Here is a 54072-nt window from a genome sequence, read left to right as displayed (position 1 = left end):
GGTGCCTCCAAAGGCATCTCAGGTGCAACCTTGGGCGCATCCTCTGGTGCCTCCAAAGGCATCTCAGGTGCAACCTTGGGCGCATCCTCTGGTGCCTCCAAAGGCATCTCAGGTGCAACCTTAGGTGCATCCTCTGTTTTTGCTTCTAATAATTCTGGTTTTGTAAGTTCTGGTGCAAATGTTTCTGATGTGTTCTCGCTTGATGGTGGCGATGCTGTTTCAACGGGACGCGGCTTTTCCTTTGATTGAAATGGTGCAAGACTATCTATTTGTCCCTCTCCAATATGGCGTGCATCTTCTTTCTCTTGTGGTTGCATAGTTGGTTTGACGGCAGGGATTGCACGTATAGGAGCCTTCACGGCTCCTTGTTGAGAAGAAAACTCGTCCACCAAAGGAGCAAGAGTGATGGGAATTGCTTCCAACGGTTGTGGTAAAGAGACAGAGCTTGTAAACTGAATAGCTCCCCAACTGAGAAAAATGACATGGACCACAAGGGATAAAGCCAAGCCTCGTTTCATACTATGATAGGAGTCTTTGTTCATTCTTTATGCCTTACTTATGCCTTACATTTTTTCATTTTTAATCACTCTATGCTCTTTTAAAAACATCTTAAAAACAACCGGTTATGCACAATTTTATTACTTATTATTTATTGAGCTAAACTTGCTAACGCAACTTGAGAAAACCCCGCTTTTTGAATATCTGCCAGCAGTTTTAATACTTGCTGATATTCAACAGTTTTAGCAACCCGTACAAAAACCCGTTGATCTTTTTGTGTAGAATCTGCTTCCAGAAGAGTTTTCAGGTGTGCAATCAGGGACTGTGACGTTTCATAATAATCTTGATTAATGGCAAAGCGCCCTTGCGCGTCAAGTGAAACCGTCAGAGGTGTTTTTTGAGCTCGTACGGGACCCGCTTGACTACGAGGCAAATCTAGAGGAACACCGTTCACTAAAAGGGGGGCAGAGACCATAAAAATAATCAACAAGACCAGCATGACATCCACAAAAGGAGTGACATTGATCTCACTCATCAGTTGGCTTCGTGAATGATGCCGCCTACGTGTATTTTTGCGAGAAGAAGAAGCAACAGAAACGCCCATGGATAAGCTCCTTTTTATAAAGAGGAAGGTGCTGTGCGTGTTTCATCAATACGCCGCGATACAATTGTTGAAAATTCATCGGCAAAATTTTCTATTTGTGCAATGATGCGCGCACTTTCATGAGTCAACTTGTTATAAGCAATAACGGCTGGAATTGCTGCAAACAAACCAATAGCGGTTGCCAAAAGCGCTTCTGCAATCCCTGGCGCGACAATGGCAAGTGACGTATTTTGAGAAGCTGAAATAGAAAGAAAAGACTCCATAATACCAATAACTGTTCCAAAAAGTCCGATAAAAGGTCCCGCAGATCCCAATGTCGCAAGAAAACTTAATTTTGATTCTATTTTTTCACTTTCACGTCCCAGCGTCAAATCCATAGCCTTATCAATTCTGCTCTGCAAACTTTTCGATGTATGGGTCCCTTTTTCAAGAGATTTTTTCCATTCAACCATTGCTGCCATAAAAACTGCGGATATACTATTGGTACGTTGACTTTTGCATGATGCATAAAGATCTTCTAGCGCTTTGCCAGACCAAAATGTGCGTTCAAACTGCTTTATTTCACGCCGTATTCTCCGATACGTAAAAATTTTATCAAAAATAATTGCCCAACTCCAGATGGAAGCGAGCAGCAACCCAATCATAACACCTTTCACGATCCAACTCGCTTGCATAAACAAATGCAACATTCCAATTGTTTCCGGATTTGTTAGTTCACCATGCGGCATAATTTTTATCCCTCTAAATGAAAGGTGTATTTTTAAAAGTTTTATAAAACAGATTATTTTATAGTTTCTAAATTTAAGTAAAGACTTTAGTTTCACATAAATCCATGCGCTAAAACAAGACTTGTTTCTTAAATTTCCTTAAAAAGTGATGACGAGAGACATCCCTCAATGCACACCCCCCTCATTTCACAACAGCATTTATGAAAAATATAACGATAAGGATTTCTCCATAAATGCTATAAAAATAAAAGACATAAAAATGCATGATATAAAATCTATTATGCACCACCATCTTTACGCTTATGAAAAGAACGCTAAATCATCATACGCGTTTTAAGCTTAAAATACAGCGATAAGTCTTAGCACTTGAAAAGATTCATAAGAAGCATTTTATTCCTTTCTTAAGTGTTTTTGTACCCACTCATCAACCCCGCTTGTGACATGTAAGAAAATGTTTTTAATTAATTCGCAGCAATAGAGCTTGAAAAGAAAAAATCTTACAAGTTTCAGAATTATCTGAAAGTGACAACGCAATGAATTATCATTGTAAATAAATATGTTATCATCATAAAAGATAACGCTTTGCCTCAGGCTATTATTTCTCTCATTTTCCATCGAATTGAATACGGGGTACACCATCGGGCACAAAAAACGACACTAAACCACCCTACAACACCTCACAACAATGCGCCTCCCCCATGCACCCCTATTATAAGTCCTATATAATCTAGTGTAAGTCTCATGTAATCTCATTGTGTTGTGAATTAGCCCCTTTCAATGCCTATCATCTCTCTGGCACCATGATATAACGTACAAGCTTCCGTGACATGAAAAAAGCCTTTTCACATCTTTACTTCATGAAAACCGGCTTCTTCGCTCTCTTTGCTCACTTGCGATATTTGATCATTATTGCATTGAGAATGATCCATAAAAAACATTTTTACAATTTTTTCAATGATTTATATTGTTCTCTTATGATGTGTAAGCAAATGATTTTAATTGTTTCAACATGAACAGATTTGAAATGAAAGTATTTTATTCTCTTCCTCTATTAGGGTTTGTACCCGTGAGAAGTGATAATTTATCTTTCTAAGTCAATATATTATATAGAATAATATGCTTTTGAAACTTTAAATCAAGAATGCATTTCTGCTTTGTATACATTGATCTCTCACTCATTTACTACGCTTAGAAGCGCACATAAAGTGATGCATTATAGATAGAAATGGATGAAACACGCGCTCTTGTGATGCCAAATGACAATCCAGTAAAAAAACAAATCAAATTGCTTAAAAACACCCTTTGGGTGTTTTGAGACAATTTTCGACCTAATGGCTTATTATCACTTTATTGCAATATTGCGCTGGGTATGTGCATTTTTATAAAAATAAATCTTAATCCATTTTTATTTCTTTTTATATTTTGTACTTTTTCGCTGCTTTCCGATGCCAACAAACCTTTCTTCAAAAGAAAGAAAATATCTTGAGTTTATAGCAGAAAATGGATGAGGCGACATTGTTTTTGAATCATAACATGGATGAGGCGTGTTTAATTTTGTGAAATATCATCTTCAATTTATTGTAGTGTTGTAGCAGAGGTGCTTTCTTTTGCTGTATCGTGTAACCTTGTTAGAAAACATCTAGGCTATGATAAATGTATAGTCTTAGATTGTAGATTACTTTATATCTGCTGATCTCTCCTGAAACTGCTAATTCAATGAATAACACTTTTAACCAAGCATTTTTGCAAAAAGTTCTTTGGGTAAACGTCGCGGTTTTGCCTCCTCATTAATCAGAGCAATTTCAACTTTGGCTGTTACCAACGTAGTCATCTCATGCAAAATAGATTGCTCCATAAAAAAGCGGGCCCCTTGGATATGAGTAACACGTGTTTTAACGACTAAAAGATGATCAATTTTAGCGGGTCTTGAAAAATTAATTTCCATATGACGAACAACAAAAAATAGTTTTTCCCCCTCACCCCCTGCTGCTAACATCTTATTATTAAAACCGGTATCCCGTAAAAACTCTGAACGTCCTCGTTCAAAAAACTCAAGATAACGCGCATGATAAACTACACCGGAAAAATCTGTATCCGCAACATAAACGCGGACCTGAAAATTATGAAAAGCGTTTGTATGATTGCTCTTAAAAGGTGTTATTTCTGTCATCGACTTCATATCCCATAAAATCATCTAATATAGCAAATTATCTATCAATCAAAAGATTGAACACATTTTTGTGTTGAAGTTGTGAAAAGCAAAAAATCTTTAATAGTGCCAAACCTTTTTAGCCAGAATATGCTAAAAGAAGGCACGTCTCTTGTATTTTATGACCTTGCTATAAAATATTCACATAGTTTCTTTTAATAAAGAGAATGTCTTAATCATCTTCCCCATCCCATAAAGACGTCTGAAGTGATGAATTGTCTTGAGCATCAGAAAGTTGAGAACGCCTTTGTATAGACGTTGTAGAGGCTGGAGCAGAAAGCCCTAAATGGCTCCAAGCCTTTTCAGTTAGAATGCGTCCACGAGCGGTTCTTTGAATAAAACCTTGTTGGAGCAAATACGGTTCAACAATATCTTCAATGGCATCGCGTGGTTCTGATAAAGCAGCAGCAATCGTTTCAATCCCCACCGGTCCCCCTAAAAAAGTTTCCGCAATCAGGAGCAAGTAGCGGCGGTCAAGCGGATCAAGCCCAAGATGATCAACCTCAAGGCGCGAAAGGGCTTCATCGGCGATTTTTTGGTCAATTTGTTTTGCCTGTTTAACCAGAGCAAAATCACAAACGCGCCGTAAAAGCCGTCCGGCAATACGAGGCGTCCCGCGTGCTCGGCGTGCAATTTCATGAGCACCATCATCACTGATCTTAACGGCAAAAAGTCGTGCATTACGCTGCACAATATATTCCAATTCTTCTATCGTATAAAAATTGAGACGAATTGGGATGCCAAAACGGTCTCGTAGAGGTGTGGTTAAAAGCCCCAAACGTGTGGTTGCTGCCACCAAAGTAAATTTAGCCAGATCAATTTTCACCGAGCGTGCGGCCGGCCCCTCCCCAATGATCAAATCAAGTTGATAATCTTCCATGGCTGGATAAAGAATTTCCTCAATCGCCGGATTTAAGCGATGAATTTCATCAATAAACAAGACATCACGTTCTTCAAGATTGGTCAAGAGAGCGGCTAAATCTCCTGCTTTAGCGATGACCGGCCCTGAAGTAGAGCGAAAATTAACGCCTAATTCTTTTGCCATAATCTGTGAAAGCGTTGTTTTTCCCAACCCCGGTGGCCCTACAAACAAAACGTGATCCAGCGCTTCTTGCCGCGTTTTTGCTGCTTCAATAAATATTTTTAAATTAGCCCGCGCCGCTTCTTGACCAATAAAGTCATCGAGAACTTGTGGCCTCAAGGAACGATCTGGATCGTTAGGAAGGGGGGCGGAACCCAGAAGGCGTTTATCTTCATCTTTATGCATTGTTACCTTGATTTTAAGTAGGAGAAGAAAGCAATTTGAGACTATGGCGGATCAGCAGGGCAGAAGAAACAGTTTCCCCCTCAAGAGCATTCATCGCAAGAGCAAGAGCACGAGATGCATGCTCCCGTTCAAACCCTAGCTTCATCAACGCGGAAAGCGCATCATGCGCAGGTTGATTGGTCATCTCACGCTGAGAAACCGAAACAGTCTTGACAGCTTGTTCAAAGGGGAGTGTTTTACTTTTCAGTTCACCCACAATTCTTTCACTGACTTTTTTACCAACGCCTGGCGCTCGACTAATCATCGCAACATCGTTTAAAGCAATAGCCTGTGCAAGTTCATCTGGCGATAAAGTACCCAAGATTGCCAAAGCAACCTTTGCCCCTACTCCAGGAACATTTTGTAGAAGACAAAACCACTCCTGTTCAGCTCTTGTAGCAAAACCAAAAAGGCGGATTGCGTCTTCCCGAACATGCGTTTCAATAAAAAGGCTTAACGCCTCCCCAACAGAGGGTAAAGAAGGACGCAGCCGATTTGACACAAAAACAACATACCCCACACCGTGAACATCAAGAAGGATATGATCATCAAAGATATGTTCAAGAGTGCCCTTTAATTTGCCAATCATGCTTCCACCCCACTCATATCGCCATCCTTGCCTGATAAGATCGGTCAATACTGTTACGATGCATACTATGACAAAGAGCAAGAGCAAGAGCATCAGCCGCATCACTGCTATCAAATTCAGCCCGTGGGAGAAGAACTTTGACCATCATATGGATTTGTTCTTTAGCCCCATGTCCAACCCCAATAACTGATTTTTTCACTTTGTTGGGCGCATATTCAAAAACAGGAAGATTTGCTTGCGCAGGAACCAGCAGTGCAATTGCACGCGCTTGCCCAAGTTTTAAAGTTGCTGTAGCATCTTTGTTGACAAACACATGTTCTACAGCAGCTTCATGGGGCATAAATTGATGCACAACCTCTGAAAGACCTTTGTGGATCTGACATAGTCTGGAAGCCAGCTCACACTGTACATCAGAAGAAACCGTCCCTGCTGCAATAAACTGAAGACGATTACCCGCAACATCGATAACGCCCCACCCTGTACGCCGTAATCCGGGATCAATGCCTATAATACGAATCGTCTCTGCCATAAACTACAGTCTATACACTTTTCCCCCCTGTGAATAAAGATGTGAATAAAGACAAGACCACAAAGAAACCAGCAACCCAAGACAAAACCAGTAAAAAGATAATCATATCCCCCAAATTTATACAATTATAACACACAACGAACAGCATCTTTATGGAATACACTTTATGAAGCATAACTGAAATCAATCAAAACCATTCACACATCACAAGCAAGCACCCTCTAAAGCATAAAAATTCCCTTTCTATATCATATCCAATGCCATAACGGTTAAACATCGCAAACGAGAAAATAGATCAGTGCTGGATTGCACATTCATAAGTATAAAGAGGCTATGAAACGGATGCTACACACTTTGCGAAAACTTTTTACATTATAGCATGACGCTATCATAACAAGGCAACACGTTGATTTATAAAGATAATTAATTATTTTGTATGTTGCATAAGAATCCCGAATATCCTAAGATTTTCTCATTACAAATCTGTTTATCTTGAATCAATCAAAACCATTCGCTTACATATGAAACGTGGGATTGCCGTATAGAGTGAAACTGTACAAGAAAGGACTAAAAATGCCTCTAATGAATTGTCTCAAGTGCCAAGAGCTTGTCGCAACATTGAGAACTGGAAAATATGATGATAGTGCCGGCTTTTTCCTTTGCAAACGTAAAAATGAGAGAGGCTCAACGAATGTGAATAAGAACTGAGAGGTGTTTTTGAGTATACTCATCACACCACAATGACATTGCGTAGAGAGGGACATTGCATGGGGGCACAGGGAACCCATGGGGCATTCATTATATGGCACTTTATTTTGGATATTTTATTTTACGCGAGGAAAAATAACTTCCATTCAAAACAAAAGAAGCCCCAAAACTGCAACAATGTGTATCATCCTCATTAACACACACTTTACAGCAGCTTTATAGGCATAAATTATAGAGCACAAATAAATTGATGTACAAGCCCCTACTCTATCTTAAAGCCAGATCATTATCAGAGCCAAAACAAAATCACACGATAGATCAACAGAAAGTGTTCCAGCTGCAATCAACCAAAGTCGATTTCCATAAGACCAACCATACTCCATCCCATGCCATATTCGAAATCAATACTTATACACCCCCTCTAAGCTATAAGCTCAAGATATTTCTACGCCAAATAGAAATTAGGCAGAAAAAAACACTCTAGATTAGTTTTAATTGTGAAATTTCGGTTGTAAAAAAAATGGGTATACTGCTCTAAATATCGTAAGAAAGAAGCAAGGAGCTATTCTTCTCAGAACGCCCAAAAGCTGTTTTCAGTAATTCAATTTATTTTCCCACTAGATTATCATCGTTCAAGATAAAGCCGCCGCTTATTGACCAAAGCGCTTAAACTACAGCAGCATCTCTAAATGAAAAAAATGCACGCTTCTAAACGTAATGAATGAGAACAAATTGACGGAAAGTTTCTGGCAATTCATGCCAATGAGGGGTTTCAAGTTCCAATGTCGGTGTATGAAGTGACACTTTTACAATTTCTTTTTTTTATTTGTTCTGATGATATTTCTCCTTCGCACAAAGCAAGGGGAGTCCCTCTAAGAACGCCCAAAGGCTGTTTTGAGCAATTCGATTTGTTTTCCCACTGGATTATCATCTTCTAGAGCACAGGAGGCCGCAGTTTCCCACCCAGCACGCATATAGGTTATCCGCGCTTCTAAACGCAATGAATGAGAAACAAATTGGCGAAAAATTTCTGGCAATTCATGCCAATGAGGGGTTTCAAGTTCCAATGTCGGTGTATGAAGTGACACTTTTACAATTTCTTTTTTTATTTGTTCTGATGACATTTCCCCTTCACGCTCTGCGCGAAGAAGAAGGAGTTGAGAAGCGATTTGCATAAGTCGTGTACTTAAATACATAGCCTCTTTCGCATAGACTGCAGAAACCTCTGCCGAAAGAGAGCGTGCCACTAATTTCCCTTCTGAGTCAATATACGCTGCGGTTTCTTCAATCAGCGCCATTGTTTCTTCATAGAGACGATTAAAAGCATTTTCAAAAGCATTATGCTCAATCATGATAATAGGTTCATCATATGGACGTTTATGTACACTCACGCTTTTATACTCCAAGTATCAGCACAAAATCACACCCCTTAACGAATAGAGTATTAAAAAGTTTCTTTTGTTGCTGTATAGAACGCTTTTTTTTAAAACTGCTACCTCTTTTAATTTTTTTGCGCAACGCACTTTTTATACTAAGGTTAACGTGCCCAACAAACACTACAGGAATATTTTTTATAAACGGATCATTTTCCTTGAAAATGACCACTGCCAAGATTGCCGTTTTTCACAATAATAAGCGACTCCAAATTGCAAAGCAATACCCGTTATTATTAAGAGGGTATCGGAAAAAAACGTTTCTGTCATCACTGTTTTTATAATTTGTCCAAACATCGCAAAAATGGTTCCCGTTACAAAGACCGGTAAACTATGTTTTCCTAAAATTGCTAAAGGATGTTTCTGAGAGACATAAAACCATTTATTGATGCGCGGCAAAGAAAGAATGAGAAAGGCTAATGCAAGAACATGGAGTAAACGTGGCAAGCTTAAAAAGGTTTTATTAAAGTTCACCAATGGGGAAGACCAGCCAAGCCACCCCAAAATGCCCCACCAGTTTAAGCGAACCCATAACAGTGCCAACAAGAGATACGCTGCCGCACAAACAATCCAAAAAGACTGAAAAGCGATTTTTTTTCCTTGTTTAAGCGCTAAAGTACTGGTCAATCCTATGACAAATAAGAATTGCCAAGACAAAGGATTTAAAAACCACTTTCCCTTTAAAGGATAAGAAGGAGGAGCAATTTTATAAAATCCGCAGATAAGATACAGTGTAAAGGAGCCCAAAAGCAGCCATTTTGTCTGCTTACAACTCAAATAAAGGATAAAAGGCGCAAAAAACATCAAAACGATATAAAGAGGAAGAATATTATTATATCCCAATTGATGCCCAAAGCTTAAGGTACTCAAAAATGCGATACCAGGCTCTTTAAAAAAGAGTCCTATATTGTTCATCGATAAAAGTTTTTCTGTTTTCCATAATAAAAAGGCAGCAAAAAAAAGACTTAACGTGACAAAAGTAGTAAAAAGATATGCACCATAGAGCTGCAGAGCTCTGTACCAAAGTTTTCGGATAATAAAAGCAAAGGATTTTTGCTGTAACCGTCCATGAAAGCTTAACCCAAGAGCAATCCCTGAAAGCAAAACAAACACTTCTGCACAATCAGAAAAACCGAAATTTCTATGAGTAAAAGACTCATAGATCGTTCTGGGAATATGGTTGATGAAAATCGTCAATAAGGCTAAAGAACGAAAAACATCAATACGTGTATCACGGCGAAAAGGTTGAGTATTATGCTCAAGAATACCTTGGTATTTCATCAGTGGACTCCCACACGTCACACCCCCCTTGAAGTCCCATAAAATGGTGCTTACCCTTATTGCCAACAAGCATGAACAGGATGAAATTTTAATTTTTAAGTGTCAAGTTTCATTTTAAGCGTTTATTTTTTAAAAGCAAAAGTTTTTTAAAGGCAAAAGAACGAAAAGCGTCCATACGTGTATCACAACAAAAAGGCGACATATTATGCTTAAAAACACTTTCATTTCTCATAAGCAGGCTCCCACACACCCACAAATCCTTTAAATTACGTGAAAATGGTGGTCACTTTCATCGCAAATAAGCATAATAGAATGAAACTTTAATTTTTAAGCGTTATTTTTTCTAAGAAACAGGGATTTGACATGACACAACAAAAAAATAAACCAATTGATCCACCTCTTTTCCCTCAGTTGATTTTAACACTTGATGTTCGGCGCAACACCCCACACACATTTTTGCAGCAAATTTTACAAACAAAGTCTTTTGCATGCGTCATCCTCTATGATTCTGAAAAATTGAAAGATGATAGCTCTTTTTTACAACAACAAGCGCAAACTTACGCAGAAGATATTCAACATCATGACGCAGCCCTTCTCATTGCTGATGACAGCCGCATTGCTGGGCGCATAAAGGCTGATGGATTGCACATAGAAGATGATCTTAACGCTCTTGAAAGCTTCAAAAATCAGCAAAAGGAACAAAAAATTATAGGCTTTGGCAATTTACGCAATCGCCATAGTGCTATGCTTGCAGCGGAAACAGGTGTTGATTACCTGTTCTTTGGAAAACTCGGTGCTGATAAAAAACCCCAAGCGCACCCCCGCAATCTCCAGTTAGCAACATGGTGGGCAGAAATTATGCAAACCCCCGCCATTATCCAAGCAGGAAGCGATTTTTCAACCTTTGATGAAGTCTTAAAGACTGGATGTGAATTCATTGCTGTAGAAGAAGTCATTTTGGGGAACGACAACCCCTTAATACTGCTTAAAACAATGCAAGAAAAATGTGAAAACACCCCCTTGTAATATAGGAGACATACATAAGCCGCTGATAAAACCCCATACACTCACTCATGCAATACCCAGTGAACATAGCGATAAGTAAAAGCTACGAAAATCCCTGCCATAGTTCAAGCAGGAAACAATTTTGCACTCTTTGATAAAATCTTAAACACCACATATGAATTCATTGCTGTAGAAGAAGTGATTTTGGGGAACGACAACCCCCTGATGATACTTAAAATGATAAAAATAAGGGAAAAACCAAAGCACTTTCAAAAAAACAGTACACTGTCTCAAATTAAATTAGAGATTTTAGTTACTAACAATAACAATAATTAATAATAATAATAATAATAATAGTAGTAGTTATAGATTACTTAATATAAAAATAAATAATTTTTAATTAAGGGATATTGTAAATGTAATTAACAGTAATTACATGAGTTATTGTTTCATAAATTATTATTCAACAAATTTTATCAATAAAAAATGTATTATACAGTTTTTAAATTAAAAAGGGGAGAAAATGAAAAATACAAAAAATATTGATTTTGACTATATTTATAGTTCATTTGTTTCAAGATTTTATTGGAAATGTAACTATTTTAAAAACGTATTTTCACCTTTCTATATAGAGAAAAGTCTTTTTAAACATGGCATGTTAGGTCTTTTTGAGGATGAAACACAGGGGTTTTTACTGTTACCATGTGAAGCTCACTTACAAGAAGGAGAACCAACAGAATACAAATGCAGTGGGAATGGCTATTCAAAAATAATTAATAAAGAGAATATTGTCATTCTTAGAAATGGTATATCTAGTGATATTCCATCTTTAATAGCTAAAAAATATGCAGAGAGGACATATAATATATTTCAAAATCATGGTATTGTAGCGCGAACATTAAAAAATGCGGTTTCATTCCCCATAAGTCCTGAAAGCCCTATACAAAATTTAGAAAACTTGCGAAAGCACCTAGAAACTTCAATCTCTGTAGCTGATCCTGGAAGCCTTATACAAAATTTAGAAGATTTGTGGCAACAACGAGACGACTTGCTTAATGAAGCTTTCTCAATATTAGGATTAAAAAAAGGAGATAATTTTATACGCTGTGTACATGCAAGAGAGACTTTTGTGAAAAATTGTAAAGATCGTTTTAATTTTGATATTAGTTTTAAAAGCCAATATGAATATCAGGAAGAATTATCCTCTCGCTTACGGTAAAATCAAGCACCATTAATTGTCATTAGGATGTGAAAATCATAGTAGTAAAATAACTAAGCTTTGCTTTAATGAGGGGCTCTCCGCCTCTCATTAAAAAGCTGTAAGTTACAAAAACTTTTTTCATTTTTACTGCAATCTCCTAAAATCACTTTATTCCCCCTATAATCACTTTATCATTGAGCAAATGTTTTTTATCGCATACACAACACCTAGGAAGGGTTTGAAACAACTTCTTGCATATTAAAATGGGAGAGATTTTTCAATTTTAAAAGAAGCTTGTATACTACCATTGTCCGAGCATCTGTACCTATATTGTCAAAGTGAGAGAGTGCTAAGATTGCGGGAAATCATAGCGCATCCAAATTATCTTATATTGTATCGAGTAGCTGCAAAATAAACTGAGATTTTAACCGTAGTACACGCCCGCCGTAAATTTCCTAACTCCATTTGATTTGATGAAAAACGCAATACCTCTCACGAGAAAAACACTATTTTAATTTTTATTGTAAATTTCCTAAAATTACTTTATGAATTAAAAGATGTTTTGGTCGCATACGCAACGACCAAGAGGGTCTTGAAAGCCCGAAAATCTAAACATGAATTTACCCCACTTTGTGGGTATCCCGGAATTCCGGGAGTTTTTGCTATGTCCAGGTGCTTTAAGCACTAAAAGCAAAAAAAGCTGATTAGATTTCAGTACTTTCAAGCTCCCGGAATACTCATGCGAGGGCGCTCGCAACCGGCGGGGAAAAATGCAATCTCAAAATCTTAATATTGATCTTTTTATTGGCAAAAAAATTCGTTTGAGACGAAAAATGCTAAAAATGTCTCAAACAACTTTAGGACACGCTTTAAGTGTCACTTTCCAACAAATTCAAAAATATGAAAACGGCTTAAATCGTGTCAGCGCAGGGCGTTTAATGGAAATTTCTGATATTTTGAATGTTCCCATTGCCTTTTTTATGCCGATATCATTACAAAACACCAGCCCCCATATCATCATGATGAAATCGCATCAAACACAGAGGAATACCTGCTGCTCAAAAGATTTAGAGTTCTAACAACGGTAAAAAAGAAAGCCTTTTTACAACTGATCTCTGATGAGAATGCAAGCTAACATCACATGAATAGCGTGCGCTATTCATAAGCATTCATACGTATTTTAAAAAGCAACCTCCATTGTAAGCATTTTTTCATTTTAGGGGGAGAAGCCATTGATATAATAGAAGATAAGCATCTTTACATACGATAACCCTTCATCATTATTATTTTTAACAGGACTGTATTATTTTTAACAGGACTGTTTTAAACAGTCTGTCTCTCGTCGACATTTATGCTACTTTTTTAACTTACCCAACCCTACCTTGAACCAAGACGAAAAACTGAGAGATAAAAAGTAATATAGAAATGAAATTCTTATACGGCTTGTAATGATGAAAAAAAAATGTGAAAATTCTGATCGGTAATGAGGAGAAAACACCATGATCAAGAGAAGCGTGAAGCTGCTTATCTTAGGCGTGATTGGGCTTGCAAGTTCTGCTGTAAGTTCAGCGGGAAACACTGAAGAAATCTCAAATTCTGAAAGCTCTTTCAATACGATTCAAGAAGCTTCAAACACTCAAGAACCCTTTCAGCCCTTAAAAGCTGGAGACTATGACCAAGCCTATGACTATTACATCCAAGGTTATTATTTAAAAGCTTTTCGTGAAGCACTCCGACGTGCTGAAAAAAATGATCCTTTTGCACAAACTCTTCTTGCCCGAATTTATATGGAAGGATGTGCTGTTCCTATTGACGGTGCGCGTGCTGCTTTATGGTTTGAACGCGCTGCAAAACAGGGAGAACCCCAAGCACAACTACGCTATGGACTTATGTTGTTTGATGGTAACTTTATAAAACAAAATCAAGAACTTGGTGCGCAATTCATTCGAAAAGCTGTCAAAGCAGGCGTCAAGGAAGCCTATTTTTATTATGGACAACTGCTTCTTTATAAAGCCTCACAGGAAAAACAAGCTCTCCCCGGTGTTTCTTCCCAAAGTCGTGAAAATGAAGCAATAGAGCAAGCCTTAAAATGGTACTTAAAAGGTGCTGCTCTTGGGGATGCTGAAGCGGCTTTTTCTGCTGCAAAAATTCTTTCCTTAGGCACGTTAAAGCGACCAAAAGATGATCGCAATGCCCGCAAGCTCATGGAAGTAGCAGCTCAAAACAACCACTTAAAAGCTCAACTTCATTTAGCACAATGGCTTGTACAGGGGCGTGGAGGAGAAACAGATTTTCAGCGTGCTTTTCATTTACTTCACAGAAATGCCGTCAACATGATTGCACCAGCACAGATTTCCCTTGCAAGGCTTTATCGAGATGGCACAGGAACAAAAGGCGATATAATAATGGCAGCGGCATGGTATATGCTCGCAAAGGAAGCAAAAATGCAAGCTCCTGATCTTGAAATAATGCTCCAAGGCATGGACAAGACACAACTAGAAAAAGCGCACAAAGAAGCAATAAAGCTCCTTCCTGTTTTTTAAAATACTCCTCTCTGCTTCAAAAAGATAAAATTTATAGAAATTCCGGGAGATTTTGCTCTGTCCAGGTGCTTTAAGCACTAAAAGCAAAAAGGCTGATTCGAGGTCAGTGTTTTTAGACTCCCGGAATACCAACGCGAGGGCGCTCGCAACCGGCGGGGGCTTTAAAATGCGAGCCAAAAATCTTGATAATGACATTTTCATTGGTAAAGAAAACGCACTGGTATCATTTGCTTAACAAACAATATCCAATAAGCAAAAGAGCTAGACTATCCCGAAAATTCCGCAAGCTCTATTTTTTCATTCTTTTTGCTTGGACGAAAAACACGCCGTCTCTTATAAAAAAACTATTTTTTATTGCCAAGCCTCCGAAATTACTTTACATATTTAAAGGTATTTTTGATCGTATACGCAACGATCAACGGGGATTAAAAACCCTAAGGTCCGATACATAAAAATGAACCCACTCTGTGGGTATCCCGGAATTCCGGGAGATTTTGCTATGTCCAGGTGCTTTAAGCACTAAAAGCAAAATGCTGATTCGGACTCAGTGTTTTTAACTCCCGGAATACCAATGCGAGGGCGCTCGCACTCGGAGGGGGCTTTAAAATGCGAGCCAAAAATCTTGATAATGACATTTTCGTTGGCAAAAAAATTCGTTTGAGACGAAAAATGCTAAAAATGTCTCAAAAAACATTAGGTCAACATTTAGGTGTTACTTTCCAACAAATCCAGAAATATGAAAACGGCTTAAATCGTGTCAGCGCAGGGCGTTTAAAAGAAATTGCCGATATCTTAAATGTTCCACTTGTCTTTTTCTATGCGGACACCTCAGCAAAACAACAGCCCCCATACCCTCATGATGAAATCGCATCAAGTACAGAAGAATACCTGCTGCTCAAAAGATTTAGAGTTCTAACCTCGATAAAACAAAGAGCCATTTTACAATTACTCTCTGATCAAAATGAAAGCTTTTAACATCATAATATAGGGCGCTACACTCTCTATTCTTGACTTGCCTCCCACCCCTCAAAGGACAGAAGCCCCTTCCCTATCCAGTTGGGAAACAATCCGTCTTCTCAGAACAGAACTCTTTTAGCTTCCCATTTTATGTGGTTCATTTCACAAAATTATCCGGACAAGCTCTCCCTCAAATATTCACCACACACTCTCATAAAAACATCACATGTGCAAAGTTTTATGTCTTATAGCACCACACCTCAAACGATAGTATTTTACAGCAAACAGAATAAGCATTCATACGTATTAAAAAAGATAGCCCTCAAAAAGCAATGCTTGAAAATTTTTTTGATCAATCTGGAATAACACTTAACACATCATTTTATAATAGAGATGGAGGATATGATCTTAACATGCAACCGCAAAAAATTGCTTTTTTATCATAATCACTAAAAGCAGCTGTTTATTAAAATATACGCCACCAGAAGCACTTCAAGCAGCCTTTACAGCTGAAACCATTATTCATTGATTAATTAACCGATTGATTAGATACCGATATGTTGTTAATGTGCTATAAGTAAAGTTGCTCTTATTTCTGGAAGAGGAGCTTCGCAAATAAAGAGCAACAATAAGTAAGGGGAATTAAAGATGTTAAAATATTTATTGCTGTCACCGGTTGTGTTGGTGGCTGGTTGCGCATCTGTAGGCAGTTATTCATCAAATTATGTTGATCAAAGTCTTACAAAGCGTCAGGCACAATTAGTTGCTAACAAATTTATTAGCGATATCAAGAGACCTCTACCACCAGCTACAACCACATTTCTTATAAAGAAAAATAATACAGCAGACAACTTTACTCCTTTATTTATCAATCTGTTGCGACGGAATGGATATAATGTGATCTATACAGATCAACCTCAAAAGCAACAAAACATGGGTGTGAATTTGAGGTATAGAATAAAATTAAATAGTAGCACTATAGTGTCTCTTTTTCAGTATAGTGTGAACGGAGAACTACGTGCTCATATAAGTACTCAGCCCAGATGAACCCGCTATTTAATGTAAACATACTCTATATTTTACACGTAAAGACTTAAAAGCTCTTGCGAAAGGCAAAGAGATTTGCATCTCAATAAAAACCCTCATTTTTAGCCAGAAAAGAAGAATACTAAAAATAATGAAAATGCCCCACACCCTAGTGAATTGTTACGCGAAGATGTAAATGCAAAACTTGGACTATCTGTGATTGAAGCAGCTGAAGAGTTTTCTATATCCCGTGTAGCATTTTCTAGGGTCTTGGTAAAATCCTTATAACGACATTTTCAGTGGCAAATTCATTGGCAAAAAAATTCGTTTGAGACGAAAAATGCTAAAAATGTCTCAAACAACTTTAGGTTAACATTTAGGTGCCACTTTCCAACAAATCCAGAAATATGAAAACGGCTTAAATCGTGTCAGCGCAGGGCGTTTAAAAGAAATTTCTGATATCCTAAATGCTCCACTTGTCTTTTTCTATGCTGATATCTTAACAAAACAACTGCCCCCGTACTCTCATGATGAAATCGCATCAAGTACAGAAAAATACCTGCTGCTCAAAAGATTTAGAGTTCTAACCTCGATAAAACAAAGAGCCTTTTTACAATTACTCTCTGATCAAAATGAAAGCTAACACCCCGCGATAACACACACCACGCTCTATCCCATGAGACACTCATAATAAACTCCGTATTCACATATTCTTAATTAAAAACACCTCATGGTTTTAGGGAACTTATATCATTGCCATCAATTATACCATTGCCATCAATGATGATATTTTACGACACAACGGGATAAATTTCCCCAAAAATTCTAAAAAATTTTTGTGCAAATTTTTAAAAAGCTTGCGTCTGAGCGCTTTTTATGGTCTTGCAAAGAGCTGAAAAGCAAAAATACATAAAGGTCCTTTTTTACTTAAGCTTTTCTCTTTGCAAAAAGCAGGAGAAAGCCCATAAAGAGCACACAGGACCATGAGAGAGCAGCAAGGTTAATCAAAGGGATTTTAGCCCGAAAATAACAAAAGAGCTTGACCGTTAAAGGCAGCAAAGAAAAGCGCCATAAAGACAACAAGAAAGTTCTTTTTGCAAGAATAGAATTGGATAGAAACGATGAAAATTAATGGCAATGAAATTCGCCCTGGTAATGTGATCGAACATCAAGGAAGCTTATGGGTTGCTGTTAAATGCAACGCTGTAAAACCAGGAAAAGGTGGTGCATTTAACCAAGTTGAAATGAAAAATTTGATTGATGGTACAAAACTTAATGAGCGATTTCGCGCTGCTGAGACAGTTGAACGCGTGCGCCTTGAACAAAAAGATTTCACCTTTCTTTATCAACAAGGGGATGCTTTGGTCTTTATGGATTCAGAATCTTATGAACAACTAGAACTTCAAAAGGATTTTGTTGGTGAACGTGCTGCTTTTCTCCAAGATGGGATGACTGTCACAGTTGAACTTTATCAAGAAAAGCCTATTGGCATCTCACTTCCTGATCAAGTTGCTGTCACGATTGCAGAAGCCGATCCTGCCATCAAAGGACAAACGGTTACCTCCTCTTATAAACCCGCCATTCTTGAAAACGGGATTCGTATTCTTGTTCCCCCCTTTATGAATGCTGGTGAACGTATCATTGTAGACACCAATGAGTTGATTTATTTGCGTCGTGCAAATGAAAAAGATAAATAAAGGAATAAAAAATGGCCCATTCTGCAGTCATGAATGTCATGGTGCAAGCTGCAATGAAAGCAGGACGCTCGTTGGTACGTGATTACGGTGAAGTGCAAAATTTGCAAGTGTCTTTGAAAGGACCAGCAGATTATGTCAGCCAAGCAGATCGCAAAGCGGAAAAAATTATTTTCAATGAACTAAGCAAGGCGCGCCCCAAATTTGGTTTTCTGATGGAAGAGTCAGAAGAAATCATTGGAGAAGATTCACAACACCGTTTTATTGTTGACCCTTTAGATGGCACCACAAATTTTCTCCATGGCATTCCTTTTTTTGCTGTTTCCATTGCCTTAGAAAGCCAAGGAAAAATCGTTGGTGGTGTCATTTACAATCCCGTGAATGATGAACTCTTCACCGCAGAACGCGGGTGTGGTGCTTTTTTCAATGACCGCCGCTGTCGCGTTTCTGCTCGACGCAGACTAGAAGATTGTGTCATTGCCACAGGAATGCCTCATTTTGGTCGCCCAAATCATGGAACCTACCTTATTGAATTACGTAATGTGATGGCAGAGGTTGCCGGACTTCGCCGTTTTGGGGCTGCTGCTCTTGATTTAGCTTATGTGGCTGCTGGAAGAACCGATGGCTTTTGGGAAGATAACCTGCAAATTTGGGATATGGCTGCTGGAATACTGATGGTTCGTGAAGCCGGTGGTTTTGTCACCGATAAAGAAGGCGGCAACAATATATTTCGCAAAAAAAATATCATTGCCGGCAATGAACACATTCGCCTAAAATTAGAAAAAACCCTCAAACAAGGCATTTAGACCTCAGAAAAGATCTAGCAGATGACCTCAGCCAAGCAGATCGCAAAGCGGAAAAAATTATTTTCAATGAATTAAGCAAAGCGCGCCTCAAATTTGGTTTTCTGATGGAAGAGTCAGAAGAAATCATTGGCGAAGATTCACAACACCGTTTTATTGTTGATCCTTTGAGATGGCACCACAAATTTTCTCCATGGCATTCCTTTTTTTGCTGTTTCCATTGCCTTAGAAAGCCAAGGAAAAATCGTTGGTGGTGTCATTTACAATCCCGTGAGTGATGAACTCTTCACCGCAGAACGCGGGTATGGTGCTTTTTTCAATAACCGACGCTGTCGCGTTTCTGCTCGACGCAGACTGGAAGATTGTGTCATTGCTACAAGCATGCCTCATTTTGGTCGTCCAAATCATAGAGCCTATCTTATTGAATTACGCAATATAATGATGGAAGTTACTGGACTTCGCCGTTTTGGCGCTGCTGCTCTCGAATTTAGCTTATGTGGCTGCTGGAAGAACCGATGGCTTTTGGGAAGATAACCTGCACATTTTTGATAAAACTACCAGCATACTGATGCTTCGCAAAACCGGTGTTTTTGTCACTAATAAAGAAGGCGGTAGCGATATATTCCGCAAAAAAACATCATTGCCGGAAATGAACACATTCGCATCAAACTATAAAAAAAACTTCAAAAAAGCATTTAATTCTTACAGTTTTTTACAAAACCCTTAGAACCTTAAACAAACACATGAAGAAAGAGTTTTTAATTTTCTTTACAGAAAACGATAGGAAATAACTGATTAGATAGTGACAAAAAACATCACCACGAACAAAAAATGTACTTGCTATACCCCCCACAAAAGCAATCCCCAATAGCTTACCTTATTGACGTTTCTGTTATTCAAATTCCCCTGCAAACAAGCTGCAAAAGGCAATAAACACAAATCCCATCATAACCAAACGCCCCAAAAAGCAATTATCGAACCTGAGGCAAAAGCCTCTCCTACTTCTCTTGAGAGATCATTCTTACACTGCGCGCAAAAATATTGACTCTAGAAGAGCCCACTCTCTCCTTTTTGGTAAGAGCTGCTCTACATTACTCTCACTGCTTATCAATATGTTTCACCACCGCGTGTGATAACAGAGGTTTCAGTAAATTCACCGATTCATACAATTGTTATCAGCTTCTCCTTCTTTTCAGCATTATTCTAAAGTATGTATCAAATAGGCATGGGATTTATAAAAATGCACATTTTTGTTCTCGAGAATTGCTTCTTGAAATTCGCTCACGAACTGTTCTTGATCTTTTTTGATAGCCTCTTCCAGTGCATTTACCTTTTCATCACCGAAAATGATTTTTAATTTTTCTTTTGAATTTCCTATTTTGACAAGCATTTTCCAAAAGATCCATTGATTATCACATTTCTTACTTGACCACTTCATCCATTCTATGACTCCTAATTTATAGGCTTTTTCATATGTTGGAGTCTCTTTAGAAATACGCAACCCCTTTTTCTTTTCTTTATCTTTCTCTCTACAAACATCAATGTCATTTCTAACCGTAGAGTAACGACAATCCTTATCAAAGGCAATATATCCTTCTTTTACCGTATCAATAAGCTGCTTATAGTAAATAAAAGTTTTTCTTGCCGCTTTATAAGCACTGGAAATATCATACAATAATGCTAGAAGCTCTCTTTTACGAATGCATAGTAATTTAGCATCTCTAGGCAGACTAAGATACCAACAAGACAGTATCTCTTCTAGCGTTTCATATTCTGTATATTTAGGTATATCTTCATAATAAATTTCCAAAGACTTTAACTCTTCATAGTATCCTGAAGCCTTGTCTTGTAGTTGCTGTTCATATTCAGCCATAATCATATCATCAACCATATATAAACACCAATGAAGCGACAACATTGTATGTTTATATCGTTTTTTTTTCGTAAGAGGATCTACAAACTTTTGCAAAGTGATCCTATTCTTTCTCATCAATCGCACTGCTTTTAGATAAGTTTCCTTAAAAGTGATTATGAACGCATTTATTTTTTTGATATGTTCATCAGTCAGTTCTTTTGTCAGCGCCTTTTCATACAAAAACCACGCTTCTCCATATCCTTGCATACAAATATCTTTTACCATCAAAGGCCATTGTCCGCTCGATTCAGAAGATAGCCAATGTTCAGGATTTTTTATCTCCAGTAAATCTCTTTCCCAATGCTTTGCTTCTTCATCCCATTGTTTAATCCATTTTGGCGATATTTTTTGAGTTTTTTTAACAAGCCTTTGTTCCCATTGTGCAATAATATTTTGGTATATCGCGCACTCTCGATCTTTTAGCTGCAGTAATTTTTCAAACTGTTCAAGTTGTTCATTTAATTGCTTTTTCTGATAATTTGCTAACCAAAGACTATAGATTATGCTCCCTATTATAACTATTCCTACTATAACTATGAAAGTATCGTGATCACTCATTCTTGCTTTCTTCTATCCTCACCAACATTTAACGCAGCTCTTTTATCGACTTCTCGATATTGCATCATTATGTGTATATCTGATTTGAAAATCACTACATATTCTATTTTAATAAAAACAATACACAAAATATAGATGTTTTTATTGGTGAAATAAAACAATTTGTATTTAATAATGCTGTTTTAATGATTTATGTACTTTAAAGAAAAGCCTTATAAGCCCTCAAAATGCATGATCCATGAAATATTGATTTTCAAAGTAATAAAAACCTTAACTCAACCAAACAACAAAACAAACTGCGTGCTTTGTTCGCACTGTTTTATAACATCAATAAAAAGCGCCTCTCTGCCTATTTAGCAGTTCTTCTTTAAGTAGCCCAGCACCATCATACTCTTATGCCAGCGCCCCCCGTTGTGATAGCCCCTAAAACTTGAGACACTTCATGAAGAGGACTTATTCTTTCTAAAGTGTTTACTTCACGCGAGCTCTCTCTGCTTGCAACATACAAGAGAAATGGTTTTGACTAATGCAACATAACCAAATTTGAAACGATAAATTCCATGTAAAATCTCTCATGAAAAACAATGAGTTATCATTATAAATCAACGTGACAGTGCTGTTATGAAGAGAACTCCTTGCTCATCTTAATAGTCCATAGCGATTTAACTGGATATCGTTTTACATTCTATACACAGAAGTGTCTTTATAAAAATGTCAGGCAGAAAAAAGAACAGCCCGTTAAAAAAGAAAAACACCTCAATGCTTGCCTTTCTTTTTTCCATGAGAGTTTCAAATTGATAAGCCTGTCTGAAAAGAATACTGTTTATGCCCTTAAAAATACTGCTCTTGTATCAAGAATCACTTACTCAGATGAAAATTGCAGTTGAGCCAAATGCGCATAAACATTATTTTTTATAATGAGTTGTGTGTTCCTTCTTCCACAAGGGCGCCTTTATCCATCACAAGAATGCGATCTGCTTTTAAAATTGTTGCCAAACGATGTGCAATGACCAAGATTTAGGATTTTGCATCAATCCTTCTAAGGTATCTTGCACCAACTTTTCACTGTTTGCATCTAAAGCAAATCTTGCTTCATCAAGTGGCAACATTTTGATTTATAATAATAATTCATTGTTTTATATGTTGAATGAGAATCCCGAATACCGTAGGATTCTCTCATTTCAAACCATGTTTCATGGTGAACCAATCAAAACCATGCCTTTTGCACGTACCAAGCGGAGAGAGCCCGCGTGAATAAAAAAACTATTAAGAAAGGACTTAAAATGCCTATAATAAATTATCTCAAGTGCCAAGGGCTGTAGCAACATCCACGAGTTGGCAAATATAATGATGGTGCCGGCTTGCAACAAGAGGGCTGCATTTCTTAAAATCGCCAGTGCAATACCAATGCGTTGTTTTTGCCCCCCAGAAAGCATAGTACCACGTTCTTCTACTTGCGTATCCAAGCCATCTGGTAAAGCTTGAATAAATTCAAATGCATTGGCAGCTTTAGAAGCGGAAAATACTTCCTCTCCATGGATATGTTCAGTTCCAAAAAAAGAAGAAAAGTTTGCAATTATTTTATTTCAAGTCTTTATACTCTAGGGAAGAAAGGATTTATGCGTATATTTCAAAATGATTTTTGAATTTAAAAAACGCAACCACAATGATTTATAAGTGTTTAAGACCCATCTGTTTATGTCGGATGCGTTTTTGAATTAATATTTAAAGTGCACTCTTTGATAGGATAAAAAATCCATCCATTTGCAATCGATTTGTTTAAAACCTTTGTACCCCATAAAAGGAGGCTTTTACATGCCAATATTACCAAAACGATTTTTGAATTTAGAAAGACGACCACCACGATCTACGAGTGTTTGGGAGCCACCTGTCCATGCCGGATGCGTTCTTGGATCAATATCTAGATTAAGAGTATCGCCTTCTTTTCCCCAAGTAGAGCGCGTCGTATATTGGGTTCCATCCGTCATAACAACGGTAATTTTATGATAATTGGGGTGAATATTCGCTTTCATGCGTCGAACCTTTTGCGTTTATAGAATGAAATAGCACTTATTTGTTTTTTTAAGTGCACTTCCTTTGTCTTTTTGATACATTGATTTAAAGTATTTATTTCTATAACTGAGCACGCATCAAAAAACAAGTGTTCAAGATACATCATTGTATCAAGTGTTACAAATCCAATACAGTGAGCAAAATTTTATGACATTACGTTCTCGTTCAGAAAAATCGACAAAGTCTTCCCCTAAGAAATCTTCATTCTCTTCGCTTGCAATTTTTTTTCCCTATATTTTGCGCTATCGTTGGTTGTTTATCTTTGCTTTTCTAGCGTTATCTGTTGCTGCTCTTGTCACATTAGCTTTGCCTGTGGCTATCCGCCAAATGTTTGATCATGGGTTTTCTACTTCAAGCCATGGACATATCAATTTTTACTTTGGAATTTTGTTTATCTTAGCCTTGTTTCTCGCATTTGCTTCAGCAGCCCGTTATTACTGTGTTATCACCTTAGGAGAACGGATTGTTGCCGATTTACGGCGTGATGTGTTTGTCCATATTATGAAACTTTCTCCTGCTTTTTTTGATCGATCACATTCAGGAGAGATTGTTTCAAGGCTTCTAACAGATACCACACAAATAAAATTAGCTGTGGGCTCTACCGCCTCTACCGCATTGCGTCAGCTGATTATCGTGATCGGAGCCGTCGTGATGATGGTGATCACCAATGCTAAATTGTCTTTGTTGGTTTTAGCTGCTATTCCTGTTGTGGCCATTCCCTTGGTAGTCTTTGGACGTAAAGTTCGCTCTCGTACCCGCGCGGCGCAAGATCGTCTCGCAGATGCCAATGCTGTTGCTACAGAGCAGGTAAGTGCTATTCGCACTGTGCAAGCTTTTACCGCTGAAAAACTCGTTACAATACGTTTTTCACAATTGATAGAACGTGCTTTTCAAACAGCACGTGCTTCTGTAATCTTGCGCTCCTTTTTTACGGGGTTTGCAATTTTTTTGGTTTTTAGCAGTGTGGTTGCTGTTTTATGGATTGGATCGCGTGATGTTTTGAATGGAACGATGACAGGAGGGACATTAGGGCAATTTGTCCTTTATGCGGTTTTTGGAGCTTCTACTTTTGCGCAATTATCGGAACTGGGAGCAGAATTAATCCAAGCAGCAGGCGCTGCTGAACGGCTTGCCGAATTGTTACAAGAACAACCTACTATTGTAGCTCCTAAAAATGCTTTATCATTAGAGCAACCTGTTCGAGGTGAACTTGTTTTTGATCAGGTTGATTTTACCTATCCTTCTAGACCACAAGAGAAGGTTTTACGCTCGCTTTCATTTTCTGTAAAAGCAGGCGAAACGGTTGCTTTTGTTGGAGCTTCCGGAGCAGGAAAAAGCAGCATTTTTTCTTTGATCCTTCGTTTTTATGATCCGACAAATGGAACAATTCGGTTGGATGGCATAGAAATTAATCGCCTTTCTTTACAAGATTTACGCAGTGCAATTTCCTATGTTCCACAAGATGTTGCTATTTTTGATGGAACATTGCGTGATAATATTATTTTTGGAACTGAAAATACCCATGAAGAAGAAATCCTTGCTGCTGCTAAAGCGGCTAATGCACTTGAATTTATTCAAGCTTTACCAGATGGCTTGGATACGCAAGTAGGAGAACGCGGTACCATGCTTTCTGGGGGGCAAAAACAACGCATTGGTATTGCGCGGGCAATTTTAAGAAATGCACCCCTGTTGCTGCTTGATGAAGCAACATCTGCTTTAGATGCAAACAGTGAAAAGTTGGTGCAAGACGCCTTAGAAGGGTTGATGCAAAACCGCACAACCTTGGTCATTGCACATCGTTTGGCAACAATTTTAAAAGCAGATCGCATTCTTGTTATGGATAAAGGCGCCCTTGTGGAAGAAGGAACCCATGCCGAACTTGTGGCAAAAAATGGCGTTTATGCTTACCTCGCAAAATTGCAATTTTCACCCGAATAAGTAATCTTGATACAAGAGCAATATCTTTAAGGGCATAAACAGCACTTTTTTCAGACAGGCTTATCAATTTAAATCTCTCATGGAAAAAAGAAAAGCAAGCATTGAGATGTTTTTCTTTTTTAACGGGCTGTTCTTTTTTCTGCGCAAGATGGAGTATTTTTATAAAGACACTTCTGTGTACAGAATATAAAATAACACCCAGTTAAATCTCTATGGGCTATTAAGATGTGCAAGGAGTTCTCTTCATAACAGCAATATCACGTTGATTTATAAGGATAATTCATTGTTTTTCATGAAAGATCATGAATACCATAGGATTTTCTCATGTCAAACCCTCATAGTGAGTCAAACAAAATCTCTTGGCTTGCTCATCACAAGCAGAGTTGGCGTGTGAAGTGAAACGGTACAAGAAAGGAATAAAATACCTCTCTTGCCCCTTTACGTTCTAAGGGCTGTCAAAACATTGGGGCGCTGACAAAAGAGTATACGCTGGCAAAGAGTATAATGGTGCTCGCTTGCGAAACCCTTATGCGGCTCACTTGATAGGCTCTAGGGACACAAGCACTACCCTAAAGACTGACCACACTCTTTAAAAAAACTGAATATGAAAATTTTTTCATGCCCTCTCTCACCGCTCTAAACAATAGTGTTTACCGAAAATCATGACAAATTGTAATTCACAAATACGCTTCTCTATTGCAAGAATATCCTTTTATTCTCTTTCAAAAACACGAACACTTTTTGAATATTGTTTGCAGATTCATATTATTGAAAAAGAGCAAAGACTTTTTTAGCACTTTTGGGCTTCTTATAACTTTGTGAGAGCACATGAGCAACAGCTTTTATAATAAACCGGCTTTTGGCAAAATTGTAAAATTTTATCAAATTTATTGTTTGTAAATATCACCACGACCACTGTTCTGCTCTTGCAGACATCGCAACCTCAAAACACCGTTCTCTTTGCTCATAAATTGTCTCTCCAGCTCTCTCTTTCAGGCATAGCCCATAAAAATAAGGATAGAGTACTTCGATTGAACACCATCTTCTCACCCCCTCCAAGCCCCATATATTTTACAGCTCTCAACTTTATAGCACCCCCTATCATGCTTTAAGAAGGCACATTAACGATGATAAGAACATATACAAAGAAGATATATCTTTAGGGTATTTATGTTTAAAAGCTTGCACTAAATCATAATTTTTTTGTATAGCGAGCCAAGCATATGCAGAACTGACACCCTAACCATTTCAAACCATTCAACTGTTTCAGGAACAGATAAGCCAAGTTCTACGATTATATCTTCAACCACGAATTCACCGAAGTACGGAGGATTTTCATCATTTTTTAGCGCTCCCTCTTCAGTGATCCTCTCGATAATTAACCCATTCAGCATCTATACCAGAAAAGCGAAATATTACATGCTAATTTTCCTTTACATTCATTAGCCAAGCCCCCTCAAAATGACCTTTTAATAAATAGAGCTAAAAGGATAAATCTTCAAAACCATTTGGTGAGATAGCTATATCAAGAGCACCTAAAATACGCCTTAGTTTCTAAGATAGGCAACTTCCCCCCTTTATCGTATCAGTCTTGTAGAACTTTAAACCCTTTATCTTCAAATCAAAAAATCATAATTGGATTATATTGCATAAAGATGCTTTTTCTCATTTTTCCATTTAACACACGATAAGTTACCATTTAGGCACGATGAGAAGCTTGCCCCTTATATCATGATTTCAGAACCGCATGAGAAAAACAAAATAAGCCGTTTGGGTATCTTAAGGTCAAGGATGCCGTTAGGCGCACCGCCCTTGTAAAGGGTTGCCTTGAGGCTTAAGGACCCAAGGCTTGTTAGTCCATTCATTAAACGCGGGTTTGATGTTATGATTTTGGAGAGCGATTATTAAGAATTTGAGAGGCAGACAGCCTCTCATTTTTATTTGTATGCAAACGAATTGCACTCTATTTATTCAGGGAGAATAAGAACATACCCAGGAGGTGCTAAACGGAACAAGAGAGCGTCGTAACCCCACATAGCATACATGCAGCAAATAGAAAAAACGCCTTCACCAATTGCTAAGATTAATGTGAGCGATATACCGGCTTCATCTGCTGTTGCTTCGCGGCGTTGTAAGTAGTATCCGACAAAAAAGAAAAAGCACGCTAATCCACTCGCACCCGAAAAGAAGCTTAGTATGGCATGAACCGGTCCACGTATGTTGAACAGGATAAGAAAAATTGTGAAAGTAAATACTGTAAAGATCCCTTCGAATACCCCACGCACCATATTGCACAATTTTCGCATCATAATTGCAGAAAAGCTCTGTTCTGCGTATCGATTTTTTCTTTTGATGCTTGTATTCTTAGAAGATATACTGTTATTCTTAGAAGATATACCGTCCACAATTCCCCCCGTTTTAAGCCAAGATGCTATGAAGTTAATCACTTTTAATTATATCATCAAAAAATACAAGAAAAATTTATCCATTTTAATGAAAAAATAGGTGTTTTATTGAGGTGCAAATCTATTTTCTTTCGCAAGAGTTATTCAATTCGCTCGTTAATAGAAAGTCTACCCCCATTGAAGAGGAAGATGTCCTGATGCTCAAAAACTTCATAAGCTGTATATCAAAATCCACTCATACATCAAAACTCTCTAATCTACCCACTTAATCCACCTTTGAAACTGCAATTAAATGAATTCTGCTGATGACAAGTAATGATAACATGAAAAAGAAAAAATATCGCAATATCAAACTCTTCAATACAGTATGAGCTTTATGATTTTTACGCAAAAAGTAAGTACCACCCATGAACGACACCATACTAAAGTGCTGTGCATTCACAAATTTCCTAGCATTGTCTCCCCTTCTCGAAATTGCACCTCTCCCGCAATCTTATCTCTCGATAGCACCCATTAAAGACTTTTAAAAGGTCCAAGGAAAAAACTCTCTGAGAAAGCTTTTAAGCCTAAAATGCCCCCGCCATTCTTATCATGATGAGGGCATCTAAAATCACGCAGAAATATGGAAAATCTCTCCGCATTTAAGAACAGGGCTTGTGCTTCAATCGCACACTTTTTCTTGTTCTTTTGTCCATTGTCCCAAAGCCGCAAGATGGTTCATCCGAGCCCGATGACGAAAGGCCTTCTGTGCAACAGCAATATTTTCATCTTTTCCCGCCCATGCTTTTAAGGCAGCTGCTTGCAGTGCTCGTCCATAGGAAAAGGTCAATTTCCAAGGCAATACGCCCAAAGAATTCATAGCAGATAAATGCGCCGTTGCTTCCTGATCAGACTGCCCTCCAGAAAGAAAAGCAATTCCTGGAACAGCAGCAGGAACAGTTTGTTTAAGCACTTGGACGGTCTTTTCAGCAACTTCTTCAACAGAAGCCTTGCGAGCATCCTTTCCATCAATCACCATATTGGGCTTTAAAATCATCCCCTCCAAAAGAACACGAGCTTCAAACAATTCTTTAAAGACAGCCTGCAAAACAGTGCGTGTCATCTCAAAGCAGCGTGTAATTGAATGCCCACACGATGATCCATCCATCAACACTTCCGGCTCAACAATGGGCACAATATTGAACTCCTGACATAAGGCAGCATAGCGTGCAAGAGCTTGTGCATTTTGTCTTATGGCGCCTCTTGTTGGCAAAGTGTATTCATCAATAGCAATTACCGCACGCCATTTAGCAAAACGTGCTCCCAAAGCATAATAATCTTTTAGCCGCTCACGAAGACCATCCAACCCTTCGGTAATTGTTTCTTGGGGAAAAGCAGCCAAGGGTTTTGCACCGGTATCAACTTTAATCCCTGGCAAAGCGCCTGAATCCCGAATAAGATCCGTCAACATTTTCCCAGTTGATGCTTTTTGCCGAATGGTTTCATCAAATAAAATAACCCCAGAGATGGCGTTTTCCATCGCTTCTTTTGTACTAAAAAGCATTTCACGATAAGCACGGCGCTTATCTTCATTGGATTCAACACCAATGCTTTCAAAACGCTTTCCAATGGTCGCCGTACTTTCATCTGCCGCCAAAATACCTTTACCCGCATGCACCAAAGCAAGTGCAATATCTTCAAGCCGTTCATTCATAAAAAATTCCTCTTATTTTGTCTTAATTTCTAAAAATGCGCAACACTATCAAAACACTCTACACGACCGTATAGTTTTTCTTTAACCTTCCCCTTCAAAGAAGCCCTTTAAGCCTGCATAAGGGCAAGAATACCAGGAAGAACCTTACCTTCCATCCATTCCAAAAAAGCTCCTCCAGCAGTCGAAAGATAAGTAAAATCATTGGCAACACCGGCATGATTAAGGGCAAAAACCGTATCGCCCCCTCCCGCAATTGAAACCAACTTTCCCGTCAAACTACGTTCTGCTGCATGGCGTGCAACGGCAATGGTTCCCTTATCAAAGGGAGGCATCTCAAAAACACCAAGGGGTCCATTCCACACAAGAGTAGCAGCTTCATCTATCGCAGCATTGATATGCGCAATAGAGCGCGTCCCAATATCCAATATCATGCCATCTTGTGGAATATCTTCAATGTCATAAAGACGATGCGGTGCATCTTTTTCAAAACGAAATCCCACAACAGCATCCTGAGGGAGCAGAAGCGTACAGTGACACTCTCGCGCTTTTTTAATAATTTTTTTTATCGTTTCCATCAATGCATGTTCACACAGTGATTTCCCTACATGGATACCTTGCGCAGCTAAAAAACTGTTAGCCATCCCCCCACCAATAATTAAGGAGTCAACTTTTTCCACCAAATGATTGAGCACAAAAAGCTTACTAGAAACCTTTGCTCCTCCCACAAGGGCAACCACAGGACGTGCTGGATTGCCAAGTCCTTTTTCTAATGCCTGCAATTCACCTTGCAAAGAGCGTCCTGCATAAGAAGGCAACAAATGCGTTATTCCCTCCACCGAAGCATGGGCACGATGAGAAACTGAAAAAGCATCATTAACATAGAGATCTCCATTATGAGCCAAAGCTTCTGCAAAAGAACAATCATTCTTTTCTTCACCAGCATAAAAACGAACATTTTCAAGCAGTAAAACACCACCATTTTGTAATGACTCAACTGCAACCTGCACCGCCGAACCGATACAGTCAGGAGCAAAAGCAACCGGCTGATTAATGATCTTTTCCAGCACTTGCACAACAGGACGGAGTGAAAACTCTTGCTCTACCTTTCCTTTGGGGCGACCACAATGAGAAAGCAGAATAAGTTTAGCACCACGCTTTTGTAGCTCAACGAGTGTCTCTTTATGTCGCACAAGACGCGTCTCATCGCATACCTTACCTTGCGCCATAGGAACATTAAAATCTACGCGCACCAGAACACGTTTACCCAAAACATCAACATCATCAAGTGTACGAAACCCCATCACTGCTTCCTCTTCACTTTCCATTGTTTCAAATAAAAACGCATCCAACAACCCTGCCCACTTTTCTTTCCACTTATCCCCCCCTCTTTGCTTTTACAAGAGATCCACGACAGCCCATCTCTCACCCTCTGTTTGAAAAGCCAAAGCTTTTATCGTCAAATGTACAAAAGCCCACCATTGCTCTTAATCTTCATATTCCATTGTGGCAAACAAATGCATTGGCTCAACTTGATCTCTATTAAAGCTTCCTTTTACTTCTAGGAAAAAGAGTTTACATCTCCTGTTTTCTAACGTTTTCTCAAAGGGTATCTCGTTCAGATCTTACTTTTTAAAGTTTACTCTTTCATTCATCTTTTAAAAGCACGTATTGACACAGTATTAAAACAAAACACATCATCAATGTTTCAATAGCCTCTTCTCTCTAGCGCATGAGAACAACAGCCTCTAACTGTTTTTCTCAAAATTGCACAAAAATGAGACTTTTCCTTATAAAAAGAGGACCCTGAGGTCCTCTTATATTGTCTGAGCAAAAGCTACAGCAGTATCACTCATACGGTTAGAAAAGCCCCATTCATTATCATACCAAACCAGAACGCGACAGAGCTTACCATCAATCACTTTGGTTTGATCATTGTGGAAAATAGCTGAATGAGGATTATGATTAAAATCACAACTCACAAGTTTCTCTTCTGTCGTGTCCAAAACGCCCTTCAAAGAACCTTGAGCAGCAGTAGCAATAGCTGTATTAATCTCTTCGATTGTTGTGGAACGCTTAGCGATAAATGTCAAATCAACGACAGAAACATTAGGGGTTGGAACACGAATCGATACACCATCAAGCAATCCCTTTAATTCTGGCAAGACCAATCCCACAGCTTTTGCCGCTCCTGTTGAGGTAGGAATCATAGAAAGAGCTGCCGCACGTGCACGATAAAGGTCCCGATGCATTGTATCCAACACAGGTTGATCACCCGTATAAGAATGGATTGTTGTCATAAAGCCCTTTTCAATGCCGACCGTGTTATGCAAAACTTGTGCAACAGGCGCCAAACAATTGGTTGTACAAGAAGCATTTGAAACAACGCGATGCTCGCTGCTTAAAGATTGATGATTAACCCCATAGACGACCGTAAGATCTGCTCCTTCAGAAGGCGCAGAAATAAGAACACGCTTTGCCCCCGCATCTAAATGAGCACTTGCTTTATCACGCGCAGTAAAAATACCCGTACATTCCAAAGCAATATCGATATCCAAATCTTTCCAAGGCAATTGAGCAGGATCACGCTCTGCGCATACCTTTATTAAACCACCCCCTACATCAATAGCATCCCCTACCACCTTAACGATCCCAGGGAAACGCCCATGAACTGAATCATAGCGTAATAAATGGGCATTTGTTTCCACCGATCCCAAATCATTAATTGCAACCACTTCAATATCTTGTCGTCCACTTTCCACAAGCGCACGTAAAATATTGCGACCAATACGACCAAACCCATTAATTGCAACACGAACTGTCATTTCACATGTTTCCTCATCAATTTTTAAAAGCACAACATTTAAAACACAATAAATGGGTATTTCACCAATCCAAAATCATTAATTCCTATAACGTCAATATCTTGATCACTCACTCACTTATCCACAGTAATGCACAAGATCATCCACAACACTGTACAAAATAGATGCCTACGACCAAACCCACTCATGACAACACAAAGCTGTCATTTTGTACTTTGCTCTTTGATCTTTTCCAGCTCTTTTTCAACGGTGGCAACGACATTTTCCCAAGTAATATTAAAATGCGCATAAAGGGCATCAATCGTTCCACTTGCTCCAAAGCCATCCATGCCAATAAAGATACCATCACAGCCAATAAAACGGTCCCATCCTTGCCGAACAGCGGCCTCAATGGCAACTTTAATCGGCGCCTCTCCAATAAGAGCACGCTGATAGGAGAGAGATTGTTGAGAAAAAAGTTCAAAACAAGGCACAGAAACCACACGCGTTGGGATGCCTTTTTCTTCTAACACCGCATGTGCCTCCACTGCAATTTGCAATTCTGAACCAGAAGCAAACAGCGTCACTTGTGCATCATCGCTAGCTGTTAGGAATTCATAAGCACCAAGCATACAGAGATTTTCTTCTTCATACTCTTGACGCAAAAGCGGTAGATTTTGTCGACTTAAAGCCAAGGTAGAAGGCGTCCCGCATGCTTTCAAAGCCAATTGCCAACACTCGACTGTCTCCATAGCATCTGCAGGACGGAACACAAAATGATTAGGCATTGCACGCAGGCAAGCCAAATGCTCTACGGGTTGATGGGTCGGACCATCCTCACCAAGACCAATAGAATCATGAGTCATGACATAAATCACCCGCAACCCCATGAGAGAAGACAAACGCATAGCAGGACGCATATAGTCAGAAAAGCATAAAAAGGTTCCCCCATAAGGAATAAAGCCGCCATAAAGGGCAAGACCATTCATCACAGCTCCCATTGCATGTTCGCGAATTCCATAATGCAGATAGCGCCCTGAAAAATCTTCAGCAGAGATACTTTTCATCTGGCTGCTTTTTGTATTATTAGATCCGGTTAGATCAGCCGAACCACCAATAGTTTCACTAACGACTTCATTGATCACTTCAAGAGCCATTTCCGAAGCTTTACGCGTAGCAACAACGGGGCGCTCTTCAACCAATTTCTGTTTATAAGTATCAATAGCGCCATCAAATCCGCCCACGAGATCGCCCCGCATCAATCTTTCAAACTCCACACGCTCTGAGACAGGAAGATCAGCAAATTTTTCTTCCCATTTTTGGCGTTTTTTAGCAGCATTGAGACTAGCCAAGCGCCAATTATCGAGAATATCGGCTGGAATAACGAAAGGCTCAGCATCCCACCCTAAAGCGATACGGGTTTCAGCGATTTCTCGTGCGCCCAAAGGGGCTCCATGAACTTTATTGGTACCCGCTTTATTGGGTGCTCCAAAGCCAATTGTTGTTTTACAAGCGATCAAAGTTGGTTTATCGGAATTTTGTGCCGCCTCAATAGCCCGCGCAATTGCTGCTTGATCATGCCCATTGACTTTATGTGTCTCCCAACCAGATGCCTTAAAACGCGCAATCTGATCTGTACTGTCAGCAAGGGAAATCTCTCCATCGATAGAAATATTATTATCGTCCCACAACACAATAAGCTTATTGAGTTTCAAATGACCGGCAAGGGAAAGTGCTTCTTGAGATATCCCTTCCATAAGGCATCCATCGCCTACCAACGCATAAGTGTAATGGTTGATAAGATCACCAAAACGGGCATTTTGCAAACGCTCTCCAAGAGCCATCCCCACGGCATTAGCCAATCCTTGTCCGAGAGGACCAGTCGTTGTTTCGATTCCTGCCACATGCCCATATTCTGGATGCCCAGCAAGCTTTGCTCCTAATTGGCGAAAATTTTTGAGATCTTCAATGCCAATATCTTCATAACCAGAAAGATACAAGAGAGCATAAAGCAACATAGACCCATGTCCTGCTGATAACACAAAACGATCACGGTTAGGCCAGCGAGGTTTTTTGGGGTCATGAGCAAGGAATCTTGTATAAAGAACCGTAGCAATATCGGCTGCTCCCATTGGCAAGCCCGGATGACCAGAATTTGCTTTTTCAATCGCATCAATAGCAAGAAAACGGATAGCATTGGCCATCTGATTCTGTTGGTGGGTGTTTGTCATGAATAATCGACCATTTCGTTAAATACGTTATTCTGTTGCTTTTTCCGTATTCTCTTAAAATTCTCAAGAAATACTATTTTCTAACCATTAGCGTGAGACTTTTTGCCACCACTTCAATAATATTAATAACATTCCCCTCACGCGTTCTGTATATCCATGTCATTTATGCCAATACGCGCAAAAAATCCAGCTTTTAATTTATATCTATCCCCTGCTTTGCTTGCTAAAATATCCTACATACTTAAAAATAAAATGCACACAACACAAGAGTGAAAGTGATTCGTTTTTGCATAACACATTGATAAAGGATACAATTACCCAAAGGATAAAAGCAATGAACCAAGAGACTACAGTTCTACAAGATGCTTTAGAGCACCTAGAAAAGGCACTTAGAACTTTAGAGATCACCATAATAAACCGCAATGCCGTTATTGATAAAAATAACGAATGGGAAGAAGAAATCCAACGAATGAATGCTGACCGCAGCCATCTTGCCCAAGCGCTTGACAAAGCTGAAGCCCAAATTGAACGCTTAGAGTCCGTAAACAAAGAAGTTTCCAAACGTCTTATTAAAGCAATGGAAACAATTCGTGTTGTCATTGATAGATAAAGGTTTGAATGTATGGAAACTGTTTCCGTTACCATTGATGGTAAAGTTTATCGCATGGCTTGTGACAAAGGACAAGAACGTCGTCTTATTGCGCTTGCTGCTCAATTAGATCAATATATCACACATTTAAAGAACAATTTTGGTGAAATTGGCGACCATCGTTTATCGGTTATGGCTGGCATAATGATTATCGATGAAATGGAAGAAATAAAACGAGAAAATAAAAAATTACAAGAAGACTACAATACTCTTTTACGACTCCACAACGAAAGAGACCGTACCATGGGGAAAATTATGCGTGACACCACACAACGCATTGAAAATCTCACCAACCAATTGCTCAAAGATGATCAAAACCGCACAAACCTTCAAGAACAAGAACAGGAACAGGAAGATTTCTAAAAAGTACATCAGCGCGTAATAAACCAGAGATTTGACTTGTCCGCCACATCTCACAGGATAAAAATTCTTAAACCCACACCAGTGTGTAAACAGTCTGGTTTTTTATAGGAAGGATTCCAGCTACTCACGACTTATGGGATTAACTTAAACCTCAACAAGAAAGCCCTACCCTGAATATTTCACCTCCGCACAAACGCTTCCTATATCAAGGAGACTGCCTTATATCACCACATTTCAAATGAGATGTCTTTTAACCGCGCAATAAGATAACAAAATCAACATCATTGTAAAAAAATCATATAAATGACAACAGCAACAAACAAATAAAGCACCCTTCGAAAAAAAGAGCTATATTCATGTTCCCTATGAATGCATGCCCAAAAATCCTTGCCCCTTAGATAATATCAAGCAGATTCAATATATATTAAAAAATAACCTTATCTATTATACCGTAAAACACCGCTATTTGATACTATAAGCACCATGGAGTCTTTGCACCTGAGATGTCCATCCGATGAAACCCACCGAAAAGAACCGTATCATTTATAAACCAGCGTGAATTAAGTATTTTCATCCTTTAGAGCAGGAAAAAAGTCAAACCCGAAGAGTATGTTAATCTCATACAACCTCAAACATCATAAACAACAATAATAGCTCTTGAAAACATCCTCTACCGCTATTTTTATCCTTATAACAAATAATCCATATTTCTCTCCCCACCCCTCAAAATCTCCAAGCTTAATAAAAGAAAGAGCAAGTCGGCATCATCATTATAGTCAGCCCTCAATATTGCGATAGCCCCCTTGGCTCGTAAAACGATTCATAAGAGGGACGCCTTTCTTGTACAGCTTTTTCCCATAAAACCCACCCGCTTGTGATGTACAAACAAAGAGTTATGATTAACAAAACATAAATAAATTTAAGAGAATCTTACGGAATTCGGGGTTCTAATTCAAGTTTAATAACGATAAATTATCATTATAAATCAATATGTTGCAAATGCTTCGACAAAGCATATTTTAAAAACACATTCACCCATCACTTTTTCTCATAACATACCAGTACGATTTTTTAGGCACATAATTTTAATTTTATTCAATTCTGTTTGCAAAAGTTTAAAATGGGAAAAATTTCAAGGCTCTTATCCAAAAAGCGAAAGAATGAACTCTCATTATCAATAAACATCTCGCTCGTATAAACATCAATAAAGCAATCCCCAATCTGTCTCAATGAAATAAAAGGGGGGCTCCCATTAAATGCCTACCGTAAAAGCAGTTTCCTCAGAACTAAAACAAAATCAACAGACAACATCACCGCATCTGCTTCCATCCCCAAACTGGACGACCTAATGCAACACCTTGCTATCTTACGATAGGAGATAAAAGAATAATGGGTCTATGGAGGCATTCACAAGAAGCGCACACCCGTTGTTTTTAAAGCCTGTTCAAAGGCGCATGAAAAAACACCATGCGTAAACGGCTCAAATCCCTTTCGTTCCATCTTGAGAGACAGAAGCAATACGCAAGAGATTTGTCGCACCGGGCGTTCCAAGAGGAACACCGGCTGTTACAAGGAAACGATCCCCTCCTTGGCAAAAGCCTTCCTGAAATGCAATGGCTGCTGCTCGATCAACCATATCTTCTAAATTGCGAGCATCTTGCGTGACCACACAATGAAGCCCCCAAACGAGAGCCAAACGCCTTGCTGTTTCCACAATGGGCGATAAAGCAATAATCGGTCTATTAGGGCGTTCACGAGAGGCGCGCACCCCCGTTGTTCCTGAAGCCGTATAGGCAACGATAGCGGATAGAGCAAGTGTTTCAGCAATCTGACGCGCAGCAAGAGAAATCGCATCCGTTCCTGTTGATTCTGGTGCTGGATGTTGTGCTCCAACCTGAGCGGCATAAGTGTGATCCTGTTCGATTTGTCGCGCGATTCGGTCCATCATAAGCACAGCTTCTTCAGGATAACGACCAGAAGCAGATTCAGCAGACAACATCACCGCATCTGTTCCTGCATAAACTGCTGTAGCAACATCCGACACTTCTGCGCGTGTCGGAACAGGAGATGTAATCATTGATTCAAGCATTTGTGTTGCCACCACAACCGGTTTTCCAGCTAAACGACAAGCTTTTATGAGCTCCATCTGAAGTGCAGGGACCTTTTCCAAAGGCATTTCCACACCGAGATCACCCCGTGCAATCATAATGCCATCGGAAATTTCAATAATCTTCTCTATATGCTCCAAGGCTTGAGGCTTTTCGATTTTAGCCATCAAAGACACCTTGTTTTTCGTCAACTGACGCACCGCTATAATATCTTCTGGACGTTGAATAAAAGAAAGTGCAACCCAATCAACAGGCTGCTGTAACAGAGCCTGAAGATCCTCCTTATCTTTTAAGGTCATCGAATCAAAAGGCAAAATTGTATCGGGAAAACTGACACCCTTTCGATCAGAAATACGGGTACCAGCAACCACGCGACACTGTACAAAGTGATCATCACAAACTTGCGCACGCAGTTCCACCCTTCCATCATCAATCAACAACCGGTCCCCTGGTTTAACAGCCGAAAATACATCCTCATGAGGGAAAAAAACACGCTGTGCATCACCAAGAACATCGCGATTATCTAATGTAAAGCTTTGCCCAACACGCAAATCTTCTTGCCCCTTAGCAAAACGCCCCACACGCAGTTTTGGCCCCTGAAGATCCACCAAAATACCAATGGGGCGTCGAACTGTTTTTTCAACTTCTCGTATAGACTCGACCAAATCACCCAGCATATCACGATCAGTATGGCTCATATTAAGACGAAAAACGTCTGCCCCTGCCCTAAAAAGCTTCTCAATCATCAAACGAGAAAAAGAAGAAGGACCAAGAGTCGCAATAATTTTTACTTTACGTGCACGTTTCACGGTGGAGAATTTCCTGAAAGAGAAGGTATAACTGAATTGTTTAACAAAGACTCATCCGTCAACTGTACCATCCAACTGGTTTGATTTCCGGTATCGATCTCTTTAAATTCAGCCTTTTGATATCCTCGAGGGAAACAATCATGAACCCCTTGAATGGTAAACTGGCTATCTTGCACACACATGGTCACAGAGCCTGCCCAGTTCCCTTTTTTTTGTGCCCCTTCCGCATAAAAATAATAAAACCGTGAAGCAAGGGGCCCCTCAATTAAGGTTTTACATTCCGTCACTGGTACAGTCCACCAGCCTTCGCTCACCCACCCTGAAAATGTACGATATCCAAGAGCAACCCCTACAGACTGTTGGGTTGTATTACAAACCCTAAAGTCAGCTTTTGCAAAAACAACAAGGGGAAACAAGAGCAAAATGCTCAAAAGAAAAACTTTTAATCCTTTCTGAAGCACCCAATATCGTTTTTTTAAAATCACAAAACTTCCTCTATAATGCCAAATTCTCAAAACAAATTACACATTTCTTTTTTTTAAAGCTTTTCAAATCTAAAACGTATATTTTTATATTTTTCTTTTTATAGCCCTTTTATCAATGCATATATCTTAAAAATTTTACAAAATATTTAAAGTCAATTTGTAAAAAAGCTGTGTAGCTTGATTTACTTTTTGTTTTCAAGCTTTTTTAACATAAATTCGTCGTCGAAAAACAACTTAAAATATATAACTTGGAGAAAAATACAATGAACGATACAGTAACCGATCAAACACACGCTATATCCGTAAACCAATTACGCTCTTTTATCGAACGTATTGAACGACTAGAAGAAGAGAAAAAAACCATTTCTGATGATATTAAAGACGTTTACACTGAACTTAAAGGCTCTGGTTTTGATAGTAAAGCTGTTCGAAGCATTATACGGCTGCGTAAAAAAGAAGAGCATGAAAGAATGGAAGAAGAAGCAATCATTGAACTTTATAAAAATGCGCTTGGTATGAATTAAAACCATTGATAACATTGGAAATTTTCTTAAGAAAAGAAAATACAAAAAACAAATGAATGTATAAAAATTTCACCCAAACAATAAGCCGTTTGTGTAACTTGTAACGAGACTATCGGTCACAGAATACACAATATTGCAACAGCCCTCACATTTAAAAGGATTTATACAGAGAATTTTTATTCTTGTTCTTCAATAATTTTTATCCACATAAACCCTCACTTGTATGCCAACCTATGCCAACTCAGTTTGTGATGTGCAAGAGAGGTGTTTTTATGATTAAACATCAATAAATTTGAAATGAGAAAGTCTTCCGATATTGAGGACTCTCTTCAAATTGAAAAAAATGAATTATGATGATAAATCAATTTATTATCTACGAAAAGAAACATATGAAAGCGGTCAGCCGTTGAAATCCGCTAAACGAGAGTCTGAACTGTTTACAAAAGAAGAGGTGGTTAAGGATCTTCGTCTTTTAGGATAGGGAAAAGTGCAGCATATTTACACATTTGATAAAAAGACCCTTAACAAAACTTTATTCGAATCTATTAACGGACTCATAAAGATCATTGATTCGAGAGGTTAGAATGTGATCTCTCCATTTTCCAGAAATCATCAAATAGTCTTTGGCATAGCCTTCTTTTTCAAAATGAAGGCGTTTTAATAAACGTTCGCTTTTTATGTTCTCAGGTCTATAATTTGCCATCACTCTATGCAGATGATAAACATGAAAGATATGGCGTATTAGAGCCGATAAACTCTCACACATGAGACCTTTGCCTTGTTGTTTTTCATCAAGAGAAAAACCAAGATGACAGGCTTGAAAAACACCCCGAACCACATTTGTAAAATTCACAACACCGATGACTGTATTTTCATTTTTTAATCGTACAGCATATCGGTATGCTTGTCCCTGTGCACTTTCACAAGCAAATGCATTGGCTCGTGTTTCCCAAGCTGTTAGGCTGTGGTAACCATCAGATCTAACAGGTTCAAAAGGACGCAGATGATTCGCATTACGGAGGAAATAAGAAGACAGTTCAGCTGCATCTTCTAAACTGATCAATGTGGAAATTGTTCGCTTTGTTTTAATTGCCATCATTTTCTCCTCCTAGAAATGTTGCAATAACACATTGATTTATCTTAACAAATCATCATTTTTAAACTCAAATCATAACATCGAATACAAACAGCTTTCCTCATCACAACACTTCTCACGTTAGAATTAATAAGGATCATTTGCTTTTCCGTCATAAGTGGGGTTGGTGTATTTAGGATATAAGGTAAAGACAAGGGCATGTTTCTTACGAATGCTCTCAAATTCCAAAGGAGCTGCAAGCAACATTGGGGACTGGCAAGGTATGCAAGGGAATTCGCGTACTTCCATATACGAAATTTTGAAAAAACTCACGGCAAAGGTAGTTTTGTTTCTTTGCCTTGTAAGCTCAGAGCATGCTTGTTTTGCGCTATCATATCACTGTCCCCCCATATACAAATCCCAATGACCATCGCCTTAAGGTGCTATATGTTACAGTGCGATCTAAAAAGTCTCTGTCATAACTCGTCAACAACACTATTCCCGCTAAATCAGCCAAAAACTCTTGTAACAAATCAAAGAAAAGCGATGATGCAATACAAATTAAAATGCTTAGATATTAATATCTAAAACATTACCGTGAACACGCTTCCATTTCTTCGCGTAAAATTTCAAGTTCTAACCACTCTTCTTCTTTTTGTGTGCAAGTATTTCTCTTTTTTTCCAACGCTGTTGATAAACGTTCAAAACGCTCTTTATCACTGCGATAAAGGGCTGGATCAGAGAGTTCTTGCTCAATTTTTTTGATTTCGTCCTGTAAAACAGCAATTTCTTCAGGCAATTTTTCCAATGCATAAACCTGCTTATAAGACAATTTACTTCGTGTTTTTTTCTCTCGCCCTATCAAGCTATGATCTATTGATGTATCCTGTTTTGAAAGCTCTCCCGCATGAGATTTTGAAGGTGCTTTACGCTGCGATAATTCTGTTCTTTTGCGTTGTAAGCGAAGAGCATGCTGGTTTTGCGCCATCATATCACTATAGCCGCCCGCATACAAAACCCAATGACCATCACCTTGAGGTGCCAACATATGCGTTACAGTACGATCTAAAAAGTCTCTGTCATGGCTGACCAACAATACTGTCCCCGCAAAATCAGCAATAAATTCTTGCAACAAATCCAAAGTTTCCATATCCAAATCATTGGTCGGTTCATCAAGAATCAAAAAGTTTGCAGGACGAGAAAGAAGTCGTGCAAGCATGAGGCGTGCTCTTTCTCCCCCTGAAAATTCTTTAAGGGGAGTGCGAGCTTGTTCCGGTAAAAATAAAAAGTCTTTCATATAAGAAACGACATGCCGCTCCAGCCCATTGATCACAAGAGTATCACCTCTTCCTCCCGTTAAATAATGCGCTAAAGTTTCTTCTTCATTTAAAATACGTTGCTGATCAAGCAATGCCATAGAGAGGTTATAGCCATGCCTCACCGTTCCACTATCCACGGCTTCTTGCCCAATTAATGCAGAAAGGAGCGTTGTCTTTCCGATTCCATTGGGTCCTACCAAACCGATTCGATCACCCCGCTGAATGCGCAAAGAGAAATCTTTCACGATAATGCGATCACCATAGGATTTTGAAATTTTCTTTGCTTCAAGCACCAATTGCCCAGAATCATGACTTTTTGCTGCTGTCAAAAGTGCATTTCCTGGCTGCCCTTTATAGGTTTGATGACGCTGTCTTAAGTCTTTTAATTCGCCTAAGCGCCGTACATTACGCTTACGCCGTGCGCTCACGCCATAACGCAACCATTGCTCTTCACGAGCAATTTGGCGCCCCAATTTATGCTGTTCGATGGCTTCTTCTTCCAGTGCTTTATCACGCCAATTTTCAAACTCAGAAAAACGCTTTTCCAGTCTTTTGGTTGTGCCACGATCAAGCCATACCGTTGACCGTGTAACATTTTCTAAAAATCGTCGATCATGGGAAATCACCACAATCGCTGAACGCAAAGAAGCCAAAACAGCTTCCAGCCATTCAATAGTTGGTAAATCAAGATGATTGGTTGGTTCATCTAAGAACAAAATATCGGGTTTTGCAGCAATGGCCCGTAACAATGAAACACGCCGCTTTTCGCCTCCCGAAAGCGTTTCCAATTTTTCCGTCCCAGAAAACCCTAAATTTGTGCGAAGCGTATTAATCCACTGAACATCAGATATATCATCCAGCCCCGCTTCCATATAAGCATTAATATCTTCAAATCCTGAACAATCCGGATTTTGTGAGACATAACGGAGCGTTACTCGCGGGTGGCGAAAAATTTCGCCACCATGAGGTTCTAATATTCCTGCGGCAATTTTTAATAAGGTCGACTTTCCACAACCATTACGGCCGACCAGCGCAATACGCGCCCCCTGCTCAACCGATAAACAAGCTTGATTGAGCAAAGGCGTTTTTCCAAAATTTAAGAAAATGCGGTCAAGCCGCAGAAGCGGCACCGCCATTAACGAACGCGGCGCGGACAAGGTGCTTTATACATCACCCCTCTTGCATCACGGTAAGCACACAATTGCCGTACAGGGACTCTCTGTCCACAAGGTGCTTGGTAAACATGCCCTCTACGACCACGATACGTGCACAATTGTGATGCCTGTCTTTGTTGTTTTCTTTGATTTGCAGCTGCACCTGTTACTGTTCCAGCCAAAGCACCAAATGCTGCACCGGTAAGTGCTGCTCCAGGCGTACTTCCAGCAATAGCAGTTCCAGCCAAAGCACCGATTGCTGCTCCTCCTACGCCGTAACGTGCAACGCGTTCATCGTTTGTAGTACAAGCGACTGAACTGAAACCAATGGCTGAAACAACGGCCACTTTAAAAATTGATTTTAACATATCAAAACCTTTCCTTCTCAAGATCAATACATATATCGTTTATGTCGGCACTTCATCACTAGGCCCCCCCCTGCCTTATTCAAAATATATTGGAAGAGCTTTATGGAATAGGTACAGACGCTAACAATATAGCTTTTCCAGAACCTAAATGGCAAGAAAAGGTTCCACAAATACGGTTAGAAAGTGTTAAAGAAGAGCCAAATGACACATTTTTGTCACAAATTGGCCATTTTACCCCTTTAAGAGTCAAACTTTTTAAATCAGAAAAACCGATAATACTAAACAAACATCCCTTAGGCAAATCATACGAACAAGGTTTTGACAAAACCGGCCAACCTTCTTCCAAACCGCTTGTCAACAACACTGAAATACCCCTTTCAGCCATCATCAACGCTTGCGTCATATGAGAAAGGCTATGATCACTTCGCTCCCCTCCCAAAGCACCACACAAAATAAGCTTTTTAGCGCCATTTTGCAGCGCTCTTTCACATGCCAGAGCACTATCTGTCATATCTTTATCAGAGGGAAAAACTTCACGCGGAACATGACTATATTGACGTATTAAGTTCTCATCTGATGAATCAAAGTCCCCTAACCACAACTCAGGCGTCACATTAAGCGCTGCCGCATGACGCATACCACCATCAGCAGCAATTACCCGACTGTTTTGAATTTGATTAAGCAAACGATCAGTGATATGAACATCCCCATTTAATAATATCGTAAATGTTGTCATGCCATACTTTGCCTTTCACAAAATTTTCTTTACAGTGCATCTTTTTATAAGTGAGAGTCATTTTTTATAAACAAAAAGCATGATATAGCCAAACGAATCCTTATCCCTAATGCCTTTCTTAAAAAAACATACGATACAAAGATACAAATGCAATTTGCCAAATTACTCTGCAGAAATAATGTGCACCATGGTCCAACGCACCCCATTTTTCACCGCAATTTTCTTTTTCGCTCTTGCCTGTATAAAGCAACTTTCATAAGTCTAACGTTTCTCCTTTCGGCTTGTCATACACCACTTTCTCAAAATGATAGGCTTTCTTCCACTTCTTCTAAAACGATCAAACGTACCAACAACCACAATATCTATGTCACATTAAGCGCTCTGCAACACCCACGTATTTTGCAAATGTATGGTGGCGCTTATCATGATGCAAAACTTGAACACCTTTTAGCAAAGATTGTCCGTAAACTAGCAGTTGCATCCCATAGTTCTCATCAAAGCTATTCTGTAACAATTTTAAACTCAGAAACTATCAATGCTTTTGCGCTCCCCAACGGCTCGATCTACATCACTCGTGGTATGCTGGCATTAGCCAATGATTCTTCAGAAGTTGCAGCCATTTTAGCCCATGAGATAGCACATATCAGAGCCAATCATGGCATTTTACGCCTGCAAAAAGAAGCCCAATTAAAGATGACCAATCACATGTCTTCACGTCTTCTTTCTTCTATTGGCAAAAAACTTCATAACCCTATGCAAAACAAGCAACAACTCGCGCAATTTTCCCGCAATCAAGAGCTGGAAGCTGACTCCCTTGCGCTCGAAATGCTCCAACAATCAGGATATGATCCTTTTGCTTCACCACGCTTTCTTCAAACAATGGAAGCCTACAGTGCTTTTCGTAATATCTCTGGCACCCAAAATGCCTCTCTAGATTTTTTAGCCTCTCACCCAACTACCCCTCAACGCATTCGGCTTGCGATAGAAAAAGCGCGTAAAATCAGTAAAGGGAATAGTAAAATATCCGATCATGATTCTTTTCTCAAAAGCATTGATGGCATAATTTTTGGAGGAGGCTTTTATACAGGTTTTGTACGAGGCAACCAATTTATTCACCCACAATTGCGCATAGCTTTTTCTGTTCCAAACAATTTTACAATAGAACATTCAGCACACACTGTTTGGGCCAGTGGACCAGATAAAATTGCGATTCGTTTTGATGCTATTCCACATCCTGCTGAAATATCTGCGAGTGATTATTTGAAAAGCGGCTGGATTATCGGTCTAGATCAATCATCTATCCGCCCCATCACAATTCAAGGGCTCCCCAATCAAGAATTTATGCGCCAAGAATCCCAAAGCCAAAGTTTACTTGGAGCGCGGGCCTATGCTACCAATGATCAATGGCAATTTGATGTGGTTGTCATTCCATTCAACAACCACATCTTTCGTTTTTTGACGGCCGCTCCATATAATTCTCGAAATTTTGCAGAGGTTGCCCAAAAAACGCTACAAAGCTTTCATTCTCTTTCATCTTCACAGTTAAAAAAATTGCAGCCCTTAAAAATCCGTGTTGTCCGTGTTAAACAAGGAGAAACCGTTGCCAATCTTGCAGATAAAATGCAATACACACCATATAAAGAAAAACTCTTTCGCATCCTCAACGCCCTCTCACCAACGCAAACTTTACCCGCAGGTACAAAAGTGAAAATTATTACAGAATAAGCCTTTCTTCTCATCCGTTACAGTTTTGATTCTTTTCTGTCTCTATCACGCCCTCCCCCTTAAAGCATATTCGAAAATAAAGAGGAACACTTTAAAATCCAACTTCATCATGCCTTTATAGGTCTCCGTTTGATATATATTTCCTCCAACTAACAGCCCCCTATCTTCCTCTGTTTATCAGTAGCGCCCCCAAGGAGGCATATTCCTAAACAAATATGAACACCCCCTAAAACTGACTTTATCATATTCTCATATGCCCCCACTTAATACATTCTCTTTCCTCCCCCCCCAAGCCTTTCACTGCTTATATATCGTAAGCGTCTTCTGAATGAACCGTAAGGAGAGCAGAACGCAATTTTTGCAAAGCCCTAGCTTCAATTTGACGCACGCGCTCTTTCGAGATTCCTAACTTTTCACCTAAAACTTCGAGAGTCGCCCCCTCTTCATTTAAGCGACGAAAGCGAATAATTTCCAACTCCCGTTCGTTGAGAATTTGCAACGCATCGTAAAGCCATTGTGTACGCCGTTGACCATCAATGACTTGCTCAATTAAAGCATCAGGAAGAGGACTCTCATCCACCAAAACATCCATCTTAGCAATGGGATTATCACTGTTCTCAGAAACAGAAACACTCAAGGAATTATCAGAACTGGAAAAACGAAAATCCATCGTTTCAACATCGCGCACGGAAACACCGAGTTTTTCAGCGATTGTGCGAAAAATATCCTGTTTTGACAAAGCACTATCATCTTGTATCAGTTTTGCACGCAAACGCCGAAGATTAAAGAAAAGTGCTTTTTGCGAAGAACTCGTTCCCCCTCGAACGATTGACCAATTTCGCAAAATATAATCTTGAATAGAAGCGCGTATCCACCACGTTGCATATGTTGAAAAACGCACTTCCCGATCAGGTTCAAAACGTGCAGCTGCTTCCAATAGTCCCACATACCCTTCTTGTACCAAATCCCCCAATGGCATTTTGAAACGTTTAAAGCGATTAGCAATAGCAATCACTAAACGCATATGAGCCGCTGCAATTTGATGCATGGCATCATCATCACGTTTGTCTTTCCACCGCAGAGCCAAATCATGCTCTTTTTGTCGTTCAAGATAAGGTGCTTGCATAGCAGAACGCATCATATTACGTCCTAAGCTTTTGTCTGCATCGCTATAATTTTTGCTGCTTTTATAAACAGCATTTGAAAGATTACCCATAATAACCCCTTGCGATTAAAATTATCAAAATTGATTTGGCAACGACATCATTGTTCTTCGCTTAAAAAGAACGCAAAAGTTGTTAACTTCTGTGACCACTACTTTAACGTGTAATTTTATAATCGCAATTGTTTTTTTTACTGTCATGGTAAAACTTCTTGACATAAGACACAATTTCACCTGCAAAATGCCTTTACAATATGCCTTTTAGCCTATGAAATATTTGAAAAAACTTTCTCTTCACTTTTCATGACAAAACAGCAAAAAAATAAAGTGATCATGCAAAAGAAATGCCGTTTTTTGATAACCGGTTCCGTTTCCTTTTAAATTGAAGAATTTATTTATGCTTTTAGCTTTACAATACAACTAATAAGTGTAATTTGCAAATATAAAGCATCCAAACTGAATGAAAACTGAATGAAAAAAGAATCATTCAAGTTTTAAAGGCGCAAAGAAACAGCAAAAAATGACAAGAGTGATTGAAGCAAACGCAACAAACGTGTTAAAGAAAGAGCACCATTATGAAATTGTCGCAAAAAGCTTTTGACCAGTGTCACACTGAGAAAGAAAATGATCATGGATAGCAAGATTGTTCAACAGAATGAGATTCTTCAAGATGATATTCTCATTGAAAAACACGGAAGGGGTAAATTTGAAGGTTTTCGTTTTTATGCCAACAAAAACAGTACCGATCAAATAGCTGAGAAGCAAATTTCAACAGAGAATGAGAATTTGATTCTTGCTTTTTCCAAACGCGCGACACGTTTTTGTGCTTCTGCAAATGGAGATTTTACCCTCAGTTCTGATGGAATTGTGCGCTGGATTGGTCAACCCGTAGGACAACTTGTAGCAACAGAAGATTTTTTCAAACCAAAACTGATTGTTTTAGCAGATGAACAACTCACGGGAGAATCCCGCAATAACGTTGTGAAACGATTAGAACGCTTTGTCACCTTTCATTTTGAAACGACTTTAAAACCCCTGTTTGATTTGCGCAATGCTGATAATTTAACGGATTCAACAAACAGTCTTGCTTTACAACTTTTTAACTCTTTAGGGATTTTACCACGCCGCGAAGTCTTAGACATTGTCAAAAACCTTGCGCAAGAATCACGTGCCGTTCTTCGGCGTCTAGGCGTGCGTTTTGGCGCTTTTCATATCTATGTTGCCGGAATGCTTAAACCTGCTCCGGTTCAAGCCATTACTCTCCTGTGGAATCTTCAAAATGCGGGACAAGATCAAACAGGTTTGGGTGAAGTTTTTTCAGCATTATCTGCTGGTCGAACCTCTTTAATTGTTGACCCTACCTATAACCGTCAATTTTATCAATTAGCCGGCTACCGAATCTTAGGACAACGTGCTGTACGGATTGATATTTTAGAACGTCTTGCCAATCTCATCCGCCCCGCACTTCATTGGAAACAAGGAAGTGATCCCAGACCCGATGGAGCCTATGATGGCAAAAGTTTTTTTGTTACACCAGCCATGATGTCCATTCTTGGGGCCAACGGAAACGATATGGAAGAAATCCTCAAAGGACTTGGTTATCAATCGTACAGCATAAGCAATACTGTTTTTGAACAAAATCTCTTTGCACACCAAGCCTCTTCCCCTGTCAATAGGGCAATGCAAGATGTTCCTGCAGCAGAATGCGTTGGAAGTCAATGGCAAACAGTAAGCGATTTAGAAACAACACGAGAAGAAAAAAATACCTCATTCCCAAACACTTCATCCTCTGGTATTGAAAAACATCTCCATAAAACCAATCGTTTACCAGCAGCTGAACCTGTTGGGAATTTTGCCAAATCCCCTCGCTCTACAGAAGAAGATAAAGTTATTTTGTTATGGCATTATAAGCATCAATTTCCCCACCATGCACAAAAAAAACGTGATAAATTAGGAAATAAGTGGCAAAATAAATCGAAGAACGCTGTAAAAAAAGCGGAATACAAAAATGAAAATTCCCCTCAAGAAGCACCATCACAAGCAAAACGCTCTCATAAGTTCCACAAATCCCAAGGGAAACATGCAAATCATAAGCCCTTTCAAAAAGAAAAGCGCCTTAATCCTGATTCACCTTTTGCGAAACTAGCTGTACTACGCGATCAACTCACCAATCATAAAAACACGCACACACTTTCCTCTAAAGAGAATTAAAGTAACAAATGGAGTTTGATCTTGACCCACGTAGTAACCGACAACTGCATTCACTGCAAATATACGGATTGCGTTGAAGTCTGCCCAGTTGATTGTTTTTATGAAGGGGAAAATATGCTTGTTATTCACCCCGATGAATGCATCGATTGTGGTGTTTGCGTGCCAGAATGCCCAGCAGAAGCGATTTTACCTGATACAGAACCAGGATTAGAAAAGTGGTTAGAACTCAATCTTCATTATGCAAACAAATGGCCTAATCTAACCACCAAAAAAGATCCTCTTCCTCAAGCAAAAGAAATGGATGGTGTTCCAAATAAATTAGAAAAGTATTTTTCAGAAAATCCAGGAAGTGGCGAAGAGTAATGATAAAGTGTACACTCTCCTCCTTCAACGATTGAAAGACTTCTCTTGTAAAAATAAAAAATCCTTAAGCGAAATGATTGATTCTTTTAAATTTTGATGTTAGTGTTATTTTAACATGATCATCTTTCTAAGTATTTTTCTTTGCTTGTTATAGTAAAGCGGTGTATTTTTTTTTGATTTAAAAGTACTCGGCTTTTATGCTCACTTAATTGGTACAATATACTTGGTTAAAGAAAACTCAACCCTCAGGTTTATAACCTGTTTTCCGATACATTTGTTGATCATAAGGGAGTAAACTAAAATATGGCATCCCAACATGGAACGTCTTCCAAGACCAAAGAATTTGCAACCTCTGAATATATCGTCTACCCTACGCATGGAGTAGGACAAATTATAGCGATTGAAGATCAAGAAGTTGCAGGACATAAATTAAAACTTTTTGTCATTCATTTCGCGAAAGATAAGATGGATGTCAAAGTCCCCATTGCAAAAGCCCTTTCCGTTGGAATGCGTAAATTATCTGCTAGTGATTCTGTCGAACGTGCCTTAAAAGTTTTACGTGGAAAAGCACGCGTTAAACGGACCATGTGGTCACGTCGTGCACAAGAATATGATGCTAAAATCAACTCAGGAGATCTTATTTGTATCGCCGAAGTGGTCCGTGATCTTTTCCGCTCTAATCTACAGCCTGAACAATCTTACTCTGAGCGCCAACTTTATACAGCTGCTCTTGAAAGAATGGCCCGTGAAATTGCGGTTATCAATAGTCTTTCTGAAACAGAAGCTATCAATCTCATAGAGATGCATCTCTCCAACAAGCCGGAACGCGAGTTTAAAACTGAGAGAGAAGAAACAGATGAAAACAGTAAAGCTGTCTACGCTGCATAATACACTCTTTCATCATAATGATGATATTTCGATAAAACCAGCGAAAAGCTGGTTTTATTTTTTAACATCCTCTCTGCCCTTAAGGACAAAGTTTCTTAACCAGCGCCAATCTATAAACAATCTAACTTTTCGACAAATTCCTCCTCCTTATTTTCTTTCTTCATAGATAACAAACTGATTAATCATCATAATCTAGCATTATTCATATTAAATTAGAATCTTGAATATGGTAAGATTACTCATTTCAAATTGCTCTCATGTTGAATTAATCAAATCACTTGCTTGTCAATCACAAGCGGAGCTGATCTGTGGGTAAAAACTGTACAAAAAGAGCGAGACACTGTCTCAAGCACCAAAGGATATACCAACATTGGAATCTGGCAAGGTGTGTAAGGCTGCAGGCTTGCTTTTTTACTAAGCGTAAAGATCATAGTGCCGTTTATACACTACACCGAAACTTTACCATTTACCCCCTTCTACAAAACCATTGGAACATTCAAAAACACCGTCATAAAATGGATGCCACAAATATTGAAAAATATTCCTTTTAAAAAAAGCGTGACAGTACAACATAAGCATATTTTGTCTTGGGCACTCTATTTTGCATGAGAAGCATTCCCCCCATTAAAAAACGCGATAAAAAAAGCATGAACTAAAACCATCATCTCCATTCTGTAAAAGGCATTCCAAATACTTTTGAAAGCTGTAAAATTAACTTAAAAAATAACAATAAAAATGAACGTTAGCATTGCCCTTTCAATTTCATATTTTTCCCAAATGAGGTTTCTCATTTCAGAGATTACGAGATATACGCAATATTCTTACTCCAATCGGACACATAAAATCTAGAATGATTCATAGAACTCTTAAAAGTCTCAATCTCTGTTTCAAACAAACCGCTAAAGATTGGATATTCTCAGCAGGAATTGTCCAGATATCATCTTCAATCTGATCTTCACGAATATGACGCAAAGGATTAGTATGAACGCCTGTCAGGATAAGCAAACGCAAAGCCAGTTGTGTTATGTTTTGTGTTTTACAGAGTAACTGATAAAAAACCGGCACATCTCTCCAATCCATGGCTAGTCTATTAATAGTTTTATAGCGTTGCTTACCTTAAGAGCGCGCGTGCTTTTATCGTTGCTTGTAAATCAACATCCAAACCCTAATGCAACCGCATGTTTAAGACAAAGATTAAGACGCTTCAGTGCTTTATCTGCTGTTGCAGCTTTTGCATGCCAAATAGAGGCAAGGGTATTGCGTATCTCTGTTTGCGTAATCTCTGAAACGGGTAGACAGCCTAATTTAGGGAGAATATAAAGGCGTAAGGGTGAAAACCAATCACAAGCTTTACCATCTCTTTTTAATTCAGCTTTACGACTTTCAAATGCATCTAAAGCAATGTTTTTTAAATAATGAAGATTACGCATTGCCTCACGCTTTTGTTTATCGCGTTCTTTAATGGAGTCACGCCCCTCACGTAAAACAGCACCCCACCCAATTGCCAATTCACGGGCTTGTTTTAAAGAAACATCTCGCAACGCTCCCAAGCCCATTTCGCGGCCCCCGTGAAAAGTATAACGGTAAATCCATTGACCACCCCCATCTCTTACGTTTGTGAAGAAGCAAGCCGGTACCATCATTATATTTTCCAGCTCGTGGGTGTTACGACAGCCCTTGGCTCTTAAGACGATTCATAAGAACCATTTCTAGTCCTTTCTTATACAAATTTTATCCACACACTCATCCCACTTGTGACGTGCAAACGAGTGGTTTTGATTGATTCTAGATAGAGAGATTTGAAATAAGTGAATCTTACGTTATTCGGGGTTCTAATTCAATATGAAAAACAATGAATTATATATATAAATCAATATGTTGTCTAGTGATGAACAGATAACAAAAAAATCATAAACTTAGGTAAGCAACACTATAAAATCATTCATAAACCAGCTATGAACTGGAGAATCGTACCGGCTTTGATAAAATACTTTGCTCACCCCCACACATAACATATCTGGTTTTAAGTTTACTTATTTTTACAAGCTGTTCGCAACAAATCCCTTATATTCACAAAAATAAGAAAAATATATAGACAATTCTTAGTTCAAAAACATGAAAATACAGCGTGATATTCATAGAAAAGTCTCATATACCTTTATCATAAAAAGCACTAAAGGTTATTGAATGTATACACCTTCTGTCTTGTAACGGTTTTCTCTTTTCTGCTCATAAGAAAGCACGCTGGCATCAGCATACACTTAACCCAATGTTACAACAATCCTTACATTGGAAAATATTCATTATAAACATTTTTCCTTTTTTATAGAGTTTTCACCCACATGCCAGCCCCACTTGTGACCGAAAAGCAAGTGATTGTCATTGATTCAACATGGGGAAAAATTTGAAATGAGAAAATCCTACGATAGAGCTTCCATTCAAGGCGCAAAACAACAAATGATCTTTATAAATCAATGTGATGTCGATCTCTATTTTTTTAAGGAGAATCACATGTCACAATATAAGTCTATAGACAAACCATTGCCTTAAATATTCTCATAACAAACACCGGAAAACACCGGTATGCTTAAATCCTTACATAGATCAACCGCCTTAAACGATGATATTTTACGGTCTAATAGGATTCTCTCTATAGTCAATAAAGATTAAGTGCGATACAAAATGATTCTATTACTGAGCTAACTTATATCAATACCCAAGCTCTTAACGAAGTCATCATAAAAGACACTGATACAAGCAATCCCTTATAGCCTCTCAAGAAAACAAGAAAATCATCTCCCACAATAGAATCATTTCTCTACAGCAAAACTTTATCCCACACATGTTCTCAAGAAAAAGTGAAAAACGCATCTTACCCAATGCATTCACTAATAAAATAAAAGAAATCCACCACTGGAAAAGAAAGAAAACGCTAAAGTTTTAACCACTAAAACAGAACGCCCACGATACATTTCCTGTTCCACATCGATAGAAGACGACGCAAGGGAACCTCAACATTCATCTTAAAGCGAAAATGCACGCCCCAAGCGTGCATTGATCGATGAAATAAAAGAAGTTGACCTCTGGAAAAGAAAGAAAACGCTCAGTCTTTAACCACTAAAACGGAACGTCCACGATACATTCCCGTTTTCAAATCAATGTGATGAGGACGACGTAATTCACCAGAATTTTTATCTTCGATATAAGTCGGCGCCTTCAGAGCATCAGCCGAACGGCGCATGCCCCTCTTCGCTGGAGAGGTTTTTCGTTTAGGTACAGCCATAAAAAGACACTCCAAATCCATTAAAACAGAAAAAGCAATGTCAAAAATGACAATGCTTCATTTAAAATACCATAAAATTTGAGTATATTATACACTGATAAAAAAGAAGAGGCAATGTCAAA

Annotated in this window: 40 protein-coding genes and 7 pseudogenes; 18 read left to right on the top strand and 29 right to left on the bottom strand. The window is 38.8% G+C overall.

What is annotated here, in order from left to right; genetic code table 11:
* The 10 genes and pseudogenes from ACFIMA_RS02490 to ACFIMA_RS02445 form a co-directional block, all read right to left on the bottom strand.
* Window positions 1-542: pseudogene (locus ACFIMA_RS02490) on the bottom strand (cell envelope biogenesis protein TolA); the annotation flags it as partial.
* A 107-nt stretch (window positions 543-649) separates the two neighbouring features.
* Window positions 650-1102 carry a protein TolR gene (tolR, locus tag ACFIMA_RS02485; RefSeq protein ID WP_375652443.1) on the bottom strand — a complete coding sequence of 151 codons (453 nt, stop codon included), beginning with the start codon at window positions 1100-1102 and terminating at the stop codon, window positions 650-652.
* 14 nt (window positions 1103-1116) lie between these two features.
* Complete coding sequence (tolQ, locus tag ACFIMA_RS02480; protein WP_375606538.1) at window positions 1117-1830, bottom strand: protein TolQ; 714 nt, start codon at window positions 1828-1830, stop codon at window positions 1117-1119.
* A gap of 1729 nt (window positions 1831-3559) precedes the next feature.
* Window positions 3560-4000 (bottom strand): tol-pal system-associated acyl-CoA thioesterase, encoded by a 441-nt coding sequence (gene ybgC, locus ACFIMA_RS02475; protein WP_375611759.1) that lies wholly within the window; start codon window positions 3998-4000, stop codon window positions 3560-3562.
* Window positions 4001-4211: 211 nt separating this feature from the next.
* Window positions 4212-5306 carry a Holliday junction branch migration DNA helicase RuvB gene (ruvB, locus tag ACFIMA_RS02470; protein WP_375613207.1) on the bottom strand — a complete coding sequence of 365 codons (1095 nt, stop codon included), beginning with the start codon at window positions 5304-5306 and terminating at the stop codon, window positions 4212-4214.
* Between the two features lie 13 nt (window positions 5307-5319).
* Window positions 5320-5934, bottom strand: coding sequence for a Holliday junction branch migration protein RuvA (ruvA, locus tag ACFIMA_RS02465; RefSeq protein ID WP_375611757.1), 615 nt, complete (start codon window positions 5932-5934; stop codon window positions 5320-5322).
* A gap of 13 nt (window positions 5935-5947) precedes the next feature.
* The gene (gene ruvC, locus ACFIMA_RS02460; protein WP_375613206.1) at window positions 5948-6463 is read right to left on the bottom strand and encodes a crossover junction endodeoxyribonuclease RuvC; all 516 of its coding nucleotides are present in this window, start codon (window positions 6461-6463) and stop codon (window positions 5948-5950) included.
* Between the two features lie 1314 nt (window positions 6464-7777).
* A pseudogene (locus ACFIMA_RS02455) lies at window positions 7778-8021 on the bottom strand (DUF1465 domain-containing protein); the annotation flags it as partial.
* 22 nt (window positions 8022-8043) lie between these two features.
* Entirely contained in the window at window positions 8044-8562 is a 519-nt protein-coding gene (locus tag ACFIMA_RS02450; RefSeq protein ID WP_273790470.1) for a DUF1465 family protein, read from the bottom strand.
* 180 nt (window positions 8563-8742) lie between these two features.
* Window positions 8743-9885, bottom strand: coding sequence for an OpgC family protein (locus ACFIMA_RS02445; RefSeq protein ID WP_375693063.1), 1143 nt, complete (start codon window positions 9883-9885; stop codon window positions 8743-8745).
* Between the two features lie 363 nt (window positions 9886-10248).
* Between ACFIMA_RS02445 and ACFIMA_RS02440 the strand changes: the two genes are divergently transcribed.
* The 10 genes and pseudogenes from ACFIMA_RS02440 to ACFIMA_RS02395 all read left to right on the top strand — a co-directional run.
* On the top strand, window positions 10249-10911 hold the full coding sequence (locus ACFIMA_RS02440; RefSeq protein ID WP_375632046.1) for a thiamine phosphate synthase: 663 nt from the start codon (window positions 10249-10251) through the stop codon (window positions 10909-10911).
* A 502-nt stretch (window positions 10912-11413) separates the two neighbouring features.
* Window positions 11414-12109 (top strand): hypothetical protein, encoded by a 696-nt coding sequence (locus ACFIMA_RS02435; protein WP_375632048.1) that lies wholly within the window; start codon window positions 11414-11416, stop codon window positions 12107-12109.
* 752 nt (window positions 12110-12861) lie between these two features.
* Window positions 12862-13226: pseudogene (locus ACFIMA_RS02430) on the top strand (helix-turn-helix domain-containing protein).
* Between the two features lie 364 nt (window positions 13227-13590).
* Window positions 13591-14634, top strand: a complete 1044-nt coding sequence (locus tag ACFIMA_RS02425; protein WP_375693062.1) for a tetratricopeptide repeat protein — start codon at window positions 13591-13593, stop codon at window positions 14632-14634.
* Window positions 14635-15240: 606 nt separating this feature from the next.
* Window positions 15241-15609: a helix-turn-helix domain-containing protein gene (locus ACFIMA_RS02420; protein WP_375620997.1), complete on the top strand. Its 369-nt coding sequence runs from the start codon at window positions 15241-15243 to the stop codon at window positions 15607-15609.
* A 630-nt stretch (window positions 15610-16239) separates the two neighbouring features.
* Window positions 16240-16638, top strand: coding sequence for a hypothetical protein (locus ACFIMA_RS02415; protein WP_375613197.1), 399 nt, complete (start codon window positions 16240-16242; stop codon window positions 16636-16638).
* Window positions 16639-16909: 271 nt separating this feature from the next.
* Window positions 16910-17260, top strand: a pseudogene (locus ACFIMA_RS02410) (helix-turn-helix domain-containing protein).
* Window positions 17261-17738: 478 nt separating this feature from the next.
* Window positions 17739-18314, top strand: coding sequence for an elongation factor P (gene efp, locus ACFIMA_RS02405; protein WP_015856958.1), 576 nt, complete (start codon window positions 17739-17741; stop codon window positions 18312-18314).
* Between the two features lie 11 nt (window positions 18315-18325).
* The gene (locus tag ACFIMA_RS02400) at window positions 18326-19117 is read left to right on the top strand and encodes an inositol monophosphatase family protein (RefSeq protein WP_375693061.1); all 792 of its coding nucleotides are present in this window, start codon (window positions 18326-18328) and stop codon (window positions 19115-19117) included.
* A gap of 8 nt (window positions 19118-19125) precedes the next feature.
* Window positions 19126-19806 (top strand): annotated as a pseudogene (locus ACFIMA_RS02395) (inositol monophosphatase family protein); the annotation flags it as partial.
* Window positions 19807-20312: 506 nt separating this feature from the next.
* On the opposite strand, the gene ACFIMA_RS02390 reads toward ACFIMA_RS02395, so the two are convergent.
* The 4 genes and pseudogenes from ACFIMA_RS02390 to rpmE all read right to left on the bottom strand — a co-directional run bounded on the left by ACFIMA_RS02390 (window position 20313) and on the right by rpmE (window position 23620).
* On the bottom strand, window positions 20313-21587 hold the full coding sequence (locus ACFIMA_RS02390) for a hypothetical protein (RefSeq protein WP_375613195.1): 1275 nt from the start codon (window positions 21585-21587) through the stop codon (window positions 20313-20315).
* Between the two features lie 862 nt (window positions 21588-22449).
* Window positions 22450-22696 (bottom strand): annotated as a pseudogene (locus tag ACFIMA_RS02385) (ABC transporter); the annotation flags it as partial.
* An 84-nt stretch (window positions 22697-22780) separates the two neighbouring features.
* Window positions 22781-23128 (bottom strand): ATP-binding cassette domain-containing protein, encoded by a 348-nt coding sequence (locus tag ACFIMA_RS02380; RefSeq protein ID WP_375693098.1) that lies wholly within the window; start codon window positions 23126-23128, stop codon window positions 22781-22783.
* Between the two features lie 270 nt (window positions 23129-23398).
* Window positions 23399-23620: a 50S ribosomal protein L31 gene (gene rpmE / locus ACFIMA_RS02375; protein WP_005774581.1), complete on the bottom strand. Its 222-nt coding sequence runs from the start codon at window positions 23618-23620 to the stop codon at window positions 23399-23401.
* 187 nt (window positions 23621-23807) lie between these two features.
* On the opposite strand from rpmE, the gene ACFIMA_RS02370 reads away from it, so the two are divergent.
* The gene (locus ACFIMA_RS02370; protein WP_375693060.1) at window positions 23808-25598 is read left to right on the top strand and encodes an ABC transporter transmembrane domain-containing protein; all 1791 of its coding nucleotides are present in this window, start codon (window positions 23808-23810) and stop codon (window positions 25596-25598) included.
* Window positions 25599-26785: 1187 nt separating this feature from the next.
* Here the strand turns inward: ACFIMA_RS02370 and ACFIMA_RS02365 are convergent.
* The 6 genes from ACFIMA_RS02365 to tkt form a co-directional block, all read right to left on the bottom strand.
* Entirely contained in the window at window positions 26786-26992 is a 207-nt protein-coding gene (locus tag ACFIMA_RS02365; RefSeq protein ID WP_375693059.1) for a hypothetical protein, read from the bottom strand.
* Window positions 26993-27565: 573 nt separating this feature from the next.
* On the bottom strand, window positions 27566-28003 hold the full coding sequence (locus ACFIMA_RS02360) for a hypothetical protein (protein WP_375613192.1): 438 nt from the start codon (window positions 28001-28003) through the stop codon (window positions 27566-27568).
* A 661-nt stretch (window positions 28004-28664) separates the two neighbouring features.
* Window positions 28665-29696, bottom strand: a complete 1032-nt coding sequence (locus tag ACFIMA_RS02355; RefSeq protein ID WP_375693058.1) for a class I fructose-bisphosphate aldolase — start codon at window positions 29694-29696, stop codon at window positions 28665-28667.
* 107 nt (window positions 29697-29803) lie between these two features.
* A complete protein-coding gene (locus ACFIMA_RS02350) occupies window positions 29804-30997 on the bottom strand; it encodes a phosphoglycerate kinase (protein WP_375632092.1) in 1194 nt (397 codons plus the stop codon).
* Between the two features lie 513 nt (window positions 30998-31510).
* Window positions 31511-32518, bottom strand: coding sequence for a type I glyceraldehyde-3-phosphate dehydrogenase (gap, locus tag ACFIMA_RS02345; RefSeq protein WP_375621005.1), 1008 nt, complete (start codon window positions 32516-32518; stop codon window positions 31511-31513).
* Window positions 32519-32721: 203 nt separating this feature from the next.
* A complete protein-coding gene (gene tkt, locus ACFIMA_RS02340; protein ID WP_375652457.1) occupies window positions 32722-34728 on the bottom strand; it encodes a transketolase in 2007 nt (668 codons plus the stop codon).
* Between the two features lie 334 nt (window positions 34729-35062).
* Between tkt and ACFIMA_RS02335 the strand changes: the two genes are divergently transcribed.
* Together ACFIMA_RS02335 and ACFIMA_RS02330 are read left to right on the top strand one after the other, a co-directional pair.
* Entirely contained in the window at window positions 35063-35338 is a 276-nt protein-coding gene (locus tag ACFIMA_RS02335; protein ID WP_005774573.1) for a DUF4164 domain-containing protein, read from the top strand.
* Between the two features lie 12 nt (window positions 35339-35350).
* Window positions 35351-35740 (top strand): cell division protein ZapA, encoded by a 390-nt coding sequence (locus tag ACFIMA_RS02330; protein WP_375613188.1) that lies wholly within the window; start codon window positions 35351-35353, stop codon window positions 35738-35740.
* Window positions 35741-37220: 1480 nt separating this feature from the next.
* On the opposite strand, the gene pyk is transcribed toward ACFIMA_RS02330, so the two are convergent.
* Window positions 37221-38657 (bottom strand): pyruvate kinase, encoded by a 1437-nt coding sequence (gene pyk / locus ACFIMA_RS02325; protein WP_375693057.1) that lies wholly within the window; start codon window positions 38655-38657, stop codon window positions 37221-37223.
* Complete coding sequence (locus ACFIMA_RS02320) at window positions 38654-39142, bottom strand: DUF1036 domain-containing protein (protein ID WP_375640606.1); 489 nt, start codon at window positions 39140-39142, stop codon at window positions 38654-38656. Before ACFIMA_RS02320 ends, pyk begins: the two co-directional genes overlap by 4 nt.
* A gap of 263 nt (window positions 39143-39405) precedes the next feature.
* Here ACFIMA_RS02320 and ACFIMA_RS02315 point away from each other — a divergent pair, with 263 nt between their 5' ends.
* Complete coding sequence (locus tag ACFIMA_RS02315) at window positions 39406-39666, top strand: DUF2312 domain-containing protein (RefSeq protein ID WP_005774567.1); 261 nt, start codon at window positions 39406-39408, stop codon at window positions 39664-39666.
* Window positions 39667-40198: 532 nt separating this feature from the next.
* On the opposite strand, the gene rimJ is transcribed toward ACFIMA_RS02315, so the two are convergent.
* From rimJ to ACFIMA_RS02295, 4 genes are all read right to left on the bottom strand, one after another.
* The gene (rimJ, locus tag ACFIMA_RS02310) at window positions 40199-40762 is read right to left on the bottom strand and encodes a ribosomal protein S5-alanine N-acetyltransferase (RefSeq protein WP_375652485.1); all 564 of its coding nucleotides are present in this window, start codon (window positions 40760-40762) and stop codon (window positions 40199-40201) included.
* A gap of 571 nt (window positions 40763-41333) precedes the next feature.
* Complete coding sequence (locus ACFIMA_RS02305; RefSeq protein WP_375693097.1) at window positions 41334-43196, bottom strand: ABC-F family ATP-binding cassette domain-containing protein; 1863 nt, start codon at window positions 43194-43196, stop codon at window positions 41334-41336.
* Window positions 43196-43582 carry a hypothetical protein gene (locus tag ACFIMA_RS02300; protein WP_375613186.1) on the bottom strand — a complete coding sequence of 129 codons (387 nt, stop codon included), beginning with the start codon at window positions 43580-43582 and terminating at the stop codon, window positions 43196-43198. The genes ACFIMA_RS02305 and ACFIMA_RS02300 overlap by 1 nt, the downstream gene beginning before the upstream one ends.
* Window positions 43583-43682: 100 nt before the next feature.
* Window positions 43683-44318 carry a thiamine diphosphokinase gene (locus tag ACFIMA_RS02295; protein WP_375621008.1) on the bottom strand — a complete coding sequence of 212 codons (636 nt, stop codon included), beginning with the start codon at window positions 44316-44318 and terminating at the stop codon, window positions 43683-43685.
* A 147-nt stretch (window positions 44319-44465) separates the two neighbouring features.
* Here ACFIMA_RS02295 and ACFIMA_RS02290 point away from each other — a divergent pair, with 147 nt between their 5' ends.
* Entirely contained in the window at window positions 44466-46043 is a 1578-nt protein-coding gene (locus tag ACFIMA_RS02290; protein ID WP_375652459.1) for a M48 family metalloprotease, read from the top strand.
* 304 nt (window positions 46044-46347) lie between these two features.
* On the opposite strand, the gene ACFIMA_RS02285 is transcribed toward ACFIMA_RS02290, so the two are convergent.
* The gene (locus tag ACFIMA_RS02285) at window positions 46348-47259 is read right to left on the bottom strand and encodes an RNA polymerase factor sigma-32 (RefSeq protein ID WP_375628693.1); all 912 of its coding nucleotides are present in this window, start codon (window positions 47257-47259) and stop codon (window positions 46348-46350) included.
* A gap of 576 nt (window positions 47260-47835) precedes the next feature.
* Between ACFIMA_RS02285 and ACFIMA_RS02280 the strand changes: the two genes are divergently transcribed.
* The 3 genes from ACFIMA_RS02280 to ACFIMA_RS02270 all read left to right on the top strand — a co-directional run bounded on the left by ACFIMA_RS02280 (window position 47836) and on the right by ACFIMA_RS02270 (window position 50667).
* On the top strand, window positions 47836-49416 hold the full coding sequence (locus tag ACFIMA_RS02280) for a hypothetical protein (protein ID WP_375693056.1): 1581 nt from the start codon (window positions 47836-47838) through the stop codon (window positions 49414-49416).
* A gap of 21 nt (window positions 49417-49437) precedes the next feature.
* Window positions 49438-49779, top strand: a complete 342-nt coding sequence (gene fdxA / locus ACFIMA_RS02275; protein WP_015856977.1) for a ferredoxin FdxA — start codon at window positions 49438-49440, stop codon at window positions 49777-49779.
* 303 nt (window positions 49780-50082) lie between these two features.
* Window positions 50083-50667: a CarD family transcriptional regulator gene (locus ACFIMA_RS02270; RefSeq protein WP_273790499.1), complete on the top strand. Its 585-nt coding sequence runs from the start codon at window positions 50083-50085 to the stop codon at window positions 50665-50667.
* A 906-nt stretch (window positions 50668-51573) separates the two neighbouring features.
* On the opposite strand, the pseudogene ACFIMA_RS02265 reads toward ACFIMA_RS02270, so the two are convergent.
* Both ACFIMA_RS02265 and rpmF read right to left on the bottom strand, forming a co-directional pair.
* Window positions 51574-52296, bottom strand: a pseudogene (locus tag ACFIMA_RS02265) (tyrosine-type recombinase/integrase); the annotation flags it as partial.
* 1474 nt (window positions 52297-53770) lie between these two features.
* Complete coding sequence (gene rpmF / locus ACFIMA_RS02260) at window positions 53771-53950, bottom strand: 50S ribosomal protein L32 (RefSeq protein ID WP_005774555.1); 180 nt, start codon at window positions 53948-53950, stop codon at window positions 53771-53773.
* Window positions 53951-54072 lie beyond the last annotated feature (122 nt).

This window comes from Bartonella sp. AP88HLJMH (assembly GCF_042195605.1).
Classification (GTDB): Bacteria; Pseudomonadota; Alphaproteobacteria; order Rhizobiales; family Rhizobiaceae; genus Bartonella.
Note: the sequence above shows the minus strand (reverse complement) of the source record. Positions and strands in the feature narration are given on the sequence as shown.

Coding starts and splice junctions, on each gene's coding strand:
- tolR (WP_375652443.1), bottom strand. CDS start 1,102: ATGGGCGTTTCTGTTGCTTCTTCTTCTCGCAAAAATACACGTAGGCGG.
- tolQ (WP_375606538.1), bottom strand. CDS start 1,830: ATGCCGCATGGTGAACTAACAAATCCGGAAACAATTGGAATGTTGCAT.
- ybgC (WP_375611759.1), bottom strand. CDS start 4,000: ATGACAGAAATAACACCTTTTAAGAGCAATCATACAAACGCTTTTCAT.
- ruvB (WP_375613207.1), bottom strand. CDS start 5,306: ATGCATAAAGATGAAGATAAACGCCTTCTGGGTTCCGCCCCCCTTCCT.
- ruvA (WP_375611757.1), bottom strand. CDS start 5,934: ATGATTGGCAAATTAAAGGGCACTCTTGAACATATCTTTGATGATCAT.
- ruvC (WP_375613206.1), bottom strand. CDS start 6,463: ATGGCAGAGACGATTCGTATTATAGGCATTGATCCCGGATTACGGCGT.
- ACFIMA_RS02445 (WP_375693063.1), bottom strand. CDS start 9,885: ATGAAATACCAAGGTATTCTTGAGCATAATACTCAACCTTTTCGCCGT.
- ACFIMA_RS02440 (WP_375632046.1), top strand. CDS start 10,249: ATGACACAACAAAAAAATAAACCAATTGATCCACCTCTTTTCCCTCAG.
- ACFIMA_RS02435 (WP_375632048.1), top strand. CDS start 11,414: ATGAAAAATACAAAAAATATTGATTTTGACTATATTTATAGTTCATTT.
- ACFIMA_RS02425 (WP_375693062.1), top strand. CDS start 13,591: ATGATCAAGAGAAGCGTGAAGCTGCTTATCTTAGGCGTGATTGGGCTT.
- ACFIMA_RS02420 (WP_375620997.1), top strand. CDS start 15,241: ATGCGAGCCAAAAATCTTGATAATGACATTTTCGTTGGCAAAAAAATT.
- ACFIMA_RS02415 (WP_375613197.1), top strand. CDS start 16,240: ATGTTAAAATATTTATTGCTGTCACCGGTTGTGTTGGTGGCTGGTTGC.
- efp (WP_015856958.1), top strand. CDS start 17,739: ATGAAAATTAATGGCAATGAAATTCGCCCTGGTAATGTGATCGAACAT.
- ACFIMA_RS02400 (WP_375693061.1), top strand. CDS start 18,326: ATGGCCCATTCTGCAGTCATGAATGTCATGGTGCAAGCTGCAATGAAA.
- ACFIMA_RS02390 (WP_375613195.1), bottom strand. CDS start 21,587: ATGAGTGATCACGATACTTTCATAGTTATAGTAGGAATAGTTATAATA.
- rpmE (WP_005774581.1), bottom strand. CDS start 23,620: ATGAAAGCGAATATTCACCCCAATTATCATAAAATTACCGTTGTTATG.
- ACFIMA_RS02370 (WP_375693060.1), top strand. CDS start 23,808: ATGACATTACGTTCTCGTTCAGAAAAATCGACAAAGTCTTCCCCTAAG.
- ACFIMA_RS02365 (WP_375693059.1), bottom strand. CDS start 26,992: ATGCTGAATGGGTTAATTATCGAGAGGATCACTGAAGAGGGAGCGCTA.
- ACFIMA_RS02355 (WP_375693058.1), bottom strand. CDS start 29,696: ATGAATGAACGGCTTGAAGATATTGCACTTGCTTTGGTGCATGCGGGT.
- ACFIMA_RS02350 (WP_375632092.1), bottom strand. CDS start 30,997: ATGGGGTTTCGTACACTTGATGATGTTGATGTTTTGGGTAAACGTGTT.
- gap (WP_375621005.1), bottom strand. CDS start 32,518: ATGACAGTTCGTGTTGCAATTAATGGGTTTGGTCGTATTGGTCGCAAT.
- tkt (WP_375652457.1), bottom strand. CDS start 34,728: ATGACAAACACCCACCAACAGAATCAGATGGCCAATGCTATCCGTTTT.
- ACFIMA_RS02335 (WP_005774573.1), top strand. CDS start 35,063: ATGAACCAAGAGACTACAGTTCTACAAGATGCTTTAGAGCACCTAGAA.
- ACFIMA_RS02330 (WP_375613188.1), top strand. CDS start 35,351: ATGGAAACTGTTTCCGTTACCATTGATGGTAAAGTTTATCGCATGGCT.
- ACFIMA_RS02315 (WP_005774567.1), top strand. CDS start 39,406: ATGAACGATACAGTAACCGATCAAACACACGCTATATCCGTAAACCAA.
- rimJ (WP_375652485.1), bottom strand. CDS start 40,762: ATGGCAATTAAAACAAAGCGAACAATTTCCACATTGATCAGTTTAGAA.
- ACFIMA_RS02305 (WP_375693097.1), bottom strand. CDS start 43,196: ATGGCGGTGCCGCTTCTGCGGCTTGACCGCATTTTCTTAAATTTTGGA.
- ACFIMA_RS02300 (WP_375613186.1), bottom strand. CDS start 43,582: ATGTTAAAATCAATTTTTAAAGTGGCCGTTGTTTCAGCCATTGGTTTC.
- ACFIMA_RS02295 (WP_375621008.1), bottom strand. CDS start 44,318: ATGACAACATTTACGATATTATTAAATGGGGATGTTCATATCACTGAT.
- ACFIMA_RS02290 (WP_375652459.1), top strand. CDS start 44,466: ATGCAATTTGCCAAATTACTCTGCAGAAATAATGTGCACCATGGTCCA.
- ACFIMA_RS02285 (WP_375628693.1), bottom strand. CDS start 47,259: ATGGGTAATCTTTCAAATGCTGTTTATAAAAGCAGCAAAAATTATAGC.
- ACFIMA_RS02280 (WP_375693056.1), top strand. CDS start 47,836: ATGGATAGCAAGATTGTTCAACAGAATGAGATTCTTCAAGATGATATT.
- ACFIMA_RS02270 (WP_273790499.1), top strand. CDS start 50,083: ATGGCATCCCAACATGGAACGTCTTCCAAGACCAAAGAATTTGCAACC.
- rpmF (WP_005774555.1), bottom strand. CDS start 53,950: ATGGCTGTACCTAAACGAAAAACCTCTCCAGCGAAGAGGGGCATGCGC.